The sequence below is a fragment of the Micromonospora zamorensis genome (genome assembly GCF_900090275.1).
Classification (GTDB): Bacteria; Actinomycetota; Actinomycetes; order Mycobacteriales; family Micromonosporaceae; genus Micromonospora; species Micromonospora zamorensis.
The window spans coordinates 1-57671 of record NZ_LT607755.1 but is presented as its reverse complement, the minus strand read 5'-3'; the positions used below and the strand labels follow the sequence as shown (position 1 = coordinate 57671).

General features: G+C 71.9%; 44 protein-coding genes and 8 pseudogenes (1 of these 52 running past the window's edge). 29 read left to right on the top strand and 23 right to left on the bottom strand.

The window, feature by feature from the left end:
• On the top strand, nt 1-476 hold the 3' portion of the coding sequence (locus GA0070619_RS00255) for a Maf family protein (protein ID WP_088946188.1). It extends 193 nt beyond the left edge of the window; only the last 476 of its 669 coding nucleotides appear in the window; the start codon falls outside the window, past its left edge; its stop codon occupies nt 474-476.
• Complete coding sequence (locus GA0070619_RS00250; RefSeq protein ID WP_088946187.1) at nt 473-1126, top strand: O-methyltransferase; 654 nt, start codon at nt 473-475, stop codon at nt 1124-1126. Before GA0070619_RS00255 ends, GA0070619_RS00250 begins: the two co-directional genes overlap by 4 nt.
• A gap of 142 nt (nt 1127-1268) precedes the next feature.
• Here the strand turns inward: GA0070619_RS00250 and GA0070619_RS00245 are convergent, their stop codons facing one another.
• The 3 genes from GA0070619_RS00245 to GA0070619_RS00235 all read right to left on the bottom strand — a co-directional run bounded on the left by GA0070619_RS00245 (nt 1269) and on the right by GA0070619_RS00235 (nt 3811).
• Nucleotides 1269-2024: an ABC transporter permease gene (locus GA0070619_RS00245; protein ID WP_088946186.1), complete on the bottom strand. Its 756-nt coding sequence runs from the start codon at nt 2022-2024 to the stop codon at nt 1269-1271.
• 94 nt (nt 2025-2118) lie between these two features.
• A complete protein-coding gene (locus GA0070619_RS00240; RefSeq protein WP_088946185.1) occupies nt 2119-3078 on the bottom strand; it encodes an ATP-binding cassette domain-containing protein in 960 nt (319 codons plus the stop codon).
• Nucleotides 3079-3199: 121 nt separating this feature from the next.
• Nucleotides 3200-3811 (bottom strand): PadR family transcriptional regulator, encoded by a 612-nt coding sequence (locus GA0070619_RS00235; RefSeq protein ID WP_088946184.1) that lies wholly within the window; start codon nt 3809-3811, stop codon nt 3200-3202.
• Between the two features lie 148 nt (nt 3812-3959).
• Here GA0070619_RS00235 and GA0070619_RS00230 point away from each other — a divergent pair, with 148 nt between their 5' ends.
• Nucleotides 3960-5711 (top strand): acetyl/propionyl/methylcrotonyl-CoA carboxylase subunit alpha, encoded by a 1752-nt coding sequence (locus GA0070619_RS00230; RefSeq protein ID WP_088946183.1) that lies wholly within the window; start codon nt 3960-3962, stop codon nt 5709-5711.
• A gap of 75 nt (nt 5712-5786) precedes the next feature.
• Here the strand turns inward: GA0070619_RS00230 and GA0070619_RS00225 are convergent, their stop codons facing one another.
• The gene (locus tag GA0070619_RS00225) at nt 5787-6680 is read right to left on the bottom strand and encodes a LysR family transcriptional regulator ArgP (RefSeq protein ID WP_088946182.1); all 894 of its coding nucleotides are present in this window, start codon (nt 6678-6680) and stop codon (nt 5787-5789) included.
• Nucleotides 6681-6749: 69 nt separating this feature from the next.
• On the opposite strand from GA0070619_RS00225, the gene GA0070619_RS00220 reads away from it, so the two are divergent.
• Entirely contained in the window at nt 6750-7346 is a 597-nt protein-coding gene (locus GA0070619_RS00220) for a LysE/ArgO family amino acid transporter (RefSeq protein WP_088946181.1), read from the top strand.
• A gap of 82 nt (nt 7347-7428) precedes the next feature.
• Nucleotides 7429-8868, top strand: coding sequence for a GuaB1 family IMP dehydrogenase-related protein (locus GA0070619_RS00215; RefSeq protein WP_088946180.1), 1440 nt, complete (start codon nt 7429-7431; stop codon nt 8866-8868).
• A 113-nt stretch (nt 8869-8981) separates the two neighbouring features.
• On the opposite strand, the gene GA0070619_RS00210 is transcribed toward GA0070619_RS00215, so the two are convergent.
• Complete coding sequence (locus GA0070619_RS00210) at nt 8982-9539, bottom strand: TetR/AcrR family transcriptional regulator (RefSeq protein ID WP_088946179.1); 558 nt, start codon at nt 9537-9539, stop codon at nt 8982-8984.
• Between the two features lie 83 nt (nt 9540-9622).
• Here GA0070619_RS00210 and GA0070619_RS00205 point away from each other — a divergent pair, with 83 nt between their 5' ends.
• The 4 genes from GA0070619_RS00205 (at nt 9623) to GA0070619_RS00190 (ending at nt 14430) form a co-directional block, all read left to right on the top strand.
• A complete protein-coding gene (locus tag GA0070619_RS00205) occupies nt 9623-10069 on the top strand; it encodes a DoxX family protein (protein ID WP_088946178.1) in 447 nt (148 codons plus the stop codon).
• Between the two features lie 25 nt (nt 10070-10094).
• Nucleotides 10095-10577 carry a MarR family winged helix-turn-helix transcriptional regulator gene (locus GA0070619_RS00200; protein WP_088946177.1) on the top strand — a complete coding sequence of 161 codons (483 nt, stop codon included), beginning with the start codon at nt 10095-10097 and terminating at the stop codon, nt 10575-10577.
• Entirely contained in the window at nt 10571-12304 is a 1734-nt protein-coding gene (locus GA0070619_RS00195) for an ABC transporter ATP-binding protein (protein WP_088946176.1), read from the top strand. Before GA0070619_RS00200 ends, GA0070619_RS00195 begins: the two co-directional genes overlap by 7 nt.
• Nucleotides 12305-12504: 200 nt before the next feature.
• Entirely contained in the window at nt 12505-14430 is a 1926-nt protein-coding gene (locus GA0070619_RS00190) for an ABC transporter ATP-binding protein (RefSeq protein WP_412769118.1), read from the top strand.
• A gap of 39 nt (nt 14431-14469) precedes the next feature.
• On the opposite strand, the gene thrS is transcribed toward GA0070619_RS00190, so the two are convergent.
• On the bottom strand, nt 14470-15687 hold the full coding sequence (thrS, locus tag GA0070619_RS00185) for a threonine--tRNA ligase (protein ID WP_088951455.1): 1218 nt from the start codon (nt 15685-15687) through the stop codon (nt 14470-14472).
• Nucleotides 15688-16210: 523 nt separating this feature from the next.
• On the opposite strand from thrS, the gene GA0070619_RS00180 reads away from it, so the two are divergent.
• Nucleotides 16211-16834 (top strand): DedA family protein, encoded by a 624-nt coding sequence (locus GA0070619_RS00180; protein WP_088946175.1) that lies wholly within the window; start codon nt 16211-16213, stop codon nt 16832-16834.
• 173 nt (nt 16835-17007) lie between these two features.
• Nucleotides 17008-17649, top strand: a complete 642-nt coding sequence (locus GA0070619_RS00175; RefSeq protein ID WP_088946174.1) for a DUF998 domain-containing protein — start codon at nt 17008-17010, stop codon at nt 17647-17649.
• Here GA0070619_RS00175 and GA0070619_RS00170 read toward each other — a convergent pair.
• Entirely contained in the window at nt 17606-19009 is a 1404-nt protein-coding gene (locus GA0070619_RS00170; protein ID WP_088946173.1) for an NAD(P)H-quinone dehydrogenase, read from the bottom strand. The genes GA0070619_RS00175 and GA0070619_RS00170 overlap by 44 nt on opposite strands.
• A 106-nt stretch (nt 19010-19115) precedes the next feature.
• Between GA0070619_RS00170 and GA0070619_RS00165 the strand changes: the two genes are divergently transcribed.
• On the top strand, nt 19116-19571 hold the full coding sequence (locus tag GA0070619_RS00165; protein WP_088946172.1) for a gamma-glutamylcyclotransferase: 456 nt from the start codon (nt 19116-19118) through the stop codon (nt 19569-19571).
• 75 nt (nt 19572-19646) lie between these two features.
• Here the strand turns inward: GA0070619_RS00165 and GA0070619_RS00160 are convergent, their stop codons facing one another.
• The 4 genes from GA0070619_RS00160 to GA0070619_RS00145 all read right to left on the bottom strand — a co-directional run bounded on the left by GA0070619_RS00160 (nt 19647) and on the right by GA0070619_RS00145 (nt 23162).
• Complete coding sequence (locus GA0070619_RS00160) at nt 19647-20558, bottom strand: GNAT family N-acetyltransferase (RefSeq protein WP_327648719.1); 912 nt, start codon at nt 20556-20558, stop codon at nt 19647-19649.
• A gap of 108 nt (nt 20559-20666) precedes the next feature.
• Nucleotides 20667-21401: an SCO6745 family protein gene (locus GA0070619_RS00155; protein ID WP_088946170.1), complete on the bottom strand. Its 735-nt coding sequence runs from the start codon at nt 21399-21401 to the stop codon at nt 20667-20669.
• Between the two features lie 104 nt (nt 21402-21505).
• Nucleotides 21506-22525, bottom strand: a complete 1020-nt coding sequence (locus tag GA0070619_RS00150) for a hypothetical protein (protein WP_088946169.1) — start codon at nt 22523-22525, stop codon at nt 21506-21508.
• 4 nt (nt 22526-22529) lie between these two features.
• A complete protein-coding gene (locus GA0070619_RS00145; protein WP_088946168.1) occupies nt 22530-23162 on the bottom strand; it encodes an MBL fold metallo-hydrolase in 633 nt (210 codons plus the stop codon).
• Nucleotides 23163-23255: 93 nt separating this feature from the next.
• Between GA0070619_RS00145 and GA0070619_RS00140 the strand changes: the two genes are divergently transcribed.
• Nucleotides 23256-24218 carry a DUF4349 domain-containing protein gene (locus tag GA0070619_RS00140; protein WP_088946167.1) on the top strand — a complete coding sequence of 321 codons (963 nt, stop codon included), beginning with the start codon at nt 23256-23258 and terminating at the stop codon, nt 24216-24218.
• Here GA0070619_RS00140 and GA0070619_RS00135 read toward each other — a convergent pair.
• Both GA0070619_RS00135 and GA0070619_RS00130 read right to left on the bottom strand, forming a co-directional pair.
• Nucleotides 24175-25434 carry an amidohydrolase gene (locus tag GA0070619_RS00135; protein ID WP_088946166.1) on the bottom strand — a complete coding sequence of 420 codons (1260 nt, stop codon included), beginning with the start codon at nt 25432-25434 and terminating at the stop codon, nt 24175-24177. The genes GA0070619_RS00140 and GA0070619_RS00135 overlap by 44 nt on opposite strands.
• A 439-nt stretch (nt 25435-25873) precedes the next feature.
• Nucleotides 25874-27457, bottom strand: a complete 1584-nt coding sequence (locus GA0070619_RS00130; protein WP_088946165.1) for an acyl-CoA mutase large subunit family protein — start codon at nt 27455-27457, stop codon at nt 25874-25876.
• A gap of 206 nt (nt 27458-27663) precedes the next feature.
• Between GA0070619_RS00130 and GA0070619_RS00125 the strand changes: the two are divergent.
• Nucleotides 27664-29734 (top strand): annotated as a pseudogene (locus GA0070619_RS00125) (serine/threonine-protein kinase).
• 48 nt (nt 29735-29782) lie between these two features.
• The gene (locus GA0070619_RS00120) at nt 29783-31450 is read left to right on the top strand and encodes a phospho-sugar mutase (protein ID WP_088946164.1); all 1668 of its coding nucleotides are present in this window, start codon (nt 29783-29785) and stop codon (nt 31448-31450) included.
• 195 nt (nt 31451-31645) lie between these two features.
• Here the strand turns inward: GA0070619_RS00120 and GA0070619_RS00115 are convergent, their stop codons facing one another.
• Nucleotides 31646-32323, bottom strand: coding sequence for a GOLPH3/VPS74 family protein (locus GA0070619_RS00115; RefSeq protein WP_088946163.1), 678 nt, complete (start codon nt 32321-32323; stop codon nt 31646-31648).
• A gap of 74 nt (nt 32324-32397) precedes the next feature.
• Complete coding sequence (gene upp / locus GA0070619_RS00110; protein WP_088946162.1) at nt 32398-33030, bottom strand: uracil phosphoribosyltransferase; 633 nt, start codon at nt 33028-33030, stop codon at nt 32398-32400.
• A gap of 123 nt (nt 33031-33153) precedes the next feature.
• Between upp and deoC the strand changes: the two genes are divergently transcribed.
• From deoC to GA0070619_RS00060, 10 genes and pseudogenes are all read left to right on the top strand, one after another.
• Nucleotides 33154-34113: a deoxyribose-phosphate aldolase gene (gene deoC / locus GA0070619_RS00105; RefSeq protein ID WP_088946161.1), complete on the top strand. Its 960-nt coding sequence runs from the start codon at nt 33154-33156 to the stop codon at nt 34111-34113.
• Nucleotides 34114-34119: 6 nt separating this feature from the next.
• The gene (locus GA0070619_RS00100) at nt 34120-35550 is read left to right on the top strand and encodes an aldehyde dehydrogenase family protein (protein WP_088946160.1); all 1431 of its coding nucleotides are present in this window, start codon (nt 34120-34122) and stop codon (nt 35548-35550) included.
• Entirely contained in the window at nt 35543-36367 is an 825-nt protein-coding gene (locus GA0070619_RS00095; RefSeq protein ID WP_088946159.1) for an aldehyde dehydrogenase family protein, read from the top strand. The genes GA0070619_RS00100 and GA0070619_RS00095 overlap by 8 nt, the downstream gene beginning before the upstream one ends.
• A gap of 177 nt (nt 36368-36544) precedes the next feature.
• Nucleotides 36545-37015, top strand: coding sequence for a BlaI/MecI/CopY family transcriptional regulator (locus tag GA0070619_RS00090; protein ID WP_088946158.1), 471 nt, complete (start codon nt 36545-36547; stop codon nt 37013-37015).
• A 10-nt stretch (nt 37016-37025) separates the two neighbouring features.
• Nucleotides 37026-37931, top strand: coding sequence for a M56 family metallopeptidase (locus GA0070619_RS00085; RefSeq protein ID WP_088946157.1), 906 nt, complete (start codon nt 37026-37028; stop codon nt 37929-37931).
• A 200-nt stretch (nt 37932-38131) separates the two neighbouring features.
• A complete protein-coding gene (locus GA0070619_RS00080; RefSeq protein WP_088946156.1) occupies nt 38132-39385 on the top strand; it encodes a cytochrome ubiquinol oxidase subunit I in 1254 nt (417 codons plus the stop codon).
• A 26-nt stretch (nt 39386-39411) separates the two neighbouring features.
• Nucleotides 39412-40419, top strand: coding sequence for a cytochrome d ubiquinol oxidase subunit II (locus tag GA0070619_RS00075; protein ID WP_088946155.1), 1008 nt, complete (start codon nt 39412-39414; stop codon nt 40417-40419).
• Nucleotides 40416-42092, top strand: coding sequence for a thiol reductant ABC exporter subunit CydD (gene cydD, locus GA0070619_RS00070; RefSeq protein WP_088946154.1), 1677 nt, complete (start codon nt 40416-40418; stop codon nt 42090-42092). Before GA0070619_RS00075 ends, cydD begins: the two co-directional genes overlap by 4 nt.
• A pseudogene (gene cydC / locus GA0070619_RS00065) lies at nt 42089-43878 on the top strand (thiol reductant ABC exporter subunit CydC). Before cydD ends, cydC begins: the two are co-directional and overlap by 4 nt.
• 69 nt (nt 43879-43947) lie before the next feature.
• On the top strand, nt 43948-44652 hold the full coding sequence (locus tag GA0070619_RS00060) for a permease prefix domain 1-containing protein (RefSeq protein ID WP_088946153.1): 705 nt from the start codon (nt 43948-43950) through the stop codon (nt 44650-44652).
• Between the two features lie 51 nt (nt 44653-44703).
• Here GA0070619_RS00060 and GA0070619_RS00055 read toward each other — a convergent pair whose 3' ends face one another.
• Nucleotides 44704-45045, bottom strand: a complete 342-nt coding sequence (locus GA0070619_RS00055) for a PadR family transcriptional regulator (RefSeq protein WP_088946152.1) — start codon at nt 45043-45045, stop codon at nt 44704-44706.
• A 160-nt stretch (nt 45046-45205) separates the two neighbouring features.
• Between GA0070619_RS00055 and GA0070619_RS00050 the strand changes: the two genes are divergently transcribed.
• Nucleotides 45206-46162 (top strand): DNA primase, encoded by a 957-nt coding sequence (locus tag GA0070619_RS00050; RefSeq protein ID WP_088946151.1) that lies wholly within the window; start codon nt 45206-45208, stop codon nt 46160-46162.
• Nucleotides 46163-46201: 39 nt separating this feature from the next.
• Nucleotides 46202-48730 (top strand): annotated as a pseudogene (locus GA0070619_RS33720) (transposase).
• 264 nt (nt 48731-48994) lie between these two features.
• Here the strand turns inward: GA0070619_RS33720 and GA0070619_RS00040 are convergent.
• The 5 genes and pseudogenes from GA0070619_RS00040 to GA0070619_RS33185 all read right to left on the bottom strand — a co-directional run.
• Nucleotides 48995-49522: pseudogene (locus tag GA0070619_RS00040) on the bottom strand (GTP-binding protein); the annotation flags it as partial.
• 32 nt (nt 49523-49554) lie between these two features.
• Nucleotides 49555-49925 (bottom strand): annotated as a pseudogene (locus GA0070619_RS00035) (DUF742 domain-containing protein).
• 84 nt (nt 49926-50009) lie between these two features.
• Nucleotides 50010-50414, bottom strand: a pseudogene (locus GA0070619_RS00030) (roadblock/LC7 domain-containing protein).
• Complete coding sequence (locus tag GA0070619_RS33190; protein ID WP_231927213.1) at nt 50411-51820, bottom strand: hypothetical protein; 1410 nt, start codon at nt 51818-51820, stop codon at nt 50411-50413. Before GA0070619_RS33190 ends, GA0070619_RS00030 begins: the two are co-directional and overlap by 4 nt.
• Nucleotides 51799-54024, bottom strand: coding sequence for a sensor histidine kinase (locus GA0070619_RS33185; RefSeq protein WP_231927212.1), 2226 nt, complete (start codon nt 54022-54024; stop codon nt 51799-51801). The genes GA0070619_RS33190 and GA0070619_RS33185 overlap by 22 nt, the downstream gene beginning before the upstream one ends.
• Before the next feature lie 479 nt (nt 54025-54503).
• Between GA0070619_RS33185 and GA0070619_RS33180 the strand changes: the two genes are divergently transcribed.
• Nucleotides 54504-54821 carry a hypothetical protein gene (locus GA0070619_RS33180; protein WP_231927211.1) on the top strand — a complete coding sequence of 106 codons (318 nt, stop codon included), beginning with the start codon at nt 54504-54506 and terminating at the stop codon, nt 54819-54821.
• 24 nt (nt 54822-54845) lie between these two features.
• Here the strand turns inward: GA0070619_RS33180 and GA0070619_RS00015 are convergent.
• A pseudogene (locus GA0070619_RS00015) lies at nt 54846-55918 on the bottom strand (adenosine deaminase).
• 105 nt (nt 55919-56023) lie between these two features.
• Between GA0070619_RS00015 and GA0070619_RS00010 the strand changes: the two are divergent.
• Complete coding sequence (locus GA0070619_RS00010; protein WP_088946150.1) at nt 56024-56893, top strand: putative RNA methyltransferase; 870 nt, start codon at nt 56024-56026, stop codon at nt 56891-56893.
• A 2-nt stretch (nt 56894-56895) separates the two neighbouring features.
• Here GA0070619_RS00010 and GA0070619_RS00005 read toward each other — a convergent pair.
• Nucleotides 56896-57575: pseudogene (locus tag GA0070619_RS00005) on the bottom strand (DUF4272 domain-containing protein).
• Nucleotides 57576-57671 lie beyond the last annotated feature (96 nt).

Genomic DNA, 57671 nt, shown 5'->3' with positions numbered 1-57671 from the left:
TGAGCCCGGCCAGCGATCAACGGACGCTGGTGATCGGCTGTGATTCAGTGCTGGCCTTCGACGGGGAGATCCTCGGTAAGCCGGCGGACCCGGCGGATGCGACCCGACGTTGGCTGCGGATGCGGGGGCGCAGCGGTGTTCTGCACAGTGGGCACTGCCTGATCGACGTCGTCGCCGGACGACGCGCGGAGGCGGTCGCCTCGACAACCGTCCACTTTGCCGACATCAGTGACGACGAGATCGCCGCGTACGTGGCCAGTGGCGAGCCGCTGGCCGTGGCCGGCGCGTTCACGATCGACGGGCTCGGCGGGGCGTTCGTGGAGCGGATCGAGGGAGACCCGGGCACGGTGGTCGGGTTGTCGATGCCGCTGCTGCGCCGCCTCCTCGCCGAACTCGATCTGCGGATCACCGACCTCTGGACGAAGGTCGCGCCGGGCGGCCAATCTGTCGAGCCACTCGGTAACGTCCGGTCATGACCACCAAGTCGATCCCGCTCACCGATGAGCTGCACGCGTACCTTGTCGCACACGGCGCTCCGCCCGACGAGATCATCCAGGACCTGGCCGAGGAAACCCGGTCGGTGTTGCCGGAGCACGCCTCCATGCAGGTGGCACCGGAGCAGGCGGCCTTCCTGACCTTCCTGACCCGGCTCCTCGACGTGCGGCAGGCCGTCGAGATCGGCACGTTCACCGGGCTGTCGTCGCTGGCGATCGCCCGTGGGCTACCCGACGGTGGGCAACTGACCTGCTTCGACATCTCCGAGGAGTTCACCGGCATCGCCCGGCGCTACTGGGCGCGTGCCGGTGTGCAGGACCGGATCGACCTGCGGATCGGCCCGGCCGGGGAAACGTTGCGGGAGTTGCCGCACGAGCGCTACCTGGACTTTGCGTTCATCGACGCCGACAAGACGGGCTACCCGGTCTACTGGGCCGAGTTGGTGCCCCGGATGCGACCCGGTGGAGTGATCGCGGTCGACAACGTTCTGCGCGGCGGGCGGATCCTCGCGCCGCAGAACGAAGGCGACCGCGCCATCGCCGCCTTCAACGACGAGGTGCTCGCCGACGTACGGGTGGACCCGGTGATGCTGCCGATCGCGGACGGTCTCACCCTCGCCCGGGTGCGCTGAGCGCGATGATCCACTCGAGTTCCTGGAAGTCGCGGCATCCCACGCGGTAGGACACCCCGACTTCCAGGAAACCGAGTCGATCAAGGGCGAGCAGGCAAGCCAGGACAGCCCCAGGCAGGCAGGCCGGCAGGCCGGCCAGCTTCTAGCGGACGCTGCGGGCGAACTGACGTGCCGCCCAGTAGACGCCCAGCACGGCGAGCACCGCGGTGATGCTCAGGCCCTGCCAGACCTTGTCGCTGCCCAGGTCACCGGCGAACAACGCGCGGGTGCCGTCGACCGCCCAGGAGAACGGGTTCCAGTCGGCGATGCCCTGCAACCAACCGGGCGCGAACGTCAGCGGCAGCAGGATGCCGGACAGCAGCAGCACCGGCTGTGCCACGGTGTTCATCAGGGGGGCCAGCGCGTCCTCGCTCTTGACCTTGAGCGCCACGCCGTAGGAGACGGCCGAGGTCATGAGGGCGATGAGGGCGAGCATCAGGTACGCCAGTAGCAGGTCACCGATGAACACCCGCAGGTCGAACAGGAGCGCCAACAGGGTGATGATGACGGCCTGCACGAGAAGTGAGACCACGTCGCGCAGCGAGCGGCCGAGCAGCAGGGCGAGCCGGCTGATCGGGGTGACCCGGGAGCGTTCGATGACCCCGGCTCGCAGCTCGGCGATGAGGCCGAAGCCCTGGAACAGGCCACCGAAGATGGCCAGCAGGACGAGCAGACCGGGTACGAAGATCTTGTAGGCGGCGGCCTGGGTGGGTGCGTTCAGGGCTGGCTTGAGCAGCGGGGCGAAGAGCAGCAGGTACATCACCGGCTGGAAGACGCCGACGAAGACCCAGACCGGGTTGCGCAGCAGCAACTGGGTCTGCCGCTGGAAGATCAGCCACGTGTCACGGGCGAATTTCATGAGTGGTCTCCGGGTGATCAGGACTCGCGCAGCGAGCGGTGGTCAGGACTCGCGCAGCGAGCGGTGCCGGTAGAAGAGCCCGGCCCGCTGCTGGTCAGGACTCGCGCAGCGAGCGGCCGGTCTTGGTGAGGAAGACGTCGTCCAGGCTGGGTCGGTGCAGCTCGATCGAGCGCAGCTCCAGGCCTGCGTGGTCGAGTCGGCGTAGCACCTGCGGGATGGCGGTGGCGCCTTCGTCGACGTAGAGGCGCAGGCCGCCCTCGTCGACGGTTTCCAGTTTGTTGACGTACGCCTCGCCGTCGAGCGACTGGGCGGCCTGCGGGGTCGCGGCCAGGTCGAGGCCGACCAGCACGACGTCGCCGGAGATCTCCCGCTTGAGCTCGGCGGGGGTGCCCTCGGCCACGATCTCGCCGTTGTCCATGATCGCGATCCGGTCGCAGAGCGCGTCGGCCTCGTCCAGGTAGTGCGTGGTGATGAAGACGGTCATCCCGTCGTTGCGCAGCCTCCGGATCTCGTCCCACATGTGCGCGCGGCTCTGCGGGTCGAGGCCGGTGGTCGGTTCGTCCAGGAAGACGATCTTCGGCTCGTGGATGATGCCGAGCGCGATCTCGACCCGCCGGCGCTGTCCACCGGAGTAGGTCTTGCACTTGCGGTCGGCGTACTCGGTGAGCTGGAAGGCGTCCAGCGCGCGGGCGGCGCGGCGCTGCGCGTCGGCCTTGCCGATGCCGTACATGCGGGCGTGCAGCACCAACTCCTCGCGGGCGGTGGACTCGTCCCAGGTGCTGCCGCCCTGCGGGACGTAGCCGATCCGTCGGCGCACCTCGGCCGGGTCCTTGCGCAGGTCGGCGCCGGCGATGGTGGCGTCGCCGCCGTCCGGCTCGATCAGCGTGGCGAGCATCCGCAGCGTGGTGGTCTTGCCTGCGCCGTTCGGGCCGAGAAAGCCGAAGATCTCGCCCTCGGTGACCTTGAGGTCGACGCCCCGCACGGCGTCCACCGTCTTCGTCTCTCGACCCGCGCGGGAGCGGAAGGACTTCCGCAGCCCCCTGGTCTCGATCATCTCTGCTCCTGGTCGTTCGGGTCGGCCGGGCCGACCTCCGAGTGGGACGACGCCGGACGGCGCACTCCCCCGCTGTGCCGTCAGCAGGCTAACGCGATATAGCTTCTATGGTCAACGTTGATTATTTCGCGTTCGAGCCCGGCGGGTCCCCGTCGTTCCCCCAACCCGACCAACCTTCGGCGTTCTCCAGCTCAGCAGGCAGGTACGACACACCGGATTCGATCCGTTCCGCGATCCGCTCGCACCAGCCCAGCTCAGCCTCCGCCCGCTCCGACCAGAGTTCGAACAACCAACCGACGTGCACCGGCTTGCTCTTGCGCATCCAGTCGGACTCCAACGAGGCACGCATCGAGGCGACGCTGGCGCGCAGCAGGTTGGCCCGGTTCCGTAGGGCCGCCGCCGCCTCGGTGCGGGGCAGCGCCGGCAGGAAGCCGAACGCCGCGGAGAACGGGTCCAGCGGCTCGGACAGGCCCCACCAGAAGCCGCGCAGCAACGTCTGGAACTCGTCCTCCCCCACCGGCGTCACCTCGTACGTGGTCCGCGCCGGACGGGCACCGACCTGCTCGGTGGCAACGGCCCTGAGCAGCCCTTCCTCGCTGAGCTTGCGCAGGGCGTGATAGATCGAGCCGGGCTGCACGTTCGCCCACTTGTCGGCACCCCAGCTCAGCAGCTCACGGCGCACGTCGTAGCCGTGCACGGGCTGCATCCACCGCACCAGACCGAGGATCATCAATCGAGTCGAAGACACCACACAAGCGTAATAGACAAGTTTGACTAGAGCGTTGCGGCACAGTGCGGCATCCCACACTGAGCGATCGTTAGGGCCAGCAGGGTGGCCGATACACTCCCCGTCAGTAACCTGCCCGGGAGGAGCCACGAAGGTGCGCAAGGTACTCATCGCCAACCGCGGCGAGATCGCCGTCCGGGTGATTCGTGCGTGCCGCGACGCCGGTCTGGACAGCGTCGCCGTGTACGCGGACTCCGACCGTGACGCCCTGCACGCCACTCTCGCGGACGAGGCGTACGCGCTCGGCGGCGACAGCGCGACCGAGACGTACCTGCGCATCGACAAACTGCTCGACGTCGCCGCCCGGTCCGGCGCCGACGCCGTGCACCCCGGCTACGGCTTCCTCTCCGAGAACGCCGACTTCGCCCAGGCTGTCATCGACGCCGGGCTGACCTGGATCGGCCCCACCCCGCAGGCGATCCGCGACCTGGGCGACAAGGTGACCGCGCGGCACATCGCCCAGCGCGCCGGCGCTCCGCTGGTGCCGGGCACCCCGGACCCGGTGGCCAACCCGGACGAGGTGATGGCGTTCGCCGTCGACCACGGCCTGCCGGTCGCCATCAAGGCCGCCTTCGGTGGCGGCGGACGCGGCCTCAAGGTCGCCCGGACGATGGAGGAGATCCCGCAGCTCTTCGAGTCGGCCACCCGGGAGGCGGTCGCGGCGTTCGGCCGGGGCGAGTGCTTCGTCGAGCGTTACCTGGACAAGCCCCGGCACGTCGAGGCGCAGGTCCTCGCCGACCAGCACGGCAACGTGATCGTGGTCGGCACCCGGGACTGCTCGTTGCAGCGTCGGCACCAGAAGCTCGTGGAGGAGGCTCCCGCGCCGTTCCTCAGCGACGCCCAGCGGGCCCAGATCCACGACAGCGCCAAGGCGATCTGCCGCGAAGCCGGTTACCACGGCGCCGGCACTGTCGAATACCTGGTCGGCGTGGACGGCACCATCTCCTTCCTGGAGGTCAACACCCGACTCCAGGTCGAGCACCCGGTCACCGAGGAGACCGCCGGCATCGACCTGGTCCGCGAGCAGTTCCGGATCGCCGACGGTGAGAAGCTGCGGATCACCGAGGACCCGACGCCGCGTGGGCACTCCATCGAGTTCCGGATCAACGGCGAGGACCCGGGCCGCAACTTCCTGCCGGCCCCGGGCACGGTCACCGCACTGCGGCTGCCCACCGGCCCGGGCGTGCGGGTCGACACTGGCATCTCGGCCGGCGACGTGATCGGCGGCAACTTCGACTCGCTGCTCGCCAAGGTGATCATCACCGGTGAGACGCGGACCGAGGCGCTGGAGCGCGCCCGTCGCGCGCTGGACGAGATGGTCCTCGACGGCATGGCCACCGCGCTGCCGTTCCACCGGCTGGTCGTGCGAGACGAGGCGTTCACCGCCGAGCCGTTCAGCGTGCACACCCGGTGGATCGAGACGGAGTTCCACAACACCGTGCCGCCGTTCACCGCCGCCGCCGGCACCGCCGAGGCGCCGGCCGAACGCGCGACCGTCGTGGTCGAGGTGGGTGGCAAGCGCCTCGAGGTCAGCCTCCCCGCCAGCTTCGGCGGGAGTACGACCACCGCAGCACCCGCCTCCCGCAAGGCGGGCCGGCGCGGTGGCGGTGCCAAGGCCGGCGCTCCGGTCGGCGGCGACACTCTCGCCTCACCGATGCAGGGCACCATCGTCAAGATCGCAGTGGCGGACGGCGACACCGTGGCCGAGGGCGACCTGGTGGTGGTGTTGGAGGCGATGAAGATGGAGCAGCCGTTGCACGCCCACAAGGCGGGTACGGTCAGCGGTCTCAGCGCCGAGGTCGGCGCCGTGATCACCGCCGGCGCCCCCATCTGCACCATCGCCTGAGCGACTGCCCGGAAGGCCCCTGACGGCTGCGGCGGGCGATCGGCCCCGACGTGCCGGGTTAGACGGGGCCGGCGGTCAGCGCAGGCTCTCGGCGGCGACCGCGCGGACGGCGGCGGTCAGGGCGTTCAGCACGTCCGACTCCAGTCGCCAGTGCTGCCAGTGGAGCGGGACGTCCAGGTGTCGGCCCGGCACGAGGTCGACGCAGCGACCGGCGGCCAGGTCGGCCTCGGCGATCTGCTCTGGCACCAGGCTCCAGCCCAACCCGAGCCGGAGGGCCTCGCTGATGGCCGGCACCGACGGCACGTAGTGCACCGGCGGGTCGAGCGGTCGGCCCGCCACCGCACGGATGAAGCGGTGCTGCACCCGGTCCTTCCGGTCGAAGACGATCAGCGGCGTGACCGCCAGCGCGGACGCGGTTAAACCCCCGGCGAAGTGGGACGACGCGAACTCCGGGGTGGCCAGCGCGCGGTAGCGCATGGCCCCGAGCTGCAGCACACGACAGCCCTGCACGGCCTCCCGCTGGGCGGTGACCGCCGCCGTCACCGAACCGTCCCGGAGCAGCTCGGCGGTGTGGTCCTGGTCGTCCTGCCGCAGGTCGAAGGAGAGCCCGGCCTCCTGCGGCAACCGGGCCAGCGCGGCGGGGAACCAGGTGGCCAGTGAGTCCGCGTTGACCACCACGGCGACCCGGACGCGGCCACCACCGGCCAGCGGGCCTCGGGCGTCGGCCAGTGCCTCCCGTTCGAGCAGCGTGAGCTGGCCTGCCAGGCGCAGCAGTGGGCGGCCGGCGTCGGTCGCCACGCACGGTCGGGCGCGGCGGACCAGCACCTGGCCGACCGTCTCCTCCAGTGCTTTGATCCGTTGACTCACCGCCGACGGCGTGACGTGCAGCAGCCGGGCCGCCGCGTCGAAGCTGCCCTCCGACACCACCGCGGCGAGCGTGCGCAGCTGCGCCGAGTCGAGACCGTCCATAAGCAGAGCTTAAGTTGCGTCAGAATCTTTAGTTGGACTGGTGGAGGTCGAAAGCCCTAGCGTCGATCCGTGCTCACCTCCGCCGTCGCCGGCTTCTCGATCTCCATCGCCCTCATCGTCGCCATCGGCGCCCAGAACGCCTTCGTCCTGCGTCAGGGCCTGCGCCGCGAGCATGTCGTACCCGTGGTGCTGACCTGCGCCGCGTCGGACGCGCTGCTGATCATGGCGGGCGTGGCCGGGGTCGGCACGCTGGTGACGGGTCGGCCGGGCCTCCTGGCGGCGATCCGGTGGGGCGGCGCGGCGTTCCTCCTCTGCTACGCGCTGCTCGCCGCCCGCCGCGCGCTGCGTCCCGGCACCCTGTTGCCCACCGAGCGGCCGCCGGCCACGCTGGGGGCGACCCTGCTCGCCTGCGCCGCCTTCACCTACCTGAACCCCCACGTCTACCTGGACACCGTGCTGCTGCTCGGCGGGGTCGCCCAGCAGCACCCGCACCGGTGGGTGTTCGGTGCCGGAGCCGCCCTGGCCAGCGGGGTCTGGTTCACCGCCCTCGGCGTCGGCGCGCAGCGCCTCGCGCCGCTGCTCGCCCGTGCTGGCGCCTGGCGGGTGCTGGACGCGGTCATCGCCGTCGTGATGGCCGGGCTCGCCGTGGCGCTCCTGGTGGGCTGACCAGCTCTGACGCGGCGTCGACGGGAGTGTTTTCCACGACCACCGGCGGCGGGACGCTCCACGAGCGGGGATGATGGGCCGAGTGCGGTTCCTACACGGCGCGGCTCCCGCGCACGACCTGACCTATACCGACGTCTTCATGGCGCCGGCCCGTTCCGACCTGGGCTCCCGGCTCGACGTCGACCTTTCCACCAGCGACGGCACCGGCACCACCATCCCGCTGGTCGTGTCGAACATGACAGCGGTCGCCGGCCGGCGGATGGCCGAGACGGTGGCCCGCCGGGGCGCGATCGCGGTGATCCCGCAGGACATCCCGATCGAGGTGGTGGCGAATGTCGTCGCCTGGGTCAAGCAGCGGCACCTGGTCTACGACACGCCGATCACCCTGGGGCCCACCGAGACCGTGGGCGACGCCATCCACCTGCTGCCCAAGCGTTCGCACGGCGCGGTGATCGTGGTCGACGACGCCGGCCGGCCGATGGGCGTGGTGACCGAGGCGGACACCACGGGCGTGGACCGGTTCGCTCAGCTGCGGCACGTGATGTCCACCGAGCTGCACACAGTGCCGGCGGACGCGGACCCGCGTACCGGTTTCGACCTGCTCTCGGCGGGCCGTCGCCGGCTCGCTCCGGTGGTGGACGTTGAGGGCCGGCTGGTCGGGGTGCTGACCCGGCAGGGCGCGCTGCGCGCGACCCTCTACACCCCGGCCGTGGACGACCGCGGTCGGCTTCGCATCGCCGCGGCGGTCGGCATCAACGGTGACGTGACCGGCAAGGCCGCCGCGCTGCTGGAGGCGGGGGTGGACACGCTGGTCGTGGACACCGCGCACGGCCACCAGGCGCGGATGATCTCGGCGCTTCAGGCGGTCCGCAAGTTGGACCCGGGGGTGCCGGTGGCGGCTGGCAACGTGGTGACCGCCGAGGGGGTACGCGACCTGGTCGAGGCCGGGGCGGACATCATCAAGGTCGGCGTCGGGCCGGGTGCCATGTGCACCACCCGGATGATGACCGGCGTGGGTCGGCCGCAGTTCTCCGCCGTGCTCGACTGCGCCGCCGCCGCCCGCGAGTTGGGCCGGCACGTCTGGGCCGACGGCGGGGTGCGCCACCCACGGGACGTGGCACTCGCGCTCGCCGCCGGGGCGTCGAACGTGATGATCGGCTCCTGGTTCGCCGGCACCTACGAGTCCCCCGGTGACCTGTACACCGACGCGGACGGCCGGCGGTACAAGGAGAGCTTCGGGATGGCCTCGGCCCGGGCGGTCAGTGCCCGTACCGCCGACGACAGCCCGTACGACCGGGCCCGCAAGGCGGTGTTCGAGGAGGGCATCTCCTCGGCCCGGATGCACCTGGACCCGGCGCGACCCGGCGTCGAGGACCTGATCGACGAGATCATCGCCGGGGTGCGCAGCGCGTTCACGTACGCCGGCGCACGGGACCTGACGCAGTTCCACGACCGGGCGATCGTCGGCGTGCAGAGCGCCGCCGGCTTCACCGAAGGAATGCCCCTCCCCACAAGCTGGTAACCCCACCACCCATCCTCGTTGATCATGAAGTTATTGCCTCTCGCATCGGCGTGTCATGGCAATAACTTCATGATCGACCGAGAAAGGCCGAGGTCGGCGGGGGCACCGCGCCCTCAGGTGGCCAGGCGGCGGAGGACTTCGCGGGCTGCCTTGCGGGGGTCGTCGCCCACCCGCTCGGGCAGCGCGCCGGCCAGCCAGAGGGTGGCGAAGCCGTGCGCAATCGACCAGGCGGCGAGCGCGTCCCGGTCGGTGTCACCCGGGGCGCCACCGGTGGGCAGGGTGGCCACCCCGGAACGGAGCGCGGCGCCGGAGCGCTCCCGGGCCGCGATCAGCTCGGCGTCGTCGGCCCGGTAGAGCTCGGGCCGGAACATCACCTCGAAGTACGCGCGGTGCGTGACGGCGAAATCGACGTACGCGACGCCGGCCTCCAGCACGTCGTCCGCTTCGATGAGCTTCTGCGCCAGCAGGTCGAAGCCCTGGGCGGCAAGCGCGGTGAGCAGGCCCGCCTTGTCGCCGAAGTGGTGCGCGGGCGCGGCGTGCGAGACACCGGCCCGACGGGCGAGGTCGCGCAGACTCAGCGCGGCGGGCCCGACCTCCGCGATGGCCTCCAGAGCTGCGGCGAGCAGGGCGCGGCGCAGGTCGCCGTGATGGTACGCACGCGTCTCGGTCATGCCCCAATCCTATCTTGTCATTGACAAGATGCTCCCCCGGCGCGCAATCTTGTCACTGACAAGTTTCACCGAGGAGGTTTTCGATGGCACCCCTGATCGCTCTGGTCGTCGGCACCGCGCTGGCCCGAATCGCCGGCCTGGCCGGCATCTCCGCACTGGATGGTTGGCATCCCGCACTACGGGTCGGGCTGGCCGTGATGTTCGCGCTGACCGCCGTCGCGCACTTCGTCGGTCAGCGCCGGGCGGACCTGATCGCGATGGTCCCGCCGCGGCTGCCCCGCCCGGATCTGCTGGTCACGCTCACCGGCGTGCTGGAGCTGGTCGGCGCGGTCGGCCTGCTGATCCCGGCGACCGCCCGGGTGGCGGCGGCCGGGCTCGCCCTGCTCATGCTGGCGATGTTCCCGGCCAACGTCTCGGCCGCCCGCCGGAGGCTCACCCTCGCCGGGCGTCCCGTCACCCCGCTCGCACAGCGCACGGTCCTGCAGATCGTGTTCGTCACCACTGCTGCGGCAATTTCGTTTGGGCCCTGACTATCAGGGAGCTAATCTACCCGTCGTGGAACTCGTGACCCTCCAGGACGTGCCGCTCGGCCGACTGCTGGTGGTGGCCGGGCACCTGGTCGGGCAGCGGTGGAACCGCTACCTCGCCGAGGAGCACGGCCTCACCCAGGCCGGCATGGTCACCCTGATGACACTCGCACGACACGGCGAGCTGCCCCACCGGGAGGTCGCCGAGAAAGGCTTCGTGCGCCCGGCGACCCTCACCGGCATCGTGGACACGCTGGCCCGGGAGGGGCTCGTCGAGCGGCAACGCGACGACAGCGACCGACGCAGCGTCCGACTCGCCCTCACCCCTGCCGGGCGGGAGCGAGTGTCCGCGCTCAGCGCACTGATGCACTCCGGACGCCCGCTCACCTCGGTCGACGCCGACCCGGTGAAGGCCCAGGTGATCCGCGAGTTCCTGTTGGAGGTCATCGGCAGCGGGGACGACCCGCGGATGACCGGACGCCCTACCGAACCGAAGGATCCGGCGTGCTGATCCGACTGTTGCGCAGCCAACTGCGCACCTACCAACGACCGTTGCTGGCGGTGGTGCTGCTCCAGTTCGTGGGCACCATGGCCTCGCTCTACCTGCCCAGCCTCAACGCCGACATCATCGACCAGGGCGTGGCGCGCGGCGACACCGACTACATCGTGCGCACCGGCGGGTGGATGCTGCTGGTCAGCCTCATCCAGATCGTCTGTTCGATCGCCGCGGTCTACCTCGGCGCGCGGGTCGCGATGGGCTTCGGCCGGGACGTACGCGCCAGGCTGTTCGGGCACGTCAACCGCTTCTCCGCCCGCGAGGTGGCCCGGTTCGGTGCGCCGTCGCTGATCACCCGCAACACCAACGACGTGCAACAGGTGCAGATGCTCGTGCTGATGAGCTGCACGATGCTCGTCGCGGCGCCGATCATGAGTGTCGGCGGCGTGTTCATGGCGCTGCGCGAGGACATCGGGCTGTCCTGGCTGATGCTGGTCAGCGTGCCGGTGCTGGCCATCACGCTCGGTGCGATCATCCGCCGGATGGTGCCGGGCTTCCGGCTCATGCAGACCCGGATCGACACGGTCAACCGGGTGCTGCGCGAGCAGATCACCGGCATCCGGGTGGTCCGCGCGTTCGTCCGCGAGCCGTACGAGACGGACCGCTTCGGCGTCGCCAACGCCGACCTGACCGCCACCGCGCTGCGGACCGGCCGGCTGATGGCGTTGATCTTCCCGGTGGTCATGCTGGTGCTGAACGTCTCCAGCGTGGCGGTGCTCTGGTTCGGCGCACAGCGCGTGGACTCCGGCGCCATCCAGGTCGGCGCGCTCACCGCGTTCCTGCAATACCTGATGCAGATCCTGATGGCCGTGATGATGGCCACCTTCATGCTGATGATGGTGCCCCGGGCCGCGGTCTGCGCCGAGCGGATCACCGAGGTGCTGGACACCGACTCCTCGGTGGTCCCCGCCGCCGAGCCGGTCACCGACCTGCCTACCCGGGCCGAGTTGGAGATGCGCGGGGTGCGCTTCCAATATCCGGGCGCGGTCGACCCGGTGCTTCGGGACATCTCCTTCCGGGCCACCCCGGGCACCACCACGGCGATCATCGGCAGCACCGGCGCCGGCAAGACGACCCTGCTGTCGTTGATTCCCCGTCTGGTCGACGTCACCGGGGGCGCGGTGCTGGTCGACGGGGTGGACGTGCGGGAGTTGGCACCGGACGAGCTGTGGCGACGTATCGGCCTGGTGCCGCAGCGGCCGTACCTGTTCACCGGGACGGTCGCCAGCAACCTGCGGTACGGCAACCCCGACGCCACCGACGAGGAACTGTGGACGGCGTTGGAGATCGCCCAGGCCCGGGACTTCGTGGCCCAGATGCCGGGCGGTCTGGAAGCACCGATCGCCCAGGGCGGCACCACCGTCTCCGGTGGACAGCGGCAGCGCCTGGCCATCGCGCGGGCGTTGGTCCGGCAACCGGAGATCTACCTCTTCGACGACTCGTTCTCCGCGCTCGACCTGGGCACCGACGCGCGGCTGAGAGCGGCACTGCGGCCGGTCACCGCGCAGTCCGCAGTCGTGATCGTCGCCCAACGGGTCTCCACGATCATCGACGCCGACCAGATCATCGTTCTTGAGGACGGAGGGGTCGTCGGAGTGGGACGACACACCGAGTTGTTGGAGACCTGCCCGACGTACGCCGAGATCGTGGCCTCCCAGCAGACGGCGGAGGTGGCGGCATGAGCGAGCCCGACAACACGCGTACCCCGGCCGTACCCAGTCAGAAGCCGGCCGGCGACGGACGGACACCGGATGAGACCGCGCAGCAACCCGGCGGGGGACCCGCGCAGCAACCCGGCGGGGAAACCGCGCCGGAGACCGGCGGTGGCGCGGCGACGCCGAAGCGGCTGCCACCGGGCGGTCAGCGCGGTGGCCCGGGATGGATGAGCGCCGGGATGCCCGCCGAGAAGTCGATGAACTTCGGGCCCTCGGCCCGCCGGTTGCTCGGCCGCCTGCGCTCACACCGGCTGCACCTGGCCGCGATCATCACGCTCGCGGTGGTGAGCGTCGGGTTCAGCGTCGCCGGGCCGAAGATCCTCGGCCACGCCACCGACCTGATCTTCACGGGCGTGATCGGCCGGCAACTGCCCGCCGGCACCACCGCCGACCAGGCCGTTGCCGCAGCCCGGGCCAGCGGCAACGACAGCTTCGCCGACATGCTGGCCCGGATGGACGTGGTGCCCGGGACGGGCATCGACTTCAACGCGCTGAAGCGGGTGCTGCTGCTGGCCCTCGGGCTGTACCTGGCCGCGAGCCTGCTCTCCTGGTGGCAGGGCTGGCTGCTCAACGGTGTGGTCCAGCGCACCGTCCTGCGGCTGCGCGCCGAGGTGGAGGAGAAGCTCAACCGGCTGCCGCTGCCCTACTTCGACCGGCAGCCTCGCGGCGAGCTGCTGAGCCGGGTCACCAACGACATCGACAACATCTCCACCAGCCTCCAACAGACCCTCAGCCAGCTGCTCACCTCGCTGCTGACCGTGGTCGGCGTGCTGGCCGTGATGTTCTGGATCTCGCCGCTGCTGGCCCTGGTGGCCCTGGTCGCGGTGCCCCTGTCGGTGCTGGTCACCCAGCGCATCGCCAAGCGCTCGCAGAAGCAGTTCATCGCCCAGTGGACGCACACCGGTGAGCTGAACGGTCAGATCGAGGAGGCGTACACCGGTCACGAGCTGGTGAAGGTCTTCGGCCGGCAGCGTGAGGTGGAGGCCGCGTTCCACGCGAAGAACGACGAGTTGTTCCGCGCCAGCTTCGGGGCGCAGTTCGTCTCCGGGATCATCATGCCGTCGATGATGTTCATCGGAAACCTGAGCTACGTGGCGATCGCCGTGGTCGGCGGGCTGCGGGTCGCCTCCGGGACGATGAGCCTCGGCGACGTGCAGGCGTTCATCCAGTACTCCCGCCAGTTCACCCAGCCGCTCACCCAGCTCGCGTCGATGGCCAACCTGCTCCAGTCCGGGGTGGCCTCGGCCGAGCGGGTGTTCGCGGTGCTCGACGCCGACGAGCAGACGCCCGACCCGGTCGAACCCGCCCGGGTCGCCGACCCGCACGGTCGGGTCGAGTTCGAGCACGTCTCGTTCCGCTACGAGGCGGACAAGCCGCTGATCGACGACCTGTCGCTGGTCGCCGAGCCGGGGCACACGGTGGCCATCGTCGGCCCGACCGGCGCCGGCAAGACCACGCTGGTCAACCTGGTCATGCGCTTCTACGAGCTGGACGCCGGCCGGATCACGCTCGACGGGGTGGACATCACGACGATGCGCCGCGACGACCTGCGCGGCCGGATCGGCATGGTGCTCCAGGACACCTGGCTCTTCGGCGGCACCATCCGGGACAACATCGCCTACGGGCGGCCGGACGCCACCGAGGAGGAGATCCTCGCGGCGGCCCGGGCCACCTTCGTGGACCGGTTCGTGCGCAGCCTGCCCGACGGCTACGACACGGTCATCGACGAGGAGGGCAGCAACGTCAGCGCCGGCGAGAAGCAGCTCATCACCATCGCCCGCGCGTTCCTCGCCGAACCGTCCCTGCTAATCCTCGACGAGGCCACCAGCTCGGTGGACACCCGCACCGAGGTGCTGCTCCAGCGGGCGATGGCCGCGCTGCGTTCGGACCGGACCAGCTTCGTCATCGCGCACCGGCTCTCCACCATCCGGGACGCCGACCTGATCCTGATGATGGAGAACGGCCGGATCGTCGAACAGGGCACCCACGAGCAGTTGCTCGCCGCCCATGGCGCGTACCACCGGCTCTACCGCTCCCAGTTCACCGGTGCGGTGGTCGACGAGGAACCGGCCGCCCAACCGGCGTCGGTCTGAGGTCGGGCGGCCGTGCGCGCGAGACGATCGGTGGGCGGGTCAGTCCGACGGCAGCAGGTCGGTCGCGCGAGCGGCGACCTGCCCGCCGATCAGGGCGAGCGCGGCTTCGGCGGGCATCGGGTCCAGGGCACGGCCGCCGCGCAGGCGCAGCGCGAGACGACCATCGGCGGCCTCCCGGGCACCCAACACCCCGAGGTACGGGACGCGGCGGCGGGCCGCGTCCCGGATCCGGGAACCCAGCGAGCCGGCGGCGTCGACCTCGACCCGCAGGCCGGCGTCGGCGGCCCGCCGGGCCAGGTCCGCCGCCGCGTCCGCCTGACCGTCGTCGACCGGCAGCAACACCAGCTGGACGGGCGCGTACCAGGCCGGGAAGGCGCCCTCGTGCACCTCGATGAGGTACGCGAACAGCCGCTCCATGCTGCCGACCAGGCTGCGGTGCAGCATGACCGGCCGATGCCGGTTGCCGTCGGCACCGGTGTACGACAGGTCGAACCGCTCGGGTTTGTCGAAGTCGAGTTGGATGGTGGAGATGGTCGACTCCCGGCCGGCCGCGTCCACGATCTGAATGTCGATCTTCGGTCCGTAGAAGGCGGCCTCCCCGGGCGCCTCGACGTACGCCATCCCGGCCAGCGCGGCGCGGAGCAGGTCCTCCGCGCGGGCCCACTGCGCGTCGTCGCCGACGTACTTCTCGCCCGGCCCCCGCAACGACAGCCGGAACCCGGCCGGTCGGACGCCGAGCGCGGCGTGCGCGGCACGGATCAGCCCGAGGATCTCCGCGACCTCCGCGCCCACCTGTTCGGGCGCGCAGAAGGTGTGCGCGTCGTTGAGCGAGATGGCGCGTACCCGGGACAGCCCACCGAGCACCCCGGAGCGCTCCGAGCGGTACATCCCGCCCAGCTCCGCGATCCGCAGCGGCAACTCCCGGTAGGAGCGGCCCCGAGCCCGGAACACCAGCGCGTGGTGCGGGCAGAGCGCCGGGCGGAGCACGAACTCGTCGTCGGCGCTGAGCCGCATGGGCGGGAACATGTCGTCGGCGAAGTAGCCGAGGTGCCCGGAGAGTTCGAAGAGTTCGCGTTTGCCCAGCGGCGGCGAGTAGACGTGCTGGTGGCCGGAGCGACGCTCCAACTCCCGGACGTACTCCTCGACGGCGTGCCGGGCGGCGGCGCCGGCCGGCAGCCAGATCGGCAGGCCGGCGCCGGCCAGCGGATCGGAGACGAAGAGGTCCAGCTCACGGCCGAGCCTGCGGTGGTCGATCATGTCGGGCTCCTGGATCGGGTACGACCCGGAGGCGACCTGGACACCGAACGCCGCGCGGCCATCCGGGGCGGATCGCCCCGGGGCCTGGTCGACGGTGGTTACGTCAGAGCGGCGCGCCGGGGACACCCGGCGTCGTGGTCACCACTACCGCACTGCGCATGCCGCGATGCTACGTCTCAGGCGGTCCAGGACGCACCTGAATTACGACAGTGGGAGAGCGGGCAGGGGGTGGGCCGCCGGCGCGGGACCCGCCGGCGGCCCTGGCGGCCCGAAACGTCAGGAACGGGGGACCCGACGGGCGTGGCCGCGCCGACAACGGTACGCCGACGAACGCCGATCCGCCGACCGCTCCGGGACGGTTGGGAGGGCCACCGGACCCGTCACCCGAGGCCGGTTCGCCTCGTTGTACCTGGGTGGCCTGGCCGTGTCGACGGTCACGACGGGCCAGGGCCGTCCACGGTGACGGCGGACACGCCGTCAGGCTCAAGACACCCAATCGGCCGCATCCGGCGAGGTGGCAGGCGTGCCCGAACTACTGACTGACGTCGCATCGCCGACGTGGGCGTACCTGGTGCTGCTCGCTCTGCTGATCGCGGACGCCTTCGTGCCGGTGATCCCCACCCAGATCGTCATGATCACCAGTGGCGCCCTCACCGTCTACGGCGGGCTCAGCCTGCCGGTCACCATCGCCGTCGGCGCGCTCGGCGTGTTCGCCGGCGACCTGGCCTGCTACCTGCTCGGGCGCAGCGCACCGGACCGGCGGCCACCCCGGCACGCCGAGCTGAGCCGCGCCCGCCGAGTGGCCAGTCGGGTCACCCAGGGGCTGCGACAACCCGGGCCGCTGGTCATCCTGCTCTGCCGGTTCGTGCCCGGCGGCCGGATGGCGGCCTGCTTCTCGGCCGGGCGCAGCCGCTACCCGTACCGCCTGTTCGTGCTCTACGAGGCGGTCGCCGCGCTGGGTTGGGCCACCTACGGCGCGATGGTCGGGCACCTGGGCGGCACCGCTCTCACCGAGTCGGCCTGGCGGTTGGCCATCATCGCCACCGCCGCCGCAGGCGGGTTCGCCGCAGCCGGATGGGCGATGACACTGGTCAGCGCTCGCCACGCCCGCGCCGCCGCCGCAGTCGTCAAAGTCCCCATCGACTGAGCGGCATCCCTCCGGCCCGCAAGACTCGGAGATCTTGGACAGTTTCCGTCAGCGGGGCTAACGGAAACTGTCCAAGATTGCCGCGACTGGCGTACCTCTAGGGGTGGTCCCGGGGGACGATTTCGGTGGCTGTCCCGGATTCGGCTGGGGTGCCCGCGGCGACAGGCTGAGGCATGCCTGTTACCCGGAGTACCGGCCTGCTGGCCCTCGGCGGGATCGCCCTGGCGGCGCTGCTCACCGTGATCGGCCACCTCGAAGTCAACGACGACCTCAACCCGTGGGCATTGACCATCAGCGACTTCGCGGTCTCCGATCGAGGCGGCGTCATCGACGTCGCCATGGTGGTGCTCGCGCTCGCCACTGTGGCGCTGCTGTACGGGCTGCGCCGCGCCGACCCACCCCGATCGCGCTCGGCTCGAACGGCCGAGCTGCTGCTCGGCGCATGGGTGGGTGGACTGCTGCTGGCCGCCGTGGTGCCGACCAACGAGCCGGGCACCGCCATGACCACCGCCGCCTACCTGCACCGGTACGCCTCGGTCGTCGCCTTCCTGGCACTCCCGGTCAGCGGTTGGCTGCTCGCCCGCCGGCCGGCCCTGACCCCCGCCGCCCGGACGCTACGAACCCTCGTCCTGCTCAGCCTCGCCCTGGCGGCGGCGATGATCTGGTCCGCCTACCCCGGCGACCGAATGCTCATCGGCCTGGCCGAACGCCTCCTCATCCTCACCGAGGTAGCCGTCCTGGCCACGGTGGCGGTAACCCAGACCCGGCGGGTCACTCCAGCTCGTGGAGCATCAGCTGGCGTGCTGCTTCGGTGATCGAGCCGGAGAGGCTCGGGTAGATGGTGATGGTCTGGGCCAGCTCGTTGACCGTCAGGTTGTTCTCCACCGCCATGGTGATGGGCAGGATCAGCTCGCTGGCCTTCGGGGCGACCACCACACCGCCGATCACCTGACCGCTCGCCGGCCGGCAGAACAGCTTCACGAAGCCGTCCGAGAGGTCGTCCATCTTGGCCCGGGCGTTGCCGGACAGCGGCAGCATCACCTGCCGGGCCGGCACCTTGCCCGCGTCCACCTCGTCCTGCGAGACACCCACCGTCGCCAGCTCCGGGTCGGTGAAGACGTTCGCCGCGACGGTACGCAGCCGCAGCGGGCGAACGGCCTCGCCGAGCGCGTGCCACATGGCGATCCGGCCCTGCATGGCGGCGACACTGGCCAGCAGCAGCACGCCCGTGCAGTCGCCGGCGGCGTAGATGCCGGGCACGTTGGTCCGGGAGGCCCGGTCGACTGTCACGTAGCCGCCCCGGCCCAGCTCCACCCCGTACTCGGCGAGGCCCAGGTTGGCCGTGTTCGGGATCGACCCGACCGTGATCAGCGCGTGCGAACCGGTCACCTTGCGGCCGTCGGAGAGCTCCACCTCGACACCGTCGGCGGTACGCCGGACCGCGTCGGCCCGGGAGTTGTTGAGGATCTCCATGCCCCGGTTACGGAACACCCGCTCGATGGCGGACGCGGCGTCGGCGTCCTCGTGCGGCATCACCCGGTCCCGGCTGGAGACCAGGGTGACCTGGACCCCCATCGCCAGGTACGCGCTGGCGAACTCCGCGCCGGTCACACCGGAGCCGACCACGATCAGGTGCTCGGGCAGCTCCGGCAGGTCGTACACCTGGCGCCAGGTCAGGATGCGCTCACCGTCCGGTACGGCGGTGGGCAACTGGCGGGGTGTCGAGCCGGTGGCCACCAGCACTGTCGACGCGGCGATGGAGTATTCCTCGCCCCCGTCGGCGGGGGTGACGACGACCCGGTGGGTGTGCCCGAGGGAATCCTCGCCGAGCCGCGCGGTGCCGGCCACGAAGGTGACGCCCGCCTTGAGCAGCTTGGCGTGGATGTCGGCGGACTGCGCCAACGCCAGCCGCTTGACCCGCTCGTGCACCGCCCGGGCGTCGACGGTGACCGCCTCCAGGCCGTCCGAGTGCACCCCGAACTCTTCGGTGTCGCGGTAACCGGTCACCACTTGCGAGCTGGCGATGAAGGTCTTCGACGGCACACAGTCGGAGAGCACACATGCTCCACCGGCACCGTCGGCCTCCACGACTGTGACATCGGCGTCCAGCTGGGCGGCGACCAGGGCCGCCTCGTACCCGGCCGGCCCCCCACCGATGATCACGATCTGGCTCACAGCGTTCGCCCTTCGTCCATGCTCACAGTGACTTTCTTCTCCTGAGCGCATTCGACACGCACTGTCGTATTCTCCCCCACCCGTCCGCCGGGCTATCGTCATCGCCGTGCGTCATCACGCCGCCTACGGCTCAAATCTCGATCCTGCCCGGATGCGCGCCTACTGTCCGCATTCGCCGATGGTGGGCACCGGCTGGCTGGAAGGCTGGCGGCTGACCTTCGCCGGGGCTGACGTGATCGGCTGGGAGGGTGCGGTGAGCACCCTGGTCGAGTCTCCCGGTGACCGGGTCTTCGTGGCGCTCTACGACATCCACCCCTACGACGCGGGTCAGCTCGACGAGCTCGAGGGGGTGACCGCCGGCACGTACCGCAAGCTGCACGTCCGGGTCTCCACCCTCGACGGGGACGTGACCGCGTGGATCTACGTCTTCAACGGGTACGAGGGCGGCCTTCCGACCTCGTGGTATCTGTCCGAGATCGCGAACGCCGCCGAGAAGGCGGGCGCCCCGGACGACTACGTCACCGAGCTGCGGTCCCGCCCCACCGGCACCGCATCGGCGTAGCAGCGCGTATCGCACGCTCCCAGTCTGCTACCGCCGTCGACCGGATCGTCGGTCGGGCCCGACCGGGGTCGTCAATCACACACCGGCGGCCGGGACGGAAAGCTCGTACATGTCGATCCACAGGGTTTCCCGCAGGCCCACCGACTCGTACAACGACAGCGGGGCGGTCGGGTTGGTGAGGTCCACACCCAGTCCGACGGACTGCCGCCCCTTCTCGGCGTAGCGGGCGAAGGCGCGGCGCAGCAGCGCCGCACCCACACCCCTGCGACGGTACGCGGACAGCACCGACAGGCTCTTCACCCAGCCCTGCTGCTGGTCGAGCGCCTGGTCCGAGGACTGCAACGCGCCGACCGGCACCCCGTCCACCTCGGCGACGAACCACTCGTCCCAGGCGTTCAGGTCACCGATCCGGGCCCGCCACCGCTCGTACGACACCGGCTCGTGATCGGCGGTGTCGGCGAAGGCGGTCTCGGTGATGCGGTGGAACTCCCGCAGGTCGGCCTCGTCGTCGGGGCGTACCTGCCGCACCGTCACACCGGACGGCCCGGCGGGCTGCTCGGGCAGGTCGGTCAGCGGCCCGCTCATCCGGACGTACCTCTTGACCAGGGTGAACCCGACCTCGCGCAGGCTCCGTTCCCAGTCACGTTCCGGCGCGAAGACCGCGCAACGGACGGTGAGCAACGGCAGCCCTCGGTCGGCGGCGCGCTCGGCGACCCGGTCCAGTTGTCGGGCCAGCAGCGGCGCCCGGACCGTCGCGGCGCGTACCGGGTCGACGTAGATCTCCACGAACTCCCGGCCGACCCCGGTGGGGTTGTCCACAGTCGCCCAGCCGACCACATCGCCCTCCGGGTCGACCGCCAGCCAGGAATCCCGGGCCGGGTCGAAGTAGGGGGCGGTCAGTGACGCGGCGACGTCCTCGGCATCGAAGTCGGGATGGCCAATGGCGAAGGTGTCGGCGGCGTGCACCACCGCCAGGATCGCGGGCACGTCGTCGAGGGTGGGCCTGCGCGTTGTCCAACCAGCGGGAAGAGTCACGGCAGAACATCCTGGCAGCCGACCTCGTCGGGCGCCGCCCATTTTTCGCCGGCGGGAGGCTCAGGCGAGGTGGGCCCGGGTGCGGTGCAGCAACTCGACCAACTCGTTGCCGTCGGCGGGGCCGAGGGCCGTGAACGCCGGCGCGGCCAGTCTGTTGGTCACGGCCTCCGCCCAGAGTCGTCGACGCACCAGCGGCCCAATCGGCGGGTACGGAGGCGACCAGCCGCAGGCCACCGCCCCGGCCTCCCCCTCGGGCCCGGACAGCACGGCCTCCAGCGGGGTCATCCCGGCGGCGCGCACCGCCAACAGGTAGGCGCCGGTGAAGTGTTCGCGGAGCAGCCGCAGCCCGGCTGCGGTGCGGGCGCCCGGGGAGAGGTCCGGCAGGGGCATGGCCCGCCACGCGGCGAAGAGCGGCATCCCGCTGGCGTCCGCGGCGACCACCGCCCGCTCGACGAGTGTCGCCAGGCGCTCGGTGCCGGGCAGAGCGCCGAGCTGCTGCGCCCCCCACCGACAGCACTCGGCGAGGCTCGCGGCGGCCACCTCGAACGGGGGCACGACCCGGCCTGCGGCGTCCCAACCGTCGGCGACCGCGTCCGGGGCGATGAAGCCGAGAGCGGCGGCGGCCGTCTCGGCCCGCACATCGCCGAGGGCACCGGCCCGACCACCGATGTAGAAGGCCCAGCCGGAGATGCCGAGCAACCGGGCCCGGCGCAACGTGACCGGGTCCCGGCTGAACGCGTCGCCGAGGTCGAGCACGACTGGCTTGCTGGCCGCTGCGGCCTGCTCCGGTGTCATTCGCGCGCCACAGTCGACCAGCCCGACCCGTCGCCCACGACGACTCCCCGATCCGGGGTCACCCGCCGTGGACGGTCCGCACACCCGTAGTCGTCCATCGATGGTCAGTCTGCCGCGCCAGCGCCCCCGTCCGCATCCCCCTCTTCGGCCGCCAGCGCCTCGATGGCCCCCTCCACCTCACCCGCGCGCCGCCGAGCCACGGTGACCGCTCGTTCCGCGGCCCGCCGAGCCAGCTTGGCGCGGCTGAGATCCTGCTCGGCGACCGCCCGCCGCCGCTCCAGCTCGGCCAGCTCGGCCTCGATCCCGTCGAGTACGGCAACGCTGTCCCGCTCCTGCCCGGTCGCCTCGGTCAGCTCGGCCTCGACGCGCTTCTGGTCGGCCTGGGCCAGGGCCAGCTCCCGTTCCAGGGCACGGCGCTGCCGGGCCCGCTCGGCGCGGGCCGCCCGCTCGGCCTGCTCGGCGCGCCCCGCTGCCCGGTCCTTGCGGGAGGCGGCCCGGTCCGTGCCCGGTGCTGCCCGGTCCGTGCGGGTCGCCGGCTCGGGGCGCGCCCGCTGGGCACCGGGTCGGCGGGACGGGCGCTCCTCCTCCTCCTCCGGCTCCTCGTCGTCGCCGGTGACCAGCCGCAGTTGTGGGCGGGGCACCTCACCGAAACCCGCGTAGCTGGCCGCCCGGAGCAGGCGGCCGGCCCGGACCTGCTCGGCGACCTCGGCGTCGGAGAACGCCGCGTTGAGGGTCGCCTCCACCTCGGCCAGCGGCAGTCGACCCGCCGGTGGCGCGTCCGGCTCCGCCGCGGCGAGCTTGCGGACCTCGGCGACCAGGGCACCGACCACCGCCCGACGCTGCGCGGACAACTCCCGCAGCCGGGGGCCGCGCAGCTCCCGCTGGGCGGTGCGCAGCTCGTCGGCGAGTTCGACCAGGTCGGCGACCAGCTCGGGGCGCCTGATGGCGAGCAGGTTCACCAGCCAGGCGGCCACCGTCGGGCGACGGAGCCGGGCCAACTGTCGCGCGGTGCTCGGGTCGCCGGCTCGGCGGGCGTCGGCCACGGCGGCGTCCCGGGCGGCCACGAACCGGTCCGGTGGGGTGCGGTAGAGCTGCTGCACCAGCTCCGTCGAGGGGCCGGGCATCGGGTCAGACGTCCACCCGGCTACCGGGCTCCAGTCGCTGGTACTCGGTGCCGGACATCGCCGTGTACTGCCGATTGAGCACACCCAGCCCGTTCTCGTTGAGCAGGGCGTCGTGCAGGGCGTACGCGCGCCGCGGCGCGACAGCCCGAATGAAGTCGAGCACCTCGGAGAACTTCGACCAGGGGGCGTGGATCGGCGCGAAGAGCGTGTCGACGGGTGTCTCGTCGGGCACCACCAGTGAGTCGCCCGGGTGGTAGACCGCGTCGTTGATCAGGTAACCGAGGTTGTCCACCACCGGGATGTCCGGGTGGATCACCGCGTGCCGCCCTCCGTACGCGCGGACGGCGACCCCGGCGGCGGTGAACGACTGACCCGCGGTGACCGGGTGCAGTGCCTCGGCCGCGTCGCCCAGGGCCTCGGCGAGCGAGGCGGGCCCGTGGATCGGGAACGGTTGCCGGTCGAGCTGCAGGCGCACCGCCGCCAGGTCGAGGTGGTCGGGGTGCTCGTGGGTGATCAGCACCGCGTCCGCACCGTCCAGAGCCACCGCTGGATCGCCGAACATGCCGGGGTCGATGACGAGCACTCCCCCGTCGTGCTCCACGCGGAGGCAGGAGTGGGCGTACTTGGTGAGCCGCATCGTGACTCCTCGATTATCGAATCGTGACGTCCTCAGCGCAGTCTGCCGGAACCAGCCGACGCGTGCGCAGCGTCCGAGCTATCGCCACACCGGATGACGACGATGGGAGCGGGGATGGACGGAAAGGTGGTACGACGCCACGGCACACTGCTGGCGGCGACGGCGCTGGCGGCGACGCTGGTGCTGACGGGATGCGGCGCCGGCGACGACAGCGGGTCGAAGGATTCCGCGGGCTCGGCGGCCGAGGCGCCAGCAAAGGCCGGCGAGGCGAACAGGGACACCGCCGCGGACGCGGCGGGTGCGGCCGGAGCCGGCGCAGCAGACCTGCGGGTCGACCAACGGGCGATCATCTACACCGGAACGATGCGCGTGCAGGTGGACGATGTGGACGCGGCGGCCCGCGAGACCACCGCCATAGCCACTCGGGCCGGTGGCTTCATCGGGGGCGACCAGCGGCGCAGCGCCGACGCCGACGCGGTGGCGGAGTTGCAGTTGCGAGTGCCGGCGCCGAAGTTCGCCGGCGTGGTGGAGGAGGTCGCGAAGCTGGGTCGGCAGCAGAACCGGGAGATCAACACCCAGGACGTCACCGAGGAGACCGTCGACCTGGACGCCCGGATCACCAGTCAGCGGGCCCGGGTGGACAGCGCCCGCCGGTTGCTGACCCGCGCCACCTCGATCACCGACCTGGTGTCGTTGGAGAACGAGCTGGGTCGCCGGGAGGCCGACCTGGCGTCGCTGGAGGCCAAGAAGCGACGCCTGGCCGACCTGACCGCCCTGTCCACGATCACCGTGTCGCTGGCCGGGCCGGCCGCCAAGGCCGCCGAGGAGAAGGCCGAGACCGGCTTCCTGGTCGGGCTCAAGGGCGGCTGGAAGGCGTTCGTCGCCTCGTTGACCGTCCTGCTCACCGTGCTGGGCGCGCTGCTGCCGTGGCTGGTGGCGCTCGGCGTACCCCTGGCGGTCTTGCTGGTGGTGTTGCGACGGCGACGGAAGATCCCGGCTCTGGTCGGTCCGGTCAGCGCGCCGCCGCCAGTGCCCGCAGCGCGGTCTGCACCATGACGCGTACGCCGGCCGGAATGGCCCGCTCGTCCACGTCGAAGCTTGCCCGGTGCAGGTCGACGTTGGGGCCGGAGCGGCCCACGCCGAGGCGGGCGAGGGCGCCGGGGACGTACTCCAGATACCAGGAGAAGTCCTCGCCGCCCATGCTCTGCGGTGTCTCGGCGATCCCTTCCGGGCCGAGCGCGGCGCCGGTGGCGGCGGTGAGCACCTGGATCGCCCGCGAGTCGTTGCTCACCGGCGGCCGGCCGCGAAGGTATTCCAGGTCGACCGTCGCGCCGGTCGGGGCGATCACGTCCCGGACGACCTGAGCGACGATCTTGGGAGCCTGCTCCCAGGTGTCGCGGTCCATCACCCGCAGGGTGCCGGAGGCGCTCGCCTCGGAGGGGATGACGTTGTAACGGGTGCCGGCCGAGGCGTGGCCGAAAACCAGCAGCAGGCCACTGTTGGCCGGCACCCGGCGGCTGACCAGGGCGGGCACTTCGGTGATCAACCGGCCGAGCGCGTCGACCAGGTCGACGGTCAGGTGCGGACGGGCGGTGTGACCGCCCGGCCCGGAGAGCCGGACCGTGACGTTGTCGGCAGCCGCCGTGATCGGACCGACCCGCAGGCCGACCTGACCCACAGGCAGGTTCGGGTCGCAGTGCAGCGCGAAGATCTGCACCACGTCGTCCAGGCCGCCCGCCTCGATGACCTCCAGCGAGCCGCAGGGCAGGATCTCCTCGGCCGGCTGGAAGATCAGCCGGACCCGGCCGTCCAGCTCGCCGAGGTCGGCGAGCTGGGCCAGCAGCATGCCGACGCCGAGCATGATCGTGGTGTGCACGTCGTGGCCGCAGGCGTGGCAGACGCCCTCCACGGTGGAGCGGTACGGCACGTCCTTGATGTCGTCCAGCGGAAGGGCGTCGATGTCGGCGCGCAGCGCGACGACCGGGCCGTCGGGGCGGCCGTCGATGTCGCAGATCACGCCGTTGCCCTTGGGCAGCAGCCGAGGGTGCAGCCCGGCCAGCGAGAGCTCCCGGGCGATCAGGGCCGCCGTCTCGAACTCCGTGCCGGAGAGCTCGGGGTGCGAGTGGAGGTGACGGCGCGTGGCGATGAGCCCCGGTACCCGGAGGGCGAGGAGGTGGTCCAGGTCGCGGGGAAGGGGCTGGGACCCGGGTGGCGTCTCCGGCCAGGACGACGCCAGCTGGCCACCAGTGGGCAGCGTCAACGCACTCGTCACGTCGAATTCTCGATCACTAGAGATGGATGGATCATCGGGGACAGCAGACAGCCTAGACCTCCGGCGGTGACGCTGCGCAACCTCGTTACGGTGATGATCAGACCGCATAGCGTCACGTATGCCCTGCTGAGGGCGCTCGGAGATGTGCGGGACAGCAGGTAGATCGTGCTCGAATGCCGTCATGCGCCCCTCACCTCCTACAACGCGTAACCAACCGTGGCGGTCGCGATTCCGGAGGGCCACTCCGGGACCTGTTGCAAATTGTCGCATTAGTCGGGGTGGTGAACTGACACTCCGACAATTAGCCGACCACACTCCGCGACGACCGGATAAGGACGCTCACACGCACGCGTCGACCACGGGCGCACACTGTGTGCGTCCGTGGTCGAAGGGGTACCCGCTGAACCGGACGGACACACGCCGTCGCGGCCGGCGACGGTCAGAAGCGATCGGTGGGCCGGTACAACCCCCACACCTCGCGCAACGTCCCGCAGACCTCGCCCACTGTCGCCCGGGCCCGCAGCGCCGCCTTCATCGGGTAGAGCACGTTGTCGGTGCCCTCGGCGGCGGCCCGCAGATCCGCGAGGGTCCGGGTCACCTCGTCGGCGTCCCGCTCGGAGCGCAGCCGCGCCAGCCGGTCAGCCTGGGCCGCCTCGATCGTCGGGTCGACCCGCAGCGGCTCGTACGGCTCCTCCTCGTCCACGGTGAACCGGTTGAGCCCGACGACCACCCGCTCGCCCGAGTCGATCTCCTGGGCGATCCGGTACGCGGACTGCTCGATCTCCCGCTTCTGGAACCCGGCCTCGATCGCGTCCACCGCCGAGCCGTGGTCGGCCACCCGCTCCATCAACTCGACGGCTGCGGCCTCGATCTCGGCGGTCATCGCCTCCACCACGTACGAGCCGGCGAACGGGTCGACGGTGGCGGTCAGGTCCGTCTCGTACGCCAGCACCTGCTGGGTCCGCAGCGCGAGCCGGGCCGCCTTCTCGGTGGGCAGAGCGATCGCCTCGTCGAAGCTGTTGGTGTGCAGCGACTGGGTGCCGCCGAGCACCGCGCCCAACCCCTGCACCGCCACCCGGACCAGGTTCACCTCCGGCTGCTGAGCGGTGAGCTGCACGCCGGCGGTCTGGGTGTGGAAGCGCAGCATCATCGACTTCGGATCCTTGGCGCCGAAGTCGTCGCGCATCAGCCGGGCCCAGATCCGCCGGGCGGCGCGGAACTTCGCCACCTCCTCCAGCAGTGTGGTGCGGGCCACGAAGAAGAACGACAGCCGGGGCGCGAAGTCGTCCACGGCGAGCCCGGCGGCCAGCGCCGCCCGCACGTACTCCACGCCGTTGGCCAGGGTGAACGCGATCTCCTGCGCGGGCGTCGCGCCGGCCTCCGCCATGTGGTAGCCGGAGATGGAGATGGTGTTCCACTTCGGCACCTCCTTGCGGCAGTACGCGAACGTGTCGGCCACCAGGCGCAGCGACGGCTTCGGCGGGAAGATGTACGTCCCCCGGGCGATGTACTCCTTGAGGATGTCGTTCTGGATCGTGCCGTTGAGCGCCGTGCCGGGCACCCCGTTCTCCTCGGCGACGAGCTGGTAGAGCAGCAGCAGCACCGAGCCGGGCGCGTTGATGGTCATCGAGGTGGAGACCTTGTCCAGCGGAATGTCGGCGAAGAGCAGCCGCATGTCCTCGATGGAGTCGATGGCGACGCCCACCTTGCCGACCTCGCCGTGCGCGATCGGCTCGTCGGAGTCGTAACCCATCTGGGTCGGCAGGTCGAAGGCGACCGAGAGGCCCATCGTGCCGGCCCGCAACAGCTGGTGGTAGCGCGCGTTGGACTCGGTGGCGGTGCCGAAGCCGGCATACTGGCGCATGGTCCACGGACGGGAGGTGTACATCGTGGGGTAGACCCCCCGGGTGTACGGGAACTCGCCGGGGCTGCCCAGCCGGGAGTCCAGGTCCTCCGGAAGGTCGGCCTCGGTGTAGACGCCGTTGATCGGGAAACCGGACTCGCTTGACCGCCGTTCACTCATCCCCGGATGGTAGGACGCCTGGCCACACCCTCGCGTGAGGGATACCGCACAGTGCGTCCCGACCGGTCGACACCAGGTGAACGACAGGGCACGTTCTGTCGACTTCGATAAACGTCCGCCGCGTCGGCTTTCGCATCGGGCGTCGGAACCAGCAAGATAGGGGGGTTGTGTCCCAGCCCCCCTCGATTTCCCCCGGTGGCTTTTCTGTGACTCAGATCCCGACGTGGAGCGGCGGACCAGTTAGTCCCGCCAACGGACGAGCGGCGCCCGGCACCACCATTGGTGGCCGGTACTCGCTGCGGTCCTCCGTGGGCAACGGCGGCATGGGCACGGTGTGGCGTGCCACAGACACCCTGCTGCGCCGTGACGTGGCGGTGAAGGAGGTCGTCCTTCCTCCGGGTCTGGCCCCCAGCGACCGCGACGCCATGTACGAACGCACCCTGCGCGAGGCCCGCGCCGCCGCCGCCATCCAGCACCCCGCCGTGGTGCAGGTGTACGACGTGGTCACCGAGGCCGGCCGGCCGTGGATCGTGATGGAGCTGCTGGACGCCCGCAGCCTCGCCGACATGGTGATCGAGGACGGTCCGGTGGCACCTCGGGCCGTCGCCAAGATCGGCATCGCGCTGCTCGGCGCGTTGGAGGTCGCACACGCGATCGGTGTGCTGCACCGGGACGTGAAGCCCGCCAACGTGCTGATCTGCACCGACGGGCGCTGCGTGCTGACCGACTTCGGGGTCGCCCGGATGCCCACCGACGTCCAGCTCACCACCCCCGGCATGGTGCTCGGCTCACCACACTTCATCTCGCCCGAGCGCGCCATGGGCCAGGAGTTCGGGCCGCCGAGCGATCTCTTCTCGCTGGGTGTGACGCTCTACACAGCAGTCGAGGGACGCCCCCCCGTTCGACAAGGGCGACCCGATCGAGACCATGCACGCCGTGGTCGAGGACCCGCCCGCCCCACCGCAGCGCAGCGGCCCGCTGACCCGGGTGCTGATGGGTCTGCTGGAAAAGGACCCGGCGCGCCGGTTGGACGTGCACACCGCCCGGGCCATGCTGCGCGAGCTGCTCGCCGGCCCGTTGGGCAGCACCGCGACCGCCGTGCACTCGGTCACCGACCCGTACAACGTGGTGCCGGTGCAGCAGCGCCCGGTGCCCGTCCTGCCGCCGCCCCAGCCGGAGCCGAAGCCGGACAGCCAGATCGGCGGGCCCGCCATGCTGGCCCCCGGTGAGTCCCTGACCGACCGGCTGGCAGCGCTGAGCCGGGGCGAACGCCCGGAGCCGACCGGCACTGCCGGCGCCACCGGGCTCGACGAGACCAGCGCCGACGCGTTGGCCGGCCCGCTGCACACACCCACCGGCGCGATGCCCCCGCCCGGCCGACAGTCCGCTGGGCGCGCCTACGGCGGCAACGCGGACGCCACCCAGCGGGTGGACGCCGGCGCGCACCCGGACGCCACCCAGCGGGTCACCTACGGCAGTCCGGCCGGTGCCACCCAGCAGGTCGGCTACGGCGGCGCACCGCAGGCCACCCAGCGCATCGGCGGCACCTACGGCGGCGGCAACCAGTGGTCGGTGCCGGGCACCGGTCAACCCTGGGCCACGTCGCCTGCCGCTTCCGCCGGTGGCGGCGGCGGCGCTCTGGGCAAGGTCCGCGCGACCGGTGGCCAGCTCGTCAGCACCGTCAAGGGCTGGCCACGCAAGGTGCAGCTCGCCGCGGCCGGCGGGTTGGCCGTCGTGCTGCTGCTCACCGTGGTGGCGCTCTCCGGCGGCGACGACGCCCCGCCGAGCACTCCCCAGGCGCAGCCCACCCCGTCCGCCGCAGCGGTGCCGAGCGTCGAGATGCAGGAACACACCGCCCGCGGCATCCAGCTCATGGTGCCGAAGGGCTGGAAGAAGGCCACCGGCGGTTCCTACACCGACTACATCGACCCGGAGGACAGCGGCCGCAAGGTGCGCATCATCACCGAGAAGTGGTCCAGCGACTCCAACCGCTGGGCGGAGACGGCGGAGAACGGCCTCAAGACCAGGAGCACCTCCTGCGTCAAGCCATACCAGCAGGTCAGCGCCACCGAGACCGAGCTGGCCAGCAAGCCGGCCGCCGAGTTCGAATACACCTGCGGCGAGGGCGACGCCATGCGGCACGGCGTCTGGCGTGGGGTGGCCGAGGGCGGCAAGGCCTACTCGTTCTACCTGACCTCGACGGACACCAAGTTCGCGGAGAGCAAGCCGATCTTCGACGAGATGGTGCGGACGTTCCAGCTCACCGGGGACGGCTGAGCCGGAGGGAACCGACAGCGGTGATCCGCCGCCGTGCTATCAAGGGGCATGGCGGCGGACACGACTGACATCGACGACATTCGCGAGCAAGCCCGGCGCTGGCTGGCCGACGACCCCGACCCGGCCAGCCGGGACGAGCTGACGGCGGTGCTCGACCGGTTGCCGGCGAGCGCGCCGGAGCTGGCCGACCGGTTCGCCGGCCCGCTGACCTTCGGCACCGCGGGCCTGCGCGGCCCACTGCGCGCCGGCCCGAACGGAATGAACCTCGCCGTGGTCACCCAGGCCGCTGCCGGCCTGGTCGGCTGGCTCGCGGCCCAGGGCGGCACCGGCCCCCTGGTGATCGGGTACGACGCTCGGCACGGCTCCCGGGAGTTCGCCGAGAGCACCGCCCAAGTGGCCACCGGGGCGGGTCGACCGGCGCTGCTGCTGCCCCGCCCGCTGCCCACCCCGGTGCTGGCGTACGCGGTGCGCCACCTCGGCGGAGTCGCCGGTGTGATGGTCACGGCCAGCCACAACCCACCCCAGGACAACGGCTACAAGGTCTATCTCGGCGCGGAGCTGGGCGGTGAACTGGGCTGGGGCGCGCAGATCGTGCCGCCCGCCGACGCCGGCATCGAGGCGGCCATCCGATCGGTCGGCCCACTGGCTGAGGTGCCGCTGGGCCCCCCCGGGCAGGTGCTCGGCGACGACCTGACCGCCTCGTACGTCGAACAGGCCACCGCCGTGATCGACCCGGACGGGCCACGGGACCTGACGGTGGCGTACACCCCTCTGCACGGGGTGGGCGCGGCGGTCCTCACCGCCGCCTTCGCCCGCGCCGGTTTCCCGGTGCCCGGCGTGGTCCCCGACCAGGCCGAGCCCGACCCGGCGTTTCCGACCGTGTCGTTCCCCAACCCGGAGGAGCCGGGGGCGGTGGACCGGCTGATCGCCCTGGCCGACTCCACCGGCGCGGACCTCGCCATCGCCAACGACCCGGACGCCGACCGTTGCGCGGTGGTCGTCCGTGACGGAAGCGACGGCTGGCGGATGCTGCGCGGCGACGAGGTGGGGGTGCTGCTCGCCGACCACCTGATGCGGCGCGGGGTGACCGGGCTCTACGCGACCACCATCGTGTCCTCGTCACTGCTGCGCGCGATGTGCGCGGCCCGGGGCCTGCCCTACGACGAGACGCTGACCGGCTTCAAGTGGATCGTGCGGGCCGGCGGCGGGAGCACGCCCCTGGTCTTCGGCTACGAGGAGGCGCTCGGCTACTGCGTCGCACCGGCGCACGTGCGGGACAAGGACGGCATCACGGCGGCGCTGACCGTGGCCGAGCTGGCCGCCGGCCTGAAGACACAGGGTCGGACGCTGACCGACCGGCTCGACGAGTTGGCCGCCGAGTTCGGCGTGCACCACACCGACCAGCTCTCCGCCCGGGTGGACGACCTGCGGGTGATCACCGACGCGATGGCCAGGATCCGGGCGGACACCCCGACGACCCTGCTCGGGCAGCCGGTGGACAGCGTCCGGGACCTGTTGCCCGAGTCGGACGTGGTGATCCTGCGTACCGCGGCCGCCCGGGTGGTGATCCGGCCCTCCGGGACGGAACCGAAGCTCAAGGCGTACCTCGAGGTGGTGGAACCGGTCGTGGACGGTGACGTCCAGACGGCCCGCAGCAGGGCGGCGTCGGCCGTCGCCGCGCTCCGCGCTGAGGTCAGCGCGGCCCTTGGCATCTGAACCCCGCAGCGCCCACCCATGACAGGTCCGCCCTTTGCTCTGCACCCGCGGAAGCGCCATTGAATGAACAGCGGTCCTCCGCGCCCGACTCCTGCCGGGGGCCCGGCACCGTGGTGCCTGGGTGGGTGCAGAGCAAAGGGCCCGTCGAGCGGGGCCCGAGAGTCAGCGGCGAGGGCCAGCGGCGACGGCCGACGGTCAGCGGCGAGGGCCGAGGGCCTGGTCGACGGCGCGGCCCAGGGCCGCGACGACCAGGCCGACCGACGGGCGGACCACCGAGTCGTCGGTGCTCACCTCGCCGGAGAAGCCGGCGCCGGTGGCGATCGCCTCCAGCCTGCGGCGCGCGTCGGCGGCGGTCTCACCGTCCACCCCGAGCGCCGACTCCATCCGCAGCACCACGACCAGGGTGGCCAGCGCGGCGGTCCGCTCGTCCGGGGCCGCCGCGCCGGTCAGGGCCTCGGCCAGGCGCTGGCGGGTCTCCGCCTCGACGGAGGCGTCGACCACCGGGTAACGGTGCACGTGGATGAAGCCCAGCTCGGTCTCGTCGACGTCGCGGACCACACCCTGGCTGCACAGGTCACCGAGGATCCGGTCCCGCAGGCCGTGCCGCAGGCGCTGCACCCAGGAGGCCGGGGTGTGCGGGGTGTCGGCCGCGATCCGGCTCAGCACCTCGTCGGCGACCGGTTCGCCGGTCGGCGTCGGGTCGGCCACGGTCAACGACCCTTCGGCGTACGCGATCCGGCCGGCGATGGCCAGCTCGACCAGCACCGCGGCGGCCATGCCGAGGTCCAGGCTGATCCGCGGCATGGTCGCCTTGCCGGTCGTGTCGTCGTAGGCGAGGAGCAGTAACTCCTCGGCGAGCGCAACACCAGTCATGGCCCGAGACGGTAGCGGGTCCGCGCACCACCGCGCACGGACCCGCCAGACCCGGCACCCACCGGGTGTCGAACTCAGAACCGGGGCATGCCGCCGAACTGGCGGTCGCCGGCGTCCCCGAGCCCGGGAACGATGAACATGCTGTCGTTGAGCCCCTGGTCGATCGAGGCCGTGACCAGGCGCAACGGCAGGCCGGAGCGTTCCAGCCGTTCGATGCCGACCGGGGCGGCGAGGACGCAGAGCACTGTGATGTCGGTGCAGCCACGGTCGGCGAGCAACCGGCAGGAATGCTCCAGCGAGCCACCGGTCGCGAGCATCGGGTCGAGCACCAGCACCGGCAGCCCGGACAGGTCGCGGGGCAGCGACTCCATGTACGCGCGCGGCTCGTAGGTCTCCTCGTCGCGGGCCAGGCCGACGAAGCCCATCGAGGACTCGGGCAGCAGGCCGAGTGCGGCGTCCGCCATGCCGAGGCCGGCCCGCAGCACCGGCACCAGCAGCGGCGGGTTGGCCAGCCGGGTGCCCTCGGTGCCGGTGACCGGCGTCTGCACCTCGTACCGCTCGACGGGGAAGGAGCGCGCCGCCTCGTACACCAGCATGGTGGTCAGTTCGTGCAGCGCCGCCCGAAACGTCGAGGAATCGGTGCGCGCGTCCCGCATGGCGGTCAGCCGAGACTGCGCCAGCGGGTGGTCAATGACGTGTACGTCCACGATCGCTCAACCTACCGGTCCGTTCGGCGCGGTGGTGTCGGTGCGGTCGGACCAGCGACGCCGCTCACGTCGAGCCCGCCGTGACCAAGATCACTCAGCCGTCCGGTGCGTAGACTTCTCGCCATGACGGCGACAACGACGTCGGCCCGGTCGGAGCTCTCCGAGCTGGGACGATCCGAGACCGCTCTGCGGACCTTCCTGCACGGGCTTCCCGGCGTGGACCAGGTCGGCGCGGAGCAGCGGGCGGCACAGCTCGGCACCCGATCCATCAAGACCACCGCCAAGGCCCAGGCGATCGACCTGGCGATCCGGATGGTCGACCTGACCACCCTGGAGGGGGCGGACACCCCGGGCAAGGTGCGCGCGCTCGCCGCGAAGGCACTGCGCCCGGACCCGGCCGACCCGTCCTGCCCGCACGTCGGCGCGGTCTGCGTCTACCCGGCGATGGTCCCGCACGTGGCCGAGGTGCTGCGCGGAAGTGGCGTGCACCTGGCCAGCGTGGCGACCGCGTTCCCGTCCGGTCAGGCGCCGTTGGAGATCAAGCTGGCCGACACCCGGGCCGCCGTCGCGGCCGGCGCCGACGAGATCGACATGGTGATCAACCGGGGTGCGTTCCTGGCCGGGCGCTACAAGGAGGTCTACGACGAGATCGTGGCCACCAAGGAGGCCTCCGGGGACGCCCACCTCAAGGTGATCCTGGAGACCGGCGAGCTGGCCACCTACGACAACGTGCGGCGGGCCTCCTGGCTGGCCATGCTGGCCGGCGGCGACTTCATCAAGACCTCCACCGGCAAGGTCCCGGTCGCGGCGACACTGCCGGTGACCCTGGTGATGCTGGAAGCTGTCCGTGACTTCCGGGCGGCCACCGGGCGGCAGGTGGGCGTGAAGCCCGCCGGTGGCATCAAGACCACCAAGGACGCGATCAAGTACCTGGTGATGGTCAACGAGACCGTCGGCCCGGACTGGCTCGACCCGGACTGGTTCCGCTTCGGCGCGTCCAGCCTGCTCAACGACCTGCTGATGCAGCGCACCAAGCTGACGACCGGCACCTACTCCGGTCCCGACTACTTCACCCTGGACTGATAGCCGATGTTCGAATACGCCCCCGCCCCCGAGTCCCGCTCGGTGGTGGACCTCAAACCCTCGTACGGGCTGTTCATCGACGGCGCGTTCGTCGATCCGACCGACGGTGGCAGCTTCAAGTCGATCAACCCCGCCTCCGAGGAGGTGCTGGCCGAGATCGCCGAGGCCGGCGCTCAGGACGTGGAACGCGCGGTGCGTGCCGCCCGCAAGGCGTACGACAAGGTCTGGGGTCCGATGCCGGGCCGGGACCGGGCGAAGTACCTGTACCGGATCGCCCGACTCATCCAGGAGCGCTCCCGCGAGCTGGCCGTCCTGGAATCCCTGGACAACGGCAAGCCGATCCGGGAGTCCCGGGACGTCGACCTGCCGCTGGTCGCCGCGCACTTCTTCTACTACGCCGGCTGGGCCGACAAGCTTCCGCACGCCGGTTTCGGTGCCAACCCGCGGCCGATCGGCGTGGCCGCGCAGGTCATCCCGTGGAACTTCCCGCTGCTCATGCTGGCCTGGAAGATCGCCCCGGCGCTCGCCGCGGGCAACACGGTGGTGCTGAAGCCCGCCGAGACCACCCCGCTCACCGCGCTGCTCTTCGCCGAGATCTGCCAGCAGGCCGACCTGCCGGCCGGTGTGGTCAACATCGTCACCGGCGCCGGCGACACCGGCCGCGCACTGGTCGAGCACGCAGGCGTCGACAAGGTCGCCTTCACCGGCTCCACCGAGGTCGGCCGGGCCATCGCCCGATCCGTCGCCGGCACCAGCAAGAAGCTCACCCTGGAGCTGGGCGGCAAGGCCGCCAACATCGTCTTCGACGACGCGCCCATCGACCAGGCCGTCGAGGGCATCGTCAACGGCATCTTCTTCAACCAGGGGCACGTCTGCTGCGCCGGCTCCCGACTCCTGGTGCAGGAAAACGTGGCCGACCGCGTGCTGGAGTCGCTGAAGCGGCGGATGGCCCAGCTCCGGGTCGGTGACCCACTGGACAAGAACACCGACGTCGGCGCGATCAACTCGGCCGCCCAGCTGGAGCGGATCCGCGAGCTGTCCGACGCCGGCTCCGCCGAGGGCGCCGAGCGCTGGTCACCGCCGTGCGAGCTGCCCGACCGTGGTTTCTGGTTCGCGCCCACCATCTTCACCGGGGTCACCCAGGCCCACCGGATCGCCCGCGAGGAGATCTTCGGCCCGGTGCTGTCGGTGCTCACGTTCCGCACCCCGGCCGAGGCCGTCGAAAAGGCCAACAACACGCCGTACGGCCTGTCGGCCGGGATCTGGACCGACAAGGGTTCCCGGATCCTGTGGATGGCCGACCGGCTGCGCGCCGGCGTGGTCTGGGCCAACACGTTCAACAAGTTCGACCCCACCTCGCCGTTCGGTGGCTACAAGGAGTCGGGTTACGGTCGCGAGGGCGGCCGGCACGGGCTGGAGGGCTACCTCAATGTCTGAGCGGGTCGCGGTACGTAAGACGTACAAGCTCTTCATCGGCGGGAAGTTCCCGCGCAGCGAGTCGGGACGGTCGTATCTCGTGCAGTCCTCGAATGTGTCACTGGCCTCCCGCAAGGACGCCCGGGACGCGGTGGTCGCCGCCCGCGCCGCCGTGAAGGGCTGGGCCGGCGCGACCGCGTACAACCGGGGTCAGATCCTCTACCGGGCCGCCGAGATGCTGGAGGGCCGCCGCGAGCAGTTCGTCGCCCTGGGCGTGCCCGGCGACGAGGTGGACGCCGCCGTCGACCGCTGGGTCTGGTACGCCGGCTGGGCCGACAAGCTCGCCCAGGTGTACGGCGGCGCCAACCCGGTCGCCGGCCCGTACTTCAACATCTCCGCGCCCGAACCGACCGGCGTGATCGCCGTCGTCGCCCCCGAGCGCCCGGCGCTGCTCGGCCTGGTCAGCGTGATCGCCCCGGCGATCGTCAGCGGCAACACGGTGGTCGTGGCGGCATCGCCCTCCGAGCCACTGGCGGCGGTGACGCTGGCCGAGGTGCTGGCCACCTCCGACCTGCCCGGCGGGGTGGTCAACATCCTCACCGGCGCGATCACCGAGACCGCGCCGGCGTTGGCGGCGCACATGGACGTCAACGCGATCGACCTGACCGGGGTGACCGACACCGCGCTCGCCACCGACCTGGAGGTCAGGGCGGCGGAGAACCTCAAGCGGGTGCTCCGACCGGCCCCGGCCGACCACGACTGGTCCGTCGACCCGGGTCTGGCTCGGATGACCGCGCTGCTGGAGACGAAGACTGTGTGGCATCCCAAGGGGGTGTGAGTCCTCCTCGGCCTTTGGGTTGCCGCGGGCCGGGGGCGCGGTCAAGATCTGCGCAACTTCGGGGGTGTTGCTGCCTCCAGCGCCTTGGAGGCAGCAACATCCCTGTTCTTGTGCGGATCTTCGGGTGGGGTGGGCTCGGGGGCGTGGGGGGTCTACTACCGGGGGTAGGATTGCTTCGTGACTCGGTTGGGCGATCTTGAGCGTGCGGTGATGGACGTGTTGTGGGACGTGGTCCCCGGCACGTCGGACGGTGTGACCGTGCGCGAGGTGGCCGACGCGCTCGACGGCCGCGAGTTGGCGTACACCACGGTGATGACCGTGCTGGACCGGCTCGCCGGCAAGGGCATGGTGCAGCGCGAGCGCGAGGGTCGGGCCTGGCGCTACCGGCCGGCGGCGAGCCGTGAGGCGCACATCGCCCAGCTCATGCTCGACGCCCTCGACCTGGGCGGCAGCCGGGACGCCGCACTCGTGCGGTTCGCCCGTTCGGTGACCGGCACCGAGGCCGAGGTGCTGCGGGCGGCCCTGGGGAGCGAGGCCGGCCTGACCGGTCCGGGTTCCACCAGCGGCGACCCGGGCGACACCGAGCTGACCGACCGCCTGGACGGGCCGACGGGCCGGCGAACCGCCGGCGAGGCAGCGGAGCGGTAGGACCCACGCCATGGCGTACGCCGTGCACTTCGCCGCCACCATGCTGGCCTGCTACCTGACGGCTCAGGTGCTGGCCCGCTCCACCTGGACGTGGCGCAGCCCCCGGGTGGCGATCATCTGCTGGCAGGCCGTCGGGTTGGCGGTGGGTCTCTCGGCGATGGGCCTGCCCATGGCGCTCGGGCTGAGCGCGTACGACCTGCCGACCGGCAGCGCGCTGCTCGCCCTGGCCAACGACCTCGCCCACGGCACACTGCCGATCGGGGTGAACACCTTCCACCTCGCCGGCGTCGGGGTGGGCTTCGGCATCGGCGCGGTGCTGGTCGCCACGACCGTCCGCAGCATCCACGGCACCGTACGCGCCCAGCGCCGGCACCGGGACCTGCTCTCCCTGGTCGCCCGGGACGATCCGGCCGCCCCCGGCGCGCTGGTGCTGGATCATCCGAGCGCCGCCGCATACTGCCTGCCCGGGGTGAAGCCGCAGGTGGTGGTCAGCGCCGGCACTCTGAGCCTGCTCGACCGCGCCGAGCTGGCCGCGGTGCTCAGCCACGAGCGCGCGCACGCCCACGAGCGGCACGATCTGGTGCTGCTGCCGTTCACCGCGCTGTGCCGGGCGTTGCCGTGGTTCGGCTGGGTCCGCGACGCCCACGAACGGGTCGCCCTGCTGGTCGAGATGCGCGCCGACGACAAGGCCCGTGAGCTGCACGCGGAAGCGCCGCTGGCCGGAGCGCTGCGCCGCTTCGCCGCCGCCGGTCACCGGATCACCCCGGCCGGCGCGCTGGGCATGGGCGACCGGGATCTCGACGTACGGGTCCAGCGCCTCCTGGTCACCGACCGGCCGCCCCGGGTGCTCGGCGCCACCGCCCTCGCGGTGGCCAGCACGCTGGTCGCCCTCCCGGTCACCCTCTTCCTGTCCTGACCTGAAATAGCACGTCACACGCCGCGCCCCCGCATGGGTGCCGCGCCGCCGTGTCCCGCCGCAAGAGCGCGATCTTCCAAACCCATGACTACTACGTGCTGTAGTACCGTCTTCTACGACGTCACGTAGTAGACAGACGTGTAGAGAAACTACGTGTAGGGTGGCTACGACAAGGGAGCCAACACTACGGAGAGCCGGCCATGGACACCCTGCTCCTCGCCCGCCTGCAGTTCGCCACCACCACCTCGATCCACTTCCTCTTCGTGGTCGTCACGCTCGGGCTGGTCACCCTGCTGGTCGGGATGCAGACCGCCTGGGTGCTCACCGGCAACCCGAAGTGGGAGCGGCTGACCCGCTACTGGGGTCAGCTCTACGTGATCAATTACGTGCTCGGCATCGCCACCGGCATCGTGATGGAGTTCCAGTTCGGGCTGAACTGGAGTGGCCTGTCGCGCTACGTCGGCAACGTCTTCGGCGCGCCGCTGGCCATCGAGACGCTGGTGGCGTTCTTCCTCGAATCCACGTTCCTCGGGATGTGGATCTTCGGCTGGCACCGGCTCGGTAAGGGTGTCCATCTCGCGCTGCTCTGGGGCGTGGCCATCACCGCGTACGCCTCGGCGTTCTGGATCATGGTGGCCAACTCCTGGCTGCAACACCCGGTCGGTTACGAGGTACGCGACGGCATCGCCCACCTCACCGACTTTGGCGCGCTGCTCTCCAACCCCAGCCTCGGCATGGCGTTCGGGCACGTGGTCTCGGCCGCGTTGCTGGTAGGCGGGATGCTGATGGCGGCGGTCAGCGCCTGGCACCTGATCCGGCGTACTCCCGACTTCGTGCTCTTCCGCACCTCGCTGCGGATCGGCCTGGTCACCTCGGCGCTGGCGATCAGCCTGGTGCAGGGCTTCGGCTTCGCCCAGTTCGGCCCGGTCGGCGGCGTGCAGCCGACCAAGTTCGGCGGCCAGAGCCCGGAGGCGCAAGCGCTGATCGCCGACTGGACCACCCGGTTCGGCCCCGGCGACTACACGCCACCGGTGCTGGCCAGCGTCGGGCTGGGCTTCATGATCCTGATCGGCTTCACCCTCGGCTGCGTCTGGTTGCTGCTCCCCCTGCTCTTCCGGGACTGGATCATCCGGCTGCGCTTCCCGCTCTGGCTGGTCCTGCTCGCCCTGCCGCTGCCGTTCGTCGCGGTGGTCCTCGGCTGGATCGCCCGCGAGGTCGGCCGCCAGCCCTGGGTGGCGTACGGGCTGCTCCCCACCGAGCAGGCCGTGTCCCCGGTCGGCGCACCGGTGATGCTCGCCTCGCTGATCGGGTTCAGCCTGCTGCTCGGCACCCTCGCCGTCACCAACTGGGTGCTGCTCGCCCGGCACGCGGCGCGGGGCGCGGCCGATCCGGCACTCGGCCGCCCACCAGCGCCGCCGAGTGAGTCGACCCACCCCGAACCCGCGCTCGTCTGAGGCACTGAGGAACTGAGGAGAACACCGTGGACCTCGCCTGGTACGCCCTGCTCGGCCTCTTCTTCACCGGCTACCTGGTGCTCGCCGGCTACGACTACGGCGTCGGGCTGCTGCTCGCCCGCGGTGGCGGCCCCGCTCTGCGGAGGGAGGCGCTCACCGCGCTCGGCCCGTTCTTCCTCGGCAACGAGGTCTGGCTGGTGGCCGCCGTGGGCATCCTCTTCGGTGCGTTCCCGGTGCTGGAGGGCGAGTTGCTCTCCGGCTGCTATCCGGCCGTGGCCGGTGCCCTGGTCGGCGTCATCCTGGTCACCGTCGGGGTGCAACTGCGTAGCCGGCCCGCCGACGAACGGATCCGCGCGCGCTGGGACCGCGTCGTGATGATCGGCAGCGCACTCGCCGCAGTGGGCTGGGGGGTGGTGCTCGCCGCGCTGCTCCAGGGCGTGCCCCGTCAGGCCGACGGGCACGTCGCCGGGGTGTCGCACCTGGCCACCCCGTTCGCAGCCACCGTCGGGCTGGCCATGGTCGCACTGGTCGCGGTGCACGGAGCGACCTTCCTCGCGCTGCGTCTGTCGGCCGACGCCGCCGCAGTGGTCGGCCGCACGGCCCGCCGACTGGTGCCGGTGGCGCTCACCGCGGTCGCCCTGGCCACCGTCGTGGGCCTGCTCTCCTCCCGGGTACGCGACGCCGTCCAGCGGCCGGCGGTGGCCGTACTCCTGCCGGTGCTGCTCGCGGCGGCGCTGCTGGCGGCCCGCGCGGCGCTGGCGCGGCGGCGGCCGGGGTGGGCACTGGCCGCAACCGGCGCGGCCCTGGCGCTGCCGGTGGTGCTGGTCGGGGCGGCTCTCTGGCCCTATGTGCTGGTCTCCACGACCGACCCGGGCGCCTCGCTGACAGTGACCGACGCCGCTGCGAGCGCACCGACGCTGCGGCTCCTCGGCTGGGTGGCGCTGCCGCTACTTCCGGCCCTACTAGGCTTCCAGGCGATGTGTTGGTGGGTTTTCCGAGGACGGACCGACGGCAGGGCACCGGTGTACTGGTGAAACGCCGTCCGTTCGACCCGCGTCTGCTGCGCCGGGTCCCTGCGGCCCGGCGCGATCTTGCCGTGCTCGCGCTCCTCGGTGTGCTCGCCGCCGGGTTGATCGTGGCGCAGGCCACCGCCCTCGCGGCGGTGCTGGCCACGGCGATCGACGGTCGACTGGATCGGCCGGCGCTGGGCGCCTTCATGGTCGCGGTCGCTGCCCGCTCGGCGCTGGTCTGGGCACAGGGCACGGTCTCCGCGCGGGTCGCCGCCACGGTCAAGGCGACGCTGCGGGCCGACCTGCTCGGCGCGGTCGGCCGCCATGGTCCTGGCTGGGTGGCCGGGCAGCGGGCCGGTCAGATCGCCACCCTGGCCGGGCGCGGGCTGGACGCGCTGGACGCCTACTTCACCGGATACCTGCCCCAACTGGTGCTCAGCGTCACCGTGCCGCTGGCGGTGCTCGCCCGGGTCGTCTTCGCCGACTGGAGCTCGGCGGTGATCATCGCGGTGACCCTGCCGCTGATCCCGGTCTTCGGCGCGCTGCTCGGCTGGCAGGCCCAGGCCGCCACCGAACGGCAGTGGCGGCGGCTCTCGCTGCTCGGCGGGCACTTCCTGGACATGGTCGCCGGGTTGCCCACGCTGCGCGCGTTCGGGCGGGCCCGGGCACAGACCGAGGTGGTGCGCCGGATGGCCGACGGGCACCGCGTCGCCACCATGAAGACACTGCGGATCGCGTTCCTCTCCGCGCTGGTGCTGGAGCTGGTCGCCACCCTCTCGGTGGCACTGGTCGCGGTGCCGGTCGGCATCCGGTTGCTCGGCGGCGGGCTGGCCCTGCAGACAGCGCTGCTGGTGCTGCTGCTCACCCCGGAGGCGTACCTGCCACTGCGGGCCGCCGGCAGCCGCTTCCACGCCAGCATGGAGGGGCTCGCCGCGCTGGACGAGGCGCTGACCATCTCGGCCGCGCCCACCGCGCCCCGGGCCGCCGAGGGCGCCACCGTCCCGGACGCGCGACGTGACATCCGGTTCGAGGGGGTGACCGTTGCGTACGAGCGGACCACCGCCCTGCGTGACGTGACCCTGACCATCCGAGCCGGCGAACGGATCGCCATCATCGGGCCCAGCGGCGCCGGCAAGAGCACGTTGCTCGGCCTGCTGCTCGGCTTCGTGACCCCGACCAGCGGCCGGATCACGGTGGACGGGGTCGACCTCGCCACGGCCGACCCGGACGCCTGGCGTCGACAACTCGCCTGGGTGCCGCAGCGGGCCCATCTCTTCGCCGCCTCGCTGGCCGACAACATCCGGCTCGGCGCACCGGACACCACGCCCGACGCGCTCGCCGCGGCGGTGCACGACGCCGCTCTGGACGACGTGGTGGCCGGCCTGCCGGACGGCCTGGACACCCTGCTCGGCGAACGCGGCCACGGGCTGTCCAGCGGGCAGCGGCAGCGCGTGGCGCTGGCCCGGGCATTTCTGCGGTCCGCCCCGGTGGTGCTGCTCGACGAACCCACCGCCCGCCTGGACACCGCGGCCGAGGCGGTGGTGCTCGACGCCACCCGCCGCCTGGTCGCCGGGCGCACCGCGCTCCTGGTCGCGCACCGACCGGCGCTGCTCGCCGACGCCGACCGGATCCTGCGGGTCGAGGACGGTCGGGTCACCGAGCTGACGCCCGAACCGACCGGGAAGGCGACCCGATGAGCACGGAACACGGACCGGAGGCGGTCGCCGGCGTGGCATCGGGCGGGCGGACCGCCGCCGAGCGCGCCGTGCTGCGACTGGCCCGCCCGTACCTGGGTCGGCTGGTCGGTGCCGGGCTGCTCGCGGCCGCCACCGAGTTCGCCGGGCTCGCCCTGATGGCCACCGCCACCTGGCTGTTGATGAGCGCCGCCGGCCAGCCTCCGCTGGACCGGCTCACAGTGGCGATCGTCGCTGTCCGGGCGCTGGCGATCAGCCGTGGCGTGTTCCGCTACACCGAACGGCTCGCCGGGCACGACGCGGTGCTCCGCATGATCACCGACGTCCGGGCCCGGGTCTTCGCCACCCTCGCCGCCCGGCGTGGCGCCGCGCACCGGTCGGGGGACGTGCTGAGCCGGCTGGTCTCCGACGTCGAGGCCGTCCAGGACCTGCTGCTGCGTGTGCTGGTCCCTGGGTCGGCGGCGGCCCTGGTCGGTGTGCTGGCGGTCGGCGTGGCGGCGCTGATCTCACCACCTGCCGCCGGTGCGCTCGCCGTCGGGCTGCTGGTCGCCGGAGTGGCGCTGCCCGCTCTGGCCACCGCTGTCACCCGCCGCAGCGCGTCCCAGGTGGCACCCCTGCGCGGCGCACTGGCCACCGACGCGATCGACCTCACCCACGGCGCAGCCGACCTGGCCGCGTTCGGAGCCACCGACGTCACACTGCGTGCCGCAGCGCAGCGGGCCCGCCGGCTGGCCCGCCTGGAACGTCGGCTGGCCGCCACCGGGTTCGCGGTGGACGCGGCCGGGGTGCTGACCGCCGGGCTGACCGCCGCGGCGGTGGTGCTGGCAGCGCTGGCCGCCGACGTGTCGGGGTGCTGGTGGGTGTCCTGGCCGTCGGCGCGCTGGCCGCCGTCGAGGTGACGCTGGCACTGGTCACGGCGGCCCGGCAGTGGACGCAGTTGCGGCCCGGTCTGGCCCGGGTGGCCGACCTGCTGGACGCCGGCACGCCGGCTTCCCCGCCCACGACCGGTATGACGGACCTGGTCGGCCCCCACGAGCTGCGCTTCGTCGACGTGACAGTGCGGTACCGGGCCGGTGCGGCACCCGCCCTCGACGGCGTCAGCCTGGACCTGCCGCCGGGGCGGAGGATCGCGGTGGTCGGCCCGAGCGGCGCCGGCAAGAGCACCCTGGCCGCCGTCCTGACCGGCACCGTCCAACCGGTGTCCGGGCGGGTCACCCTCGACGGTCACGACCTCTCGGCGTACGCCGAGGAGGCACTGCCGCGGGCGGTCGGCGGCCTGCTGGCCGAGGCGTACGTCTTTCACGCCACGGTGCGGGAGAACCTGCTGCTCGGGCGGGCCGGGGCCGACGAGGAGGCACTGACGGCGGCCACCGCCGCCGCGGGCCTGCTGGACTGGGTACGCGCCCAGCCGGCGGGTTGGGACACGCTGGTCGGCGAGGAGGGCGGGCAGCTCTCCGGTGGCCAGCGGCAGCGGCTGGCGCTCGCGCGGGCCCTGCTCGCCGCGCCGCCGGTGCTGGTGCTCGACGAGCCCACCGAAGGTCTTGATCCGGCCGCCGCCGACGCGGTGCTCGCGTCCGCTCTCGCCGCCACCCCCGCCGGGCACTCGGTGCTGCTGATCAGCCACCGGCTCAGCGGGCTGGCCGAGCTGGACGAGATCGTCGTCCTCGACGGCGGCCGGGTGATCCAGCGCGGCCGGCACGCCGACCTGGTCGCCGCCCCGGGCTGGTACCGGGACCAGTGGCTGCTCCAGGCTGCGGCCGAGCGGGGTTACCTGGCCCTCGCCCCCTGACCGGGGCTCGGGGACGGACCAGGGTTCTCCCCGACGTCAGGACTCCCTGACCCGTGGCAGGGTGGTGCCATGCCGCACCGTGAGGACGTGTTGGTCGACGAGCACCTGCGGGAGTTGGCCGCCCGGTTGCAGGGGCCGGCGCGACTCAAGTCCGACCTGCTCACCGAGGCCCGGCACGGGCTGTTGGACGCCGTGGAGGCGTACCGGGAGAGCGGTGTGCCGTCCACGGAGGCGCAGCGCCGGGCCGTGGTCGAGTTCGGCTCGCCGGCGCAGGTCCTTCCCTCCTGGCAGGCCGAGCTGGCGGTGGGCGCTCTGCGCGGGCTCTCCCTGCGGATGCTGGCGATCGCCGGGGTCGGGGTGGTCGCCGGGGATCTGACCTGGCGGGGGTCGAGCTGGAGCAGCGGCCCCCGTCCACCGGCCGGCTACCAGCTGCTCGCCAGCTCGGTCGACTGGATCTGGATGGGTTCGCTGCTGCTCGCGGTGGCCGGTCTGCTGGTGGTCGCGGCGAGCGCCCGTTCGACACGTCCGGGTCTGGCCCTGGTGCAACGCGCGGTGGGCGCCGGCCTGACCGCCATGCTTGCTCTCGCCATGATCGCCGGCTGCGCCCTGTTCGCCTGGTCGATGACTCTCTGGGACGACGCGCTGCGCTGGCCACCGATGATCATCGGTGCGGTGCTGGTGGGCGGCGCGTACTTCTCGCTGGCCCGTGCGGTGCGCGGCTGGCTGCAGGCCACCGCCCGCCGAGCGGAGTCGCTCACCAGCGTGGCCCACTGAGCCACGTCGCCGGTGCCCCGGTCCCGCCGGTGGTCGCCAGCTCGACCGGGGTCAGGCCGGGGTGGTGGGCGGGCTGCCGGGGTCGAGGAACCGGCCGACGGTCAGCTGGAAGTCGCGCCAACCCGCGCGCTCCCCGGCCAACGCTCCCCGGCCGGAATCGGTGAGCTCGTACGTCCGTCGTTCCCTGCCGTTGACGGTGCTCCAGGTGCTCGCCACGTGCCCGGCGCGTTCCAGCCGACGCAACGCCGGATAGATGGTGCCGGTAGGCAGATCCAGAGTGCCGTCGCTGCGCGCGCGCAACGCCTCGATGATGGCGTAGCCGTGCAGCGCGCCCTGTTCGAGAACGGCGAGCAGCAGAGCGTCGAGATGGCCGTGCAACGCCTGGGCCTTCATACGTAGCTACGCTACTTGTCGAACGGTCAGATCGCCAGCGCCCACCACCAGCAGGTCGAATCCGTGCGCCAGCCGGCCACCGGGGTGCGGGCATCGGTCACCCAGGGCCGCCGACTAGGGTATGTGCCCAGAGTCACTCGCCGGTCAGAGACCCCGGCGGGTGGGCAACCCGAAGCACACGGAGGTCAGCGTGGCCCGCCAGTCGCCCCAACGGCCCGACGCCGACGAGCCCGAGCTCGACGACACCACCGGCGCGGTCGAGCCAGATGAGACCGACGGCCCCTCGGCCTCGGTCGACCGTGCACTCTGGGACGAGCTGCGCATCGACCCGGTGGAGATCGCCCTGCCCGCCGGCACCGGCTTCACGCTGCGGGCATACCGGCCGGCCAGCTCGCTGACCCCGACCGACGTGACCGAGCGCGACCTGGACGACCCGTTCCTCGCCCGACGTCAGGTGATCGAGGAGGAAGAGGACGACGAGACCGTCGTCATCCTCGACGAGGACCTGGCCGAGGAGTTCGCCGACGACGAGGACGAGTCGAAGCGCCGCCGACGCGACGGCGCCACCGACACCGACGCGGCCGACGACGAGGCCGAGGCCGACGAGGACGCCACGGACGAGGCGGACGACGAGGAGGTGCCGGTCTTCCTCAGCAACCAGGGCAAGCTGCTGCTGTTCAAGACCCCCGAGTCGTTGGTCAGTTTCATCCGGTCCGGTGCGCCAAACGATCTGTCCCAACTGGACAGCTGGAATGAATTGTCCGAACGGGTGGAGCCCGCGGATATCGCGCCCCTCGACGAGGACACCTACGAGCTCGACCTCGTCGTGGAGAACCTGCGCGGCGGGCACGACTCCTGGGATTCGACCCTGCTGATCGAGGCCGGCGAGGTCGCGCGTGACCTCTCGTACGCATTGCGGCTGCCTGCGGTACTCGACATGCTCTCCGCCGGCTCCAGCCTCGACGACCTGGACGAGGCGCTGCGTGCCACCGCCAACGGTGGGATCGGCGCTTTCATGGGTCGGCGGCGGCTGAAGAAGATCGGTGCGCAGACCGCGAGTTTGGGTTGGCGCACCATTGTCGGCAAGATCTCTGCGGTGGTGGACTGGCGCGACTGACCCGTACCGGGGAGCATCAGTTGCTGGCAGAGGAAAGACCTGTCCCGGGAGGAGGACGACGCCGTGGCGCTCGTGCGCGTTTACTGCGGTCTGGCCTCGGCGGATCCGGCTGACCGACCGGCCTCCGCCGGATCGACGCTGACGTCCGCTGTGGTCGACGACGCAGGCCGTCTGCTGCATGTCTGCGAGATCAGCGACGAGGCCGCTGGCTACGCCCAGCTCGTCGCGCTGCTCGTGGAGCGGTCGGGCGGGCCGAGCGGTGCGGCCATCGCCGCCGACAGCGACGACCACACGGTCATCTCGCTGTTGAGCGCGGCGGGTCGGCCCCTGGCGATCGCCGACGACGACTCGGTGGACGACTTCGCCGAGCGGTTCGCCGACGACGACTCCCTGGAGGAGATGCAGTCGCCTCCGGCCGAACGACGGGCCGTCGGCCTGGCCCCGCGCGTTGCAGGCGGGCGCGCTCTCCGCGGTCACCCTGCCGGCACCCCGGGATCTCGCCGGCTACAAGCAGGTGCTCGCCGCGCACGCCGCGCTGGCCACCGGCCGACACTCCGCCGCCGTGGCCCTGCGCGAGGTCCTGCGCGAGCTCTACCCGGCAGCTCTGCGTGCATACCCGGACCCGGCCGAGCCGGTCTCGCTGGCGGTGCTGGACGCGCTGCCCGAGCCGGGCATGCTCGGCGGCACCGTCGCCCGGGGCCGCGAGGTGTCGGTCGCGGCGGACGCCATCGCCGCGCACCTCGCCGCCCGACGGGGTGGCCGACGCCGACGAGATCAACGAGGCGGTCACCGCTCTGCGGGTCGCCATCTCCGAAACGCCGCGGCGCGCCGCGGTCAACCGGGCGCTCACCTCCGCGGTGGCCGAGACGTCCGCCAGGCCGTCGCTTCGGTGCGGGCCTGCGACGCAGGCTGTGAGGCCCTGGTCAGCGCGCTCGGCTCGCGGGTGACCGCCCCCTGCCCAGGCACCCGGCCGCCGTGCCGCCGCCCGCCGTGGCGAGTCGGTCGGCGAGCTGGCCGGGATGGCCGGCAACGGCGCCCGCCGTGGCGAGCCAGCCGGTGAGCCGACCGGGCTGGCCGGCACCGGCGCCGGGCTGCGGTCGCTCCGGCCCACCCCGGCCGCCGACCCCGCACCGCCGTCGGGCGACGCAGCCGCCCCGAGCCGATCCCCGGTAACGCGCCGCTCGCGTCGCCCCGCCCACTCGGGCCGCCCCCGGTCGCCCCGGCTCCGGTCACGCCGCCGCCGGTCGCGCCCGCACCGATGGCCCCGGCCGCCATGGCCAAGCCGCCGTCGTCCACGCTTCCCGGCCGCGCCGAGCCGGCGCCCAGCCGGATCGACGGTCCGACCAACCGACCGGTCTCCTCGCCGCCGCCCCCGCCGCCCGGGATCACCCCGATCGCACCGGCACAGCGCGGCATGGTGCCTCCGGCCGAGGCGGGCGAGCCGTTCCGGCCGACGCTGACCACCGCCGCGATCACAACGCGCGGGGCCGAACGGCAGCGGACGGTCATTCCTCCCGCCCCAAGACGAACGGCGAGCCCCGGCCGAGCCATCTGCAACGCCCGGTGGACGAGCCACCCACGGGCGGGTTCAGCGCCACCGATCTCAGCATCCCGGTGCCGATCCCCGTCCTGGCCAGGAGGCCGCCGCACCCCCCGGTTCCCGCGCCAACTGGCCGCTGGTCAACAGCCCGGAGGACCCGGCCGACAGCTCGCCGAACAACCCGGTGGCCTACCCGTACGGTGGCAGCCGCGGCATCGAGGCCCCGACCGACCCGGGTCGGGCCGACGGTCGGGTCACCCCGCCCTGGTTGGCGGACGACCTGCCGCAGGAGCCGCCCATGCTGCGACTGGTGGAGCCACCGCCACTGGCCGACCGGGCGCTGCGCGAGGGGCTCAACCCGTCTGCGGACGCGCACCTGGAGACCCCGCCGCTGCGGTTGGTCGACCGGGAGTTGGCCGCTCGCGGCGGCCGACCGCCGCTCGGCCCGACCGTGCCAGAGCACCGCCGCCGAGGGCCGGAGTCGCGGCCTCATTGGAGCCTCGCACGCCCTCGCTGGAGCAGCGGACGCCGCCGATGGAGCGCCGGACCCCTCCGTTGGAGCGCCGGACGCCGCCGGTCGAGCACCGTCCGCCACCGGTCGCCGACGAGGGTGACGGCGACCTGCTCTTCGCGCAGGCCAAGTCGGCCTGGTTCGTCGGCCGAGGAGTCCGACCTGGACTGGTCGACCACGGCCGACACCGGCTGGCAGGCCGCAGAGCAGGCCGCCCGCCCCGCGGTCGGCGCCGAGACCAACGCCGGGCTGCCGAAGCGCGTGCCTCAGGCCAACCTGGTCCCTGGTTCCCCGCTGCGCGAGGAGCGTCCATTGCGGATAGCGCGATGCGGCAAGCCTCGCGCGGAACACCACCGGCTACTTCCGTGGTTGGCGTCGCGGCCAGGAGATCGGCGGTTTCGCGGTGGGTGGTCGACCCGGCCGCGAGGCGGCCGGTGGCTGGGACTTCAGCCGGGACCACGGCGACCGCGACGACGACCGGGAGTACGAGTACCGCTCCGCCGGTTACCAGTCCTGACCCTCGTCACACGCGACAGCGCCCTCAGTCAGCTGACTGAGGGCGCTGTCGCGTGTGCAGACGTGCCCCTGGACGCGGCAACGCCGCCTCTCGAAGCCCGCAGCTCAACGGCCCAGGGTGCGGGGGCCGGTGGCTTCCAGGGCCTCAGGAGACGGCGTAGAGCGCGCGCCGACGTAGGGGCGTCGGCGAGCAGGGTAGTGCTCCCGGTGGCGGCCTGAGCCACCACCGGGGTGCGGCGTCCCGATCAGGCCGGGGCGGGCGCGCGCGCATGGTGAGCACGTACTCGACCAGCGAGATCAGCACGTGCTTCGTCGACTCCCGTTACGGGCGTCGCAGGCCACCACGGCACGTCGCTCGAGATCGCCAAGGCGTCCGAACGTCCTGCGGGTCGTGGTACTGCATCCCGTCGAAGCAGTTGATCGCCACCAGGTACGGAGGCGTCGGTGCTCGAAGAAGTCGATCGCCGCGAAGCAGTCGGCCAGCCGGCGAGTGTCACCAGCACGACCGCGCCGATCGCACCCCGAACCAGTTCGTCCCACATGAACCAGAATCGGGTCTGACCGGCGTACCGAACAGGTACAGGATCAGGTCACGGTCGATCGAGATCCGGCCGAAGTCCATGGCCACCGTGGTCGTCGTCTTGCCCGGCACCTGCCGGGTATCGTCGACGCCCACGCCAGCGGAGGTCATGATGGCCTCGGTGGTCAGCGGCGTGATCTCCGAGACCGAGCCGACCAGCGTCGTCTTACCGACGCCGAATCCACCGGCGATAACGATCTTCGCCGACGTCACGCGGCGCTCGGGTTCGGCGGCGGTGCGACATGTCAGAGCCTGCGAAGTCCACTCAGCACCTCTCCAGCAGTTCAGTGCCCACCGCGTCGTCGGAGTCGTCCAGGATGGTCGGCTCGTGGACCGCGACCAGGCCGTCCTCGCCATGTCGGCGATGAGCACCCGGCCACACCGAGCGGGAGCTGCAGCCGCGCCGCGATCTCCGCGAGCGATTGCACGCGTCCGTCACACAGCGCGGCGATGTACTGGTGTTCGCGGCCACCACCGTTGCCACTGGCAGCGGTGCGGCCGCGCACCGTCGTCTCGACGAGCGCCTCCAGCGCGATGTCGAGCCGGGACGGGTACGGCCACGGGTCACGGCGTATGGACGGACCAACGCTCCGGTCGGTTCGTCACGATCGGCCATCTCGCCGCTCACCTCCTTCGTACCGTTACCGGCTCCACCGGTGAAGCCGTCGTTGTCGTTGTTGCGTTGGTGCCGACCTCACGATCAGCGGCGGGGCGTCAGCCAGCATGCCGCAGCCGCACGCGGCTGCGGAGTCAGTGCGTCGCCCACCCGGTCGACCAGCAGCGCCATCTCGTAGCCGACTGGCCACGTCAGAGCTGCGGCGGCCAGCACGGCGAAGGACGACCATCCGAGATGGACATCAGGAACAGGAAGCCATTGTCCATCTCCACGACGGTCTGCAACACCGCGCTCCTCGAAGCAGCGGCTGCCCCTGGTCAGGCTGACCAGACCGAGGAGATCGGGCGAGCTGGTCGGCCCGGTCGCGCGGCAGGTCCGTGACGACGCCAGGAGAAGGCCGTCGGCCGAGACGGCGACCGCATGAGCGACACCGGGCACCCGGTCGGCGAAGTTGGCCAGCAGCCAACCAAGATCCTGCGTAGTTGTCATCCTTCTTGCTCCTTCTGCCGCTCCCGGCCACCGGCCTGAGCCAGACTGCGAGGATTGCCCTCCCGGAGTCGCCTCCGGGCTGGTCGGGTTGTCCGAGGTGCTACGCCCTCGCTGCACGCCCGGTGGTAGGCGGAGAGCAGGCCACGGACCGCCTCCGGGGAGCGCCGCTGGACCGAGGTGGTGGGCTTCTCCACCGCGCCCGGCACCAACTGCGCCATCGGCTTGCGCTTCGGCAGGCCGGTCGTGGTGGTCTCGCTCACCGGCACCGCGCCGGCCGCCGCCGAGGCAGCACGCCAGCCGTCGTCGGCAGCGGTCTGCCAGCCGTTGGTCTGCGGTTGGGGCCGGCGGTTCGGCAGGCTCTCAGCGACGCTCGGGCGACCGCCCTCGTTCGCTGTGGAGCCGTTGTCCCGCGGCGCTCCTCCGGCCGTCGGAGTGTCTGCCATCGGTGTGTTACCTGTCGTCCCGGGTGGTGTCTTGTGGACTGCCCGACCGGTGGCCTCGACCGTAGCGAACTGCTGGGTCGCGGAGTCGCCGTTCGTCGCCGGCTGCGCGCCGGGTCCCGCTTCCTCCGAACCCGGACGGCGGGTACGGAACCAAGCCGACTCGAGCTCCCGGAAGATCGGCAGCTCCATCGTCTCGTCCGCGTAGCGCTGGCGGTTCTGCGCCTGCGGTTGCTGCGGTGCCGGCCGATTCTGCGGGGCCGGCCGATTCTTCTGCGGGCCGGAGCCGGAGCAGGAGCCGATGGCCGAGTCGGAGGCTGGGCTGCTGCGGCCGGCTGTTCGCCGGGTCGCGGCACCCGCGGCAGCTCCGTCGTCATGTCCAGGGCAGCGGCGAGCCGCTCGGGCACCGGCGGCGCCGAAGCGTCGCGGTCGGTACCCGGCACCGGCGGCCAGGCCGGCGGCGCGGGGTGCTGGGCGCCTGCGCGGGCGGGCCGACCGGGGTGCGAACCCGGCGAACGACTGGCTGGAGGCGGGCGGCACCGAGTAGGGCTGACCCGAATACGGCTGGCCGGACGCCGGCGACGCCGACACGGGCGACGCGGACACCGGCGGACCGGCGTACGGCTGCCCGGAGGCCGGGGCCGCAGAGACCGGCGGGCCGCCGTACGGGGCACCCGAGTAGGGCTGCCCGGAGTACGGCTGGCCGGAGGCCGGCGAGGCGGAGACCGGCGCGCCGGAGTAGGGCTGCGCGGAGACCGGCGGCGCCGAGTACGGGTGTGCCTCGGGGCTGCTCGGCAGCTGCCGTGGAATCGACGGCTGCTGGCCGGAGGTCGGGCTGTCGTCCCCGGCGCGACGCTGCGGCAGCGGGTCGATCGGCTGGCCGTTGGCGGTCCGCGGGGTGAACCCGTCACCACCGTTGACGCCGTTCGTCCCGGCAGCGCCGGTCAGGTCGGACCAGGCCGGCATCGAGCGGTAGCCACCGGAGTTGGCGGGGTGCCGGCACCGTTGCGCGAGGCGGGCTCGAACGGCCGACCGCCGAGAGTGACCTGGTTGCCGGACTCGCTCGGACGAGGGCCGTTGCCCAGCGCCGGCAGGGCGCCGAAGGCCGGTGCGGGCCCGTTCTGCTGGGGGCCACCGGCTGCGGGCAGGGCCGGGGGCTGCTGCACCCGACCGGAGAGCGCCCGGGGCACCAGCACCGAGGTGGGCAGTGTCACGTCCGCGACGGTGCCACGGTCGGAGCCGGGGCGCAGCTCCACCCGGACGCCGTGCCGGGACGCCAGTCGGGCGACCACGACCAGGCCCATCATCCGGGAGACGGCGACGTCCACCTGCGGCGGCGTCGCGAGCCGCTCGTTGAGGTCGTGCAACTGCTCGGCGCTGATGCCGATGCCGCGGTCCTCGACGTAGAGCGAGGAGCGGTCGCCGACCCGACGGGCCTCGACCATCACCTGCGAGTCGGGCGGAGAGAACGCGGTGGCGTTGTCGAACAGCTCGGCGACGAGGTGCACCAGGTCGTTGACCGCGTGCGCGGCGACCTCGATGTCGCGGTCGATGACGCCGAACTCGATCCGGGTGTAGTGCTCGACCTCGGACTGCGCGGCCCGCAGCACGTCGATGAGCGCGGCCGGCTCACGTTGCACACGGGTGGAGTCGGCACCGGCGAGCACCAGCAGGTTCTCGTCGTTGCGGCGCATCCGGGTGGCCAGGTGGTCGAGCTGGAACAGCTCGGCCAGCCGGTCCGGGTCCTCCTCGCCGCGCTCCAGCCGGTCGAGGTGCCCGATGAGGCGGTCGACCAGGATCTGTGAACGGCGGGCCAGGTTGACGAACATGGTCGCGACGGAGGCGCGCAGTGCCGCCTGCTCGGCGGCCGTACGGACGGCTTCCAGGTGGACGGCGTTGAACGCCTCGGTCACCTGGCCGAACTCGTCCCGGCTGCGGACCGGTAGTGGCTCGGCGATCTGGTTGGCCAGCTGCACCGGGGAGAGCTGCCCGACGACCTGCGGGTCACGCAGTCGGGCAACCGCCTGGGGTAGGCCGTACTGGGCGACGGAGAGCGCACCCTGCCGCAGCTCACGAAGTGAACGGGCCATGGAGCGGGCGACCAGGTACGCGAAGAGGATGGCCAGCAACAGCATGCTGAGCAGCAGGCCGGTCTCCAGGAAGACCTGGCGCTGCACGTCCGAGCGGAGACTGTTGGCCTCGTCGACCACTTCGCCGTCGAGCTTGGTCTCGACGTTGCGGATCAGCTTGGCGTTGGCCGTCATGGCGGCTTCCCACTGGTCCGGCCCGAACGGCGCGTTGCGCATGTCGCCGGTGGTGTTGCCGTCGATCCAGCCGGTGTAGTTCTGTGCCTCCCGGCGGTCGCCGCCCGCGACCGTCTGGTCGTGGAACTTCGCGTCGTCCGGGGTGGCGACGGCCTTGAAGCTCTGCAGCGCCTGCTGCTGGCCGGTGCCACTGGCGATGTAGTCGGTGCGCAGCGCCGGAGTGAGGCGCTTGCCGCCCTTCACACCCAGCGCGCGGTGCACCACGACCCGGCGTGCGGCGAGGAACTCCTTCTCGCGGGCGACCGCCGCGGCGGCGCGCATCCGGTCGCTCAGTTCGTTGTTACCGGCGAGCTGCGTGGCCGAGTCGCGGATGGCGAGCAGGTCACTGATCAGACCCTCGTACGCCTGCACGGTCTCGGTGAGCGCGAGCTTGCCGTTGAACACCTGGCTGCGGATGCCCGACAGGTCCTGCAGGTTCTGGTCGATGCCGTCGAGCAGACCTTCCAGGCTGCCCGGCAGGTCCTCGATCTCGGCACGCTGCTGCCGGTAGGGGGACGTCTCACGGTCCACCCGGGAGGTCACCCGGTTGTAGGCCTCCTGGTACTGCGCCGTCGGCTGCGTCCCGTCCGCCCCCAGCAGCAGCACGGCGGCAGTCCGCTCATCCTGCAGACTGTCGACCAGGCTGCCGGAATAGCTCGACAGGTTGGCCAGGTCGCCGGCTCGGTTGGCATTGTTGAGCGTCTCCACGTGGTCGACAAGACCACTGGTGCCCACCACGACCGTGGCGATGGTCGGCACGATCATGATGAGACCGAGCTTGGACCAGATCGGCATGTCCCGGAGCCGGCTGGCCGGCCGGCGCAGCCGCGACAGGAAGGAGCCCGCCGTCTTTGGCCGTTTGCTCACAACACCGCCCTCGCGATTACAGCTTCAACGCGTTGCCCCGGGCAACGCCCAGCGACCGACCCGGCGGGTCGGACCCCCGAGATTCCATCACGCCGGTCGACAAGAAGAAAGCCCAGGTTGTCACCGGCCGGAGGTGTGATGAGATGTTGATGCGATTTGATAGCAGTCCGTCTGGCCGGAGTAACTGAAGGTAATGGAACATCCGCACCGCGTTGTCCTGCTCGCCGGTCCTTCCGGCTCCGGAAAGTCGTACATAGCGCAGCAAACCGGTTTACCGGTGCTCTGTCTGGACGACTTCTACAAAGACGGCGATGACCCTACGTTGCCGCGACGAAACGGCCAGGTGGATTGGGAATCGCCGCAGTCCTGGGATGCCCCCACCGCTGTGGAAATCATTGCCCGACTTGCTCGGGAAGGCCGCGCCGATGTGCCGGTTTATGCGATCGGCGCAGACCGACGGGTGGCCACCCGGACATTTGATGTCGCCGGATCGCCACTTTTCGTGGCCGAAGGGATCTTCGCCGCCGAGATCGTCGAGGAATGCCGTCGCCGCGGACTGCTCGCTGGGGCGTACGCCGCTGCGCCGTCCGCGCGGGGCGACCTTCCTGCGCCGGCTCGCCCGGGACCTGTCCGAGCAGCGCAAGGCCCCCCGGGTGCTGGTCCGGCGCGGCGTGGCGCTGCTCCGGGCCGAGCCCGCGATCCTGCGTCGGCAGACCGGGTTGGGTGCGGAGGCGGCCCGCGCCAGGGAGGTGCTGCGCCGGGTGGCCGGCCTGCTCGCCGGCCACCCGCACGGCTGATGGTCAGGTCAGCACGGCTGACCGTCAGGCCATCAGCTTGGCGTACGCCGGCTTGATCACCTCGTCGATGATCCGCAGTCGCTCGTCGAACGGGATGAAGGCGCTCTTCATCGCGTTGATGGTGAACCACTGCAACTCTTTCCAGCCGTAGCCGAACGTCTCCACCAGCAGCGACATCTCCCGTGACATGGAGGTGCCGCTCATCAGCCGGTTGTCGGTGTTGACTGTGGCGCGGAAGCGCAGGTCGCGCAGCAGACCGATCGGGTGGTCCGCGATGGAGGCCACCGCGCCGGTCTGCACGTTCGACGAGGGGCACAGCTCCAGGGGGATCCGCTTGTCCCTGACGTACGCGGCCAGCCGGCCCAGCGTGCCGTCCGGGCCGATGTCGTCGACGATCCGCACCCCGTGGCCGAGCCGGTCCGCTCCGCACCACTGGATCGCCTGCCAGATCGACGGCAGACCGAACGCCTCACCGGCGTGGATGGTGAAGTGGAAGTTCTCCCGTTGCAGGTACTCGAAGGCGTCCAGGTGGCGGGTGGGCGGGAAGCCCGCCTCGGCGCCGGCGATGTCGAAGCCGACCACCCCGGCGTCCCGGTGGCGCACGGCCAGCTCGGCGATCTCCTGGGAGCGGGCGGCGTGCCGCATCGCCGTGAGCAGGGTGCCCACCCGGATGCTCAGGCCCGCCTCGACGGCCTGGGCGGTGCCCTCGGCGAACCCGGCCAGCACCGCCTCGACCACCTCGTCCAGGCTGAGATCCTGCTCCAGGTGCTGCTCGGGGCGAAGCGCACCTCGGCGTAGACCACCCCGTCGGCGGCCAGGTCCAGGGCACATTCGCGGGCGACCCGCCGCAGCGCCGGCGCGGTCTGCATGACCGCGACGGTGTGCGCGAACGTTTCGAGGTAGCGCTCCAGGGAGCCGGAGTCGGCCGCGGCCGCGAACCAGCGTCCGAGCGCGTCGGGATCGGTGGCGGGCAACTCGTGGCCCACCTCCGCGGCCAGGTCGACGATCGTCGCCGGCCGCAGCCCGCCGTCGAGGTGGTCGTGCAGCAGGGCCTTCGGAACCTTGACGATGTCCTCATACCGGATAGTTGCGACCATGCTCAGACCCTAGTCAGCGCCCCGGGCGGACCGGGACAGGGCCGCCGGGTGTCACGGCCTCCGATCCGGTGCACGTCTAAACTGAGCGGATGGAGTGCGCCTGACGTGGATCCCCGCATCCTCGACCGGCTGCGCTGCCCGGTCTGCGGCGAACCCCTGGGGCAGGCCATCGACACGAGCGCGCTGCGCTGCCCACGCCGGCACAGCTTCGACATCGCGCGCCAGGGCTACGTCAACCTGCTCACCGGTCGTGCACCGCACGTCGGTGACACCCCCGAAATGGTCGCGGCCCGCGCGGACTTCCAGGCCGCCGGGCACTACGACGTCATCTCGGCCGCTCTCGCCGCCGCCGCGACGGAGGCCGTGGCCCGGCTCGAACCGCCGGAGCCCGACGTCGGGGCGTACCCCCTGGTGGTGGATGCCGGCGCCGGCACCGGCCGGTACCTCGGCGCGGTGCTGGCGGCGTTGCCGGACGCCGTGGGTCTGGCCCTGGACGTGTCCAAGCCGGCGCTGCGCCGCGCGGCCCGCGCGCATCCCCGGGCCGCCGCGGCTCTCGCCGACACCTGGCAGCGGCTGCCCGTGGCGGACGCCTCGACGGCCGTGCTGCTGAACGTCTTCGCCCCGCGCAACGGCGCGGAGTTCCACCGGGTGCTCGACCCGGCCGGGACGCTGCTGGTGGTCACGCCCGACACCGACCATCTCGCCGAGTTGGTGGATGCCCTCGACCTGCTGCGGGTGGACCCGGACAAGGCGGACCGGGTGACCGGCAGCCTGGGCGGGCACTTCACCCCGGTCAGTTCGGCGGTGCACCGGGCGGAGCTGGCCCTGACCCGCCGGGAGGCCGCCAGCCTGGTCGGGATGGGCCCGAGCGCCTGGCACACCGACCCGGGCGCTCTCGCCGACCGGCTGGCCGCCCTGCCCGAGCCGGTCCGGGTGACCGTCGCGGTCCGGCTGGACGCGTACCGACCCCGCTGACCTCAGGTGGAGAGGTCGACCTCTTCCCAGCCGGGGGCTCGTCGTGGTACGGCCCGCGCAGGATCACCGCCCACTCCAGGGCCCAGCGCCGCTGCCCGATCGCGTTCGCGTCGACCAGGCCCGGTGCCCTCCGACCGTCGCGCTCGGTCTCCAGGTACGCCCAGTCCAGGCAGTAGTGCAAATCGAGCAGCGCGGCCGCGTCGGCCGGGTGCTGCGGCGCCGTGAGGATCCGCGAGCGCCAGTGCGGGAAGCTCTCCCCCTCGGCGATGTGCGGCAGCCGCTCGACCAGCCGCTCGTCCACGGCCAGGGTGGGGTCGAGCTGCTTGCTCAGCCCGAGCACCCAGGCCAGCGCGAACAGCGCGTCGTGGTGCAGCACGAACGAACGGTGGTCACCCTTGCCGCCCATCACGAACTGCCATTCCGGCGGGGTGACCATCTCGACCAGGTGTGAGCCGAGCAGCCAGCTCATCGCCGCCTGCGGGGGCATCCCGAAGCAGCGGGCCAGGATCAGGTGCAGCACCGCGATCCGCGCCTCGATCTCCGCCGTGGGGCGCAGCTCGATCCGGTCGCCCGGCTCCCAGACGAGGGGAAACTGGGCCGGCGGCAACGGCAGGCCGAGCCGGGACAACTCGTCCAGACTCGCCTCGCGCACCTCACGTGGGTCCGGGGCAGCAACGGTCACGGCGGATCTTCCTGTCTGCTCGCGCCGGCGCAAGGCCGGTTTTCCCCCCTTGGCCAGCGACAATAGCGCTCCCAGGTGACCGGCACCACGCCGCCC

What these genes read in the sequence shown, in the direction of transcription:
- GA0070619_RS00085 (WP_088946157.1), top strand. Translation starts at nt 37,026, where the DNA reads ATGGCGTACGCCGTGCACTTCGCCGCCACCATGCTGGCCTGCTACCTG.
- GA0070619_RS33180 (WP_231927211.1), top strand. Translation starts at nt 54,504, where the DNA reads ATGTCGCCGGATCGCCACTTTTCGTGGCCGAAGGGATCTTCGCCGCCG.
- GA0070619_RS00240 (WP_088946185.1), bottom strand. Translation starts at nt 3,078, where the DNA reads ATGATCGAGACCAGGGGGCTGCGGAAGTCCTTCCGCTCCCGCGCGGGT.
- GA0070619_RS00055 (WP_088946152.1), bottom strand. Translation starts at nt 45,045, where the DNA reads ATGAAGGCCCAGGCGTTGCACGGCCATCTCGACGCTCTGCTGCTCGCC.
- deoC (WP_088946161.1), top strand. Translation starts at nt 33,154, where the DNA reads ATGACGGCGACAACGACGTCGGCCCGGTCGGAGCTCTCCGAGCTGGGA.
- GA0070619_RS00130 (WP_088946165.1), bottom strand. Translation starts at nt 27,457, where the DNA reads ATGAGTGAACGGCGGTCAAGCGAGTCCGGTTTCCCGATCAACGGCGTC.
- GA0070619_RS00210 (WP_088946179.1), bottom strand. Translation starts at nt 9,539, where the DNA reads ATGACCGAGACGCGTGCGTACCATCACGGCGACCTGCGCCGCGCCCTG.
- GA0070619_RS00205 (WP_088946178.1), top strand. Translation starts at nt 9,623, where the DNA reads ATGGCACCCCTGATCGCTCTGGTCGTCGGCACCGCGCTGGCCCGAATC.
- GA0070619_RS00190 (WP_412769118.1), top strand. Translation starts at nt 12,505, where the DNA reads ATGAGCGCCGGGATGCCCGCCGAGAAGTCGATGAACTTCGGGCCCTCG.
- GA0070619_RS00060 (WP_088946153.1), top strand. Translation starts at nt 43,948, where the DNA reads ATGCCGCACCGTGAGGACGTGTTGGTCGACGAGCACCTGCGGGAGTTG.
- GA0070619_RS00100 (WP_088946160.1), top strand. Translation starts at nt 34,120, where the DNA reads ATGTTCGAATACGCCCCCGCCCCCGAGTCCCGCTCGGTGGTGGACCTC.
- thrS (WP_088951455.1), bottom strand. Translation starts at nt 15,687, where the DNA reads ATGATCGACCACCGCAGGCTCGGCCGTGAGCTGGACCTCTTCGTCTCC.
- GA0070619_RS00120 (WP_088946164.1), top strand. Translation starts at nt 29,783, where the DNA reads ATGGCGGCGGACACGACTGACATCGACGACATTCGCGAGCAAGCCCGG.
- GA0070619_RS00225 (WP_088946182.1), bottom strand. Translation starts at nt 6,680, where the DNA reads ATGGACGGTCTCGACTCGGCGCAGCTGCGCACGCTCGCCGCGGTGGTG.
- GA0070619_RS00245 (WP_088946186.1), bottom strand. Translation starts at nt 2,024, where the DNA reads ATGAAATTCGCCCGTGACACGTGGCTGATCTTCCAGCGGCAGACCCAG.
- GA0070619_RS00145 (WP_088946168.1), bottom strand. Translation starts at nt 23,162, where the DNA reads ATGCGGCTCACCAAGTACGCCCACTCCTGCCTCCGCGTGGAGCACGAC.
- GA0070619_RS00115 (WP_088946163.1), bottom strand. Translation starts at nt 32,323, where the DNA reads ATGACTGGTGTTGCGCTCGCCGAGGAGTTACTGCTCCTCGCCTACGAC.
- GA0070619_RS33190 (WP_231927213.1), bottom strand. Translation starts at nt 51,820, where the DNA reads ATGCCGGCCTGGTCCGACCTGACCGGCGCTGCCGGGACGAACGGCGTC.
- GA0070619_RS00095 (WP_088946159.1), top strand. Translation starts at nt 35,543, where the DNA reads ATGTCTGAGCGGGTCGCGGTACGTAAGACGTACAAGCTCTTCATCGGC.
- GA0070619_RS00150 (WP_088946169.1), bottom strand. Translation starts at nt 22,525, where the DNA reads ATGCCCGGCCCCTCGACGGAGCTGGTGCAGCAGCTCTACCGCACCCCA.
- GA0070619_RS00140 (WP_088946167.1), top strand. Translation starts at nt 23,256, where the DNA reads ATGACGACGATGGGAGCGGGGATGGACGGAAAGGTGGTACGACGCCAC.
- GA0070619_RS00155 (WP_088946170.1), bottom strand. Translation starts at nt 21,401, where the DNA reads ATGACACCGGAGCAGGCCGCAGCGGCCAGCAAGCCAGTCGTGCTCGAC.
- GA0070619_RS00250 (WP_088946187.1), top strand. Translation starts at nt 473, where the DNA reads ATGACCACCAAGTCGATCCCGCTCACCGATGAGCTGCACGCGTACCTT.
- GA0070619_RS00175 (WP_088946174.1), top strand. Translation starts at nt 17,008, where the DNA reads ATGCCTGTTACCCGGAGTACCGGCCTGCTGGCCCTCGGCGGGATCGCC.
- GA0070619_RS00080 (WP_088946156.1), top strand. Translation starts at nt 38,132, where the DNA reads ATGGACACCCTGCTCCTCGCCCGCCTGCAGTTCGCCACCACCACCTCG.